General features: G+C 54.1%; 59 protein-coding genes, 1 tRNA gene, 1 pseudogene and 1 riboswitch (2 of these 62 running past the window's edge). Of the genes and pseudogenes, 13 read left to right on the top strand and 48 right to left on the bottom strand.

The window, feature by feature from the left end; genetic code table 11:
• The 19 genes and pseudogenes from MGLY_RS15230 to MGLY_RS15315 form a co-directional block, all read right to left on the bottom strand.
• Positions 1-169, bottom strand: the 5' portion of a protein-coding gene (locus tag MGLY_RS15230; RefSeq protein ID WP_156275236.1) for a DUF6951 family protein. It extends 143 nt beyond the left edge of the window; the window shows 169 of its 312 coding nt (coding positions 1-169); the start codon lies at positions 167-169; the stop codon falls past the left edge of the window.
• Positions 170-259: 90 nt separating this feature from the next.
• Positions 260-673 carry a methylglyoxal synthase gene (locus tag MGLY_RS15235; RefSeq protein ID WP_156275238.1) on the bottom strand — a complete coding sequence of 138 codons (414 nt, stop codon included), beginning with the start codon at positions 671-673 and terminating at the stop codon, positions 260-262.
• Between the two features lie 168 nt (positions 674-841).
• The gene (locus MGLY_RS15240; protein ID WP_156275240.1) at positions 842-1,501 is read right to left on the bottom strand and encodes a YkgJ family cysteine cluster protein; all 660 of its coding nucleotides are present in this window, start codon (positions 1,499-1,501) and stop codon (positions 842-844) included.
• Between the two features lie 25 nt (positions 1,502-1,526).
• On the bottom strand, positions 1,527-2,747 hold the full coding sequence (gene hydF, locus MGLY_RS15245; protein WP_156276528.1) for a [FeFe] hydrogenase H-cluster maturation GTPase HydF: 1,221 nt from the start codon (positions 2,745-2,747) through the stop codon (positions 1,527-1,529).
• A gap of 127 nt (positions 2,748-2,874) precedes the next feature.
• Positions 2,875-3,096 carry a Sec-independent protein translocase subunit TatA/TatB gene (locus MGLY_RS15250; protein WP_156275243.1) on the bottom strand — a complete coding sequence of 74 codons (222 nt, stop codon included), beginning with the start codon at positions 3,094-3,096 and terminating at the stop codon, positions 2,875-2,877.
• 48 nt (positions 3,097-3,144) lie between these two features.
• Positions 3,145-3,888: a twin-arginine translocase subunit TatC gene (gene tatC, locus MGLY_RS15255; RefSeq protein WP_156275245.1), complete on the bottom strand. Its 744-nt coding sequence runs from the start codon at positions 3,886-3,888 to the stop codon at positions 3,145-3,147.
• A gap of 113 nt (positions 3,889-4,001) precedes the next feature.
• The gene (ubiE, locus tag MGLY_RS15260) at positions 4,002-4,703 is read right to left on the bottom strand and encodes a bifunctional demethylmenaquinone methyltransferase/2-methoxy-6-polyprenyl-1,4-benzoquinol methylase UbiE (protein WP_156275247.1); all 702 of its coding nucleotides are present in this window, start codon (positions 4,701-4,703) and stop codon (positions 4,002-4,004) included.
• Positions 4,700-5,380 carry a polyprenyl synthetase family protein gene (locus MGLY_RS15265; protein WP_211661930.1) on the bottom strand — a complete coding sequence of 227 codons (681 nt, stop codon included), beginning with the start codon at positions 5,378-5,380 and terminating at the stop codon, positions 4,700-4,702. Before MGLY_RS15265 ends, ubiE begins: the two co-directional genes overlap by 4 nt.
• A 179-nt stretch (positions 5,381-5,559) precedes the next feature.
• On the bottom strand, positions 5,560-5,937 hold the full coding sequence (gene speD, locus MGLY_RS15270) for an adenosylmethionine decarboxylase (RefSeq protein ID WP_156275250.1): 378 nt from the start codon (positions 5,935-5,937) through the stop codon (positions 5,560-5,562).
• A 364-nt stretch (positions 5,938-6,301) separates the two neighbouring features.
• Positions 6,302-7,198 carry a phosphogluconate dehydrogenase (NAD(+)-dependent, decarboxylating) gene (gene gnd, locus MGLY_RS15275; RefSeq protein WP_156275253.1) on the bottom strand — a complete coding sequence of 299 codons (897 nt, stop codon included), beginning with the start codon at positions 7,196-7,198 and terminating at the stop codon, positions 6,302-6,304.
• A gap of 230 nt (positions 7,199-7,428) precedes the next feature.
• A pseudogene (locus tag MGLY_RS15280) lies at positions 7,429-7,650 on the bottom strand (transposase); the annotation flags it as partial.
• A 239-nt stretch (positions 7,651-7,889) separates the two neighbouring features.
• A complete protein-coding gene (locus MGLY_RS15285) occupies positions 7,890-9,704 on the bottom strand; it encodes an IS1634 family transposase (RefSeq protein ID WP_156272643.1) in 1,815 nt (604 codons plus the stop codon).
• A 272-nt stretch (positions 9,705-9,976) separates the two neighbouring features.
• Positions 9,977-10,486, bottom strand: coding sequence for a ribonuclease toxin HepT-like protein (locus MGLY_RS15290; RefSeq protein ID WP_156275255.1), 510 nt, complete (start codon positions 10,484-10,486; stop codon positions 9,977-9,979).
• Positions 10,483-10,845 carry a nucleotidyltransferase family protein gene (locus tag MGLY_RS15295; protein WP_211661932.1) on the bottom strand — a complete coding sequence of 121 codons (363 nt, stop codon included), beginning with the start codon at positions 10,843-10,845 and terminating at the stop codon, positions 10,483-10,485. The genes MGLY_RS15290 and MGLY_RS15295 overlap by 4 nt, the downstream gene beginning before the upstream one ends.
• Positions 10,846-11,000: 155 nt before the next feature.
• Positions 11,001-11,078, bottom strand: a tRNA-Pro gene (locus tag MGLY_RS15300).
• Between the two features lie 93 nt (positions 11,079-11,171).
• Entirely contained in the window at positions 11,172-11,639 is a 468-nt protein-coding gene (locus tag MGLY_RS15305; RefSeq protein ID WP_156275261.1) for a ferritin-like domain-containing protein, read from the bottom strand.
• A 50-nt stretch (positions 11,640-11,689) separates the two neighbouring features.
• A complete protein-coding gene (locus tag MGLY_RS17875) occupies positions 11,690-11,830 on the bottom strand; it encodes a rubredoxin-like domain-containing protein (RefSeq protein WP_170291120.1) in 141 nt (46 codons plus the stop codon).
• A gap of 78 nt (positions 11,831-11,908) precedes the next feature.
• Complete coding sequence (rd, locus tag MGLY_RS15310) at positions 11,909-12,070, bottom strand: rubredoxin (protein ID WP_156275263.1); 162 nt, start codon at positions 12,068-12,070, stop codon at positions 11,909-11,911.
• Between the two features lie 25 nt (positions 12,071-12,095).
• The gene (locus MGLY_RS15315; RefSeq protein WP_156275265.1) at positions 12,096-12,485 is read right to left on the bottom strand and encodes a desulfoferrodoxin; all 390 of its coding nucleotides are present in this window, start codon (positions 12,483-12,485) and stop codon (positions 12,096-12,098) included.
• Between the two features lie 198 nt (positions 12,486-12,683).
• Here MGLY_RS15315 and rbr point away from each other — a divergent pair, with 198 nt between their 5' ends.
• The 3 genes from rbr to MGLY_RS18670 all read left to right on the top strand — a co-directional run bounded on the left by rbr (position 12,684) and on the right by MGLY_RS18670 (position 15,258).
• A complete protein-coding gene (gene rbr / locus MGLY_RS15320; RefSeq protein WP_156275267.1) occupies positions 12,684-13,259 on the top strand; it encodes a rubrerythrin in 576 nt (191 codons plus the stop codon).
• A gap of 90 nt (positions 13,260-13,349) precedes the next feature.
• Positions 13,350-14,549: a nitric oxide reductase FrpA gene (fprA, locus tag MGLY_RS15325; RefSeq protein WP_156275269.1), complete on the top strand. Its 1,200-nt coding sequence runs from the start codon at positions 13,350-13,352 to the stop codon at positions 14,547-14,549.
• A 16-nt stretch (positions 14,550-14,565) separates the two neighbouring features.
• Positions 14,566-15,258: a flavin reductase gene (locus tag MGLY_RS18670; protein ID WP_156275271.1), complete on the top strand. Its 693-nt coding sequence runs from the start codon at positions 14,566-14,568 to the stop codon at positions 15,256-15,258.
• 131 nt (positions 15,259-15,389) lie between these two features.
• On the opposite strand, the gene MGLY_RS15335 is transcribed toward MGLY_RS18670, so the two are convergent.
• From MGLY_RS15335 to MGLY_RS15365, 7 genes are all read right to left on the bottom strand, one after another.
• Positions 15,390-16,127 carry a GltB/FmdC/FwdC-like GXGXG domain-containing protein gene (locus tag MGLY_RS15335; protein WP_156275273.1) on the bottom strand — a complete coding sequence of 246 codons (738 nt, stop codon included), beginning with the start codon at positions 16,125-16,127 and terminating at the stop codon, positions 15,390-15,392.
• Between the two features lie 15 nt (positions 16,128-16,142).
• Positions 16,143-17,375 (bottom strand): NAD(P)/FAD-dependent oxidoreductase, encoded by a 1,233-nt coding sequence (locus MGLY_RS15340; protein WP_156275275.1) that lies wholly within the window; start codon positions 17,373-17,375, stop codon positions 16,143-16,145.
• On the bottom strand, positions 17,372-17,827 hold the full coding sequence (locus MGLY_RS15345) for a 4Fe-4S dicluster domain-containing protein (RefSeq protein ID WP_156275277.1): 456 nt from the start codon (positions 17,825-17,827) through the stop codon (positions 17,372-17,374). Before MGLY_RS15345 ends, MGLY_RS15340 begins: the two co-directional genes overlap by 4 nt.
• 17 nt (positions 17,828-17,844) lie before the next feature.
• Complete coding sequence (locus tag MGLY_RS15350) at positions 17,845-19,353, bottom strand: glutamate synthase-related protein (protein ID WP_156275279.1); 1,509 nt, start codon at positions 19,351-19,353, stop codon at positions 17,845-17,847.
• Positions 19,335-20,441: a class II glutamine amidotransferase gene (locus MGLY_RS15355; protein WP_156275281.1), complete on the bottom strand. Its 1,107-nt coding sequence runs from the start codon at positions 20,439-20,441 to the stop codon at positions 19,335-19,337. The genes MGLY_RS15350 and MGLY_RS15355 overlap by 19 nt, the downstream gene beginning before the upstream one ends.
• 65 nt (positions 20,442-20,506) lie before the next feature.
• Positions 20,507-21,841 carry a type I glutamate--ammonia ligase gene (glnA, locus tag MGLY_RS15360; RefSeq protein ID WP_156275283.1) on the bottom strand — a complete coding sequence of 445 codons (1,335 nt, stop codon included), beginning with the start codon at positions 21,839-21,841 and terminating at the stop codon, positions 20,507-20,509.
• Between the two features lie 117 nt (positions 21,842-21,958).
• A complete protein-coding gene (locus MGLY_RS15365; RefSeq protein WP_156275285.1) occupies positions 21,959-22,567 on the bottom strand; it encodes an ANTAR domain-containing response regulator in 609 nt (202 codons plus the stop codon).
• 258 nt (positions 22,568-22,825) lie between these two features.
• On the opposite strand from MGLY_RS15365, the gene MGLY_RS15370 reads away from it, so the two are divergent.
• The 6 genes from MGLY_RS15370 (at position 22,826) to MGLY_RS15395 (ending at position 28,370) form a co-directional block, all read left to right on the top strand.
• On the top strand, positions 22,826-23,968 hold the full coding sequence (locus MGLY_RS15370; RefSeq protein WP_156275287.1) for a PRK06851 family protein: 1,143 nt from the start codon (positions 22,826-22,828) through the stop codon (positions 23,966-23,968).
• A 154-nt stretch (positions 23,969-24,122) separates the two neighbouring features.
• On the top strand, positions 24,123-25,193 hold the full coding sequence (locus MGLY_RS15375; RefSeq protein WP_489676592.1) for a glycosyltransferase family 4 protein: 1,071 nt from the start codon (positions 24,123-24,125) through the stop codon (positions 25,191-25,193).
• 21 nt (positions 25,194-25,214) lie between these two features.
• Positions 25,215-25,916, top strand: coding sequence for a glycosyltransferase (locus MGLY_RS15380; protein ID WP_156275293.1), 702 nt, complete (start codon positions 25,215-25,217; stop codon positions 25,914-25,916).
• A gap of 120 nt (positions 25,917-26,036) precedes the next feature.
• Positions 26,037-26,498, top strand: coding sequence for a hypothetical protein (locus MGLY_RS15385; protein WP_156275296.1), 462 nt, complete (start codon positions 26,037-26,039; stop codon positions 26,496-26,498).
• 65 nt (positions 26,499-26,563) lie between these two features.
• Positions 26,564-27,682 (top strand): glycosyltransferase family 4 protein, encoded by a 1,119-nt coding sequence (locus tag MGLY_RS15390; RefSeq protein ID WP_156275298.1) that lies wholly within the window; start codon positions 26,564-26,566, stop codon positions 27,680-27,682.
• Positions 27,683-27,740: 58 nt separating this feature from the next.
• Positions 27,741-28,370 carry a hypothetical protein gene (locus MGLY_RS15395; protein ID WP_170291121.1) on the top strand — a complete coding sequence of 210 codons (630 nt, stop codon included), beginning with the start codon at positions 27,741-27,743 and terminating at the stop codon, positions 28,368-28,370.
• 50 nt (positions 28,371-28,420) lie between these two features.
• On the opposite strand, the gene glnA (MGLY_RS15400) is transcribed toward MGLY_RS15395, so the two are convergent.
• Positions 28,421-29,755: a type I glutamate--ammonia ligase gene (gene glnA / locus MGLY_RS15400; protein WP_156275302.1), complete on the bottom strand. Its 1,335-nt coding sequence runs from the start codon at positions 29,753-29,755 to the stop codon at positions 28,421-28,423.
• Between the two features lie 265 nt (positions 29,756-30,020).
• Between glnA (MGLY_RS15400) and MGLY_RS15405 the strand changes: the two genes are divergently transcribed.
• Positions 30,021-30,659, top strand: coding sequence for a DUF1614 domain-containing protein (locus MGLY_RS15405; RefSeq protein WP_156275304.1), 639 nt, complete (start codon positions 30,021-30,023; stop codon positions 30,657-30,659).
• Positions 30,660-30,734: 75 nt separating this feature from the next.
• Here MGLY_RS15405 and glnA (MGLY_RS15410) read toward each other — a convergent pair whose 3' ends face one another.
• Entirely contained in the window at positions 30,735-32,156 is a 1,422-nt protein-coding gene (gene glnA, locus MGLY_RS15410) for a type I glutamate--ammonia ligase (RefSeq protein WP_156275306.1), read from the bottom strand.
• Positions 32,157-32,683: 527 nt separating this feature from the next.
• Here glnA (MGLY_RS15410) and MGLY_RS15415 point away from each other — a divergent pair.
• Both MGLY_RS15415 and MGLY_RS15420 read left to right on the top strand, forming a co-directional pair.
• Complete coding sequence (locus tag MGLY_RS15415) at positions 32,684-34,324, top strand: ammonium transporter (protein WP_156275311.1); 1,641 nt, start codon at positions 32,684-32,686, stop codon at positions 34,322-34,324.
• A gap of 11 nt (positions 34,325-34,335) precedes the next feature.
• The gene (locus tag MGLY_RS15420; protein ID WP_156275315.1) at positions 34,336-34,674 is read left to right on the top strand and encodes a P-II family nitrogen regulator; all 339 of its coding nucleotides are present in this window, start codon (positions 34,336-34,338) and stop codon (positions 34,672-34,674) included.
• A 51-nt stretch (positions 34,675-34,725) separates the two neighbouring features.
• Here the strand turns inward: MGLY_RS15420 and MGLY_RS15425 are convergent, their stop codons facing one another.
• The 8 genes from MGLY_RS15425 to MGLY_RS15460 form a co-directional block, all read right to left on the bottom strand.
• The gene (locus tag MGLY_RS15425) at positions 34,726-35,064 is read right to left on the bottom strand and encodes a LysM peptidoglycan-binding domain-containing protein (RefSeq protein WP_156275317.1); all 339 of its coding nucleotides are present in this window, start codon (positions 35,062-35,064) and stop codon (positions 34,726-34,728) included.
• Positions 35,065-35,132: 68 nt separating this feature from the next.
• Positions 35,133-36,350 (bottom strand): aspartate kinase, encoded by a 1,218-nt coding sequence (locus tag MGLY_RS15430; protein WP_156275319.1) that lies wholly within the window; start codon positions 36,348-36,350, stop codon positions 35,133-35,135.
• Between the two features lie 71 nt (positions 36,351-36,421).
• Positions 36,422-37,312: a homoserine kinase gene (gene thrB, locus MGLY_RS15435; protein ID WP_156275321.1), complete on the bottom strand. Its 891-nt coding sequence runs from the start codon at positions 37,310-37,312 to the stop codon at positions 36,422-36,424.
• Positions 37,313-37,388: 76 nt separating this feature from the next.
• Entirely contained in the window at positions 37,389-38,435 is a 1,047-nt protein-coding gene (gene thrC, locus MGLY_RS15440; protein WP_156275323.1) for a threonine synthase, read from the bottom strand.
• Positions 38,432-39,730 (bottom strand): homoserine dehydrogenase, encoded by a 1,299-nt coding sequence (locus MGLY_RS15445; protein ID WP_156275325.1) that lies wholly within the window; start codon positions 39,728-39,730, stop codon positions 38,432-38,434. The genes thrC and MGLY_RS15445 overlap by 4 nt, the downstream gene beginning before the upstream one ends.
• Positions 39,731-39,791: 61 nt before the next feature.
• The gene (gene metX, locus MGLY_RS15450) at positions 39,792-40,916 is read right to left on the bottom strand and encodes a homoserine O-acetyltransferase MetX (protein ID WP_156275327.1); all 1,125 of its coding nucleotides are present in this window, start codon (positions 40,914-40,916) and stop codon (positions 39,792-39,794) included.
• 1 nt (position 40,917) lies between these two features.
• Positions 40,918-42,204, bottom strand: coding sequence for a homocysteine synthase (locus tag MGLY_RS15455; protein ID WP_156275329.1), 1,287 nt, complete (start codon positions 42,202-42,204; stop codon positions 40,918-40,920).
• Positions 42,205-42,291: 87 nt separating this feature from the next.
• Positions 42,292-42,407: riboswitch (SAM riboswitch) on the bottom strand.
• A gap of 232 nt (positions 42,408-42,639) precedes the next feature.
• On the bottom strand, positions 42,640-43,383 hold the full coding sequence (locus MGLY_RS15460) for a FadR/GntR family transcriptional regulator (RefSeq protein ID WP_156275331.1): 744 nt from the start codon (positions 43,381-43,383) through the stop codon (positions 42,640-42,642).
• A 196-nt stretch (positions 43,384-43,579) separates the two neighbouring features.
• Here MGLY_RS15460 and MGLY_RS15465 point away from each other — a divergent pair, with 196 nt between their 5' ends.
• Positions 43,580-45,190 carry an N-acyl-D-amino-acid deacylase family protein gene (locus MGLY_RS15465; RefSeq protein WP_156275333.1) on the top strand — a complete coding sequence of 537 codons (1,611 nt, stop codon included), beginning with the start codon at positions 43,580-43,582 and terminating at the stop codon, positions 45,188-45,190.
• A 187-nt stretch (positions 45,191-45,377) separates the two neighbouring features.
• On the opposite strand, the gene MGLY_RS15470 is transcribed toward MGLY_RS15465, so the two are convergent.
• From MGLY_RS15470 to der, 12 genes are all read right to left on the bottom strand, one after another.
• A complete protein-coding gene (locus MGLY_RS15470) occupies positions 45,378-46,922 on the bottom strand; it encodes a xylulokinase (protein WP_156275335.1) in 1,545 nt (514 codons plus the stop codon).
• Positions 46,923-46,995: 73 nt separating this feature from the next.
• Positions 46,996-47,805 (bottom strand): class I fructose-bisphosphate aldolase, encoded by an 810-nt coding sequence (locus MGLY_RS15475; protein WP_156275337.1) that lies wholly within the window; start codon positions 47,803-47,805, stop codon positions 46,996-46,998.
• A 6-nt stretch (positions 47,806-47,811) separates the two neighbouring features.
• Positions 47,812-48,864: a zinc-dependent dehydrogenase gene (locus MGLY_RS15480; RefSeq protein WP_156275339.1), complete on the bottom strand. Its 1,053-nt coding sequence runs from the start codon at positions 48,862-48,864 to the stop codon at positions 47,812-47,814.
• A gap of 44 nt (positions 48,865-48,908) precedes the next feature.
• Positions 48,909-49,958: a uroporphyrinogen decarboxylase family protein gene (locus tag MGLY_RS15485; RefSeq protein ID WP_156275341.1), complete on the bottom strand. Its 1,050-nt coding sequence runs from the start codon at positions 49,956-49,958 to the stop codon at positions 48,909-48,911.
• A 15-nt stretch (positions 49,959-49,973) separates the two neighbouring features.
• Positions 49,974-51,248, bottom strand: coding sequence for a TRAP transporter large permease (locus tag MGLY_RS15490; RefSeq protein WP_156275343.1), 1,275 nt, complete (start codon positions 51,246-51,248; stop codon positions 49,974-49,976).
• Positions 51,245-51,757: a TRAP transporter small permease gene (locus MGLY_RS15495; RefSeq protein ID WP_156275345.1), complete on the bottom strand. Its 513-nt coding sequence runs from the start codon at positions 51,755-51,757 to the stop codon at positions 51,245-51,247. Before MGLY_RS15495 ends, MGLY_RS15490 begins: the two co-directional genes overlap by 4 nt.
• 84 nt (positions 51,758-51,841) lie before the next feature.
• A complete protein-coding gene (locus tag MGLY_RS15500; protein ID WP_156275347.1) occupies positions 51,842-52,894 on the bottom strand; it encodes a TRAP transporter substrate-binding protein in 1,053 nt (350 codons plus the stop codon).
• Positions 52,895-52,983: 89 nt separating this feature from the next.
• On the bottom strand, positions 52,984-53,772 hold the full coding sequence (locus tag MGLY_RS15505) for a DeoR/GlpR family DNA-binding transcription regulator (protein WP_156275349.1): 789 nt from the start codon (positions 53,770-53,772) through the stop codon (positions 52,984-52,986).
• Between the two features lie 224 nt (positions 53,773-53,996).
• On the bottom strand, positions 53,997-55,475 hold the full coding sequence (gene spoIVA, locus MGLY_RS15510; RefSeq protein WP_156275351.1) for a stage IV sporulation protein A: 1,479 nt from the start codon (positions 55,473-55,475) through the stop codon (positions 53,997-53,999).
• A gap of 294 nt (positions 55,476-55,769) precedes the next feature.
• Positions 55,770-56,777, bottom strand: coding sequence for an NAD(P)H-dependent glycerol-3-phosphate dehydrogenase (locus MGLY_RS15515; RefSeq protein WP_156275353.1), 1,008 nt, complete (start codon positions 56,775-56,777; stop codon positions 55,770-55,772).
• Positions 56,778-57,362, bottom strand: coding sequence for a glycerol-3-phosphate 1-O-acyltransferase PlsY (plsY, locus tag MGLY_RS15520; RefSeq protein WP_156275355.1), 585 nt, complete (start codon positions 57,360-57,362; stop codon positions 56,778-56,780).
• A gap of 23 nt (positions 57,363-57,385) precedes the next feature.
• A protein-coding gene (gene der / locus MGLY_RS15525) for a ribosome biogenesis GTPase Der (protein WP_156275357.1) crosses the window boundary here: on the bottom strand, positions 57,386-57,671 show its 3' portion. The gene runs 1,031 nt beyond the window's last position; only the last 286 of its 1,317 coding nucleotides appear in the window; the start codon falls outside the window, past its right edge — the gene reads right to left on this strand; the stop codon is at positions 57,386-57,388.

The following is a 57,671-nucleotide window of genomic DNA, read 5'->3' on the forward strand; positions in this document are numbered from 1 at the left end:
TAAAGCTAATCTCGTCCAGGGGATTTATGGTATCCAGGGCGGCAGCAATCTTCTGGATGTTGGGACAGGTAGTATTGATGGTCAGGTTACAGGAAAACATATCCGGTGCTTCAGCCAGAATTTCGGTAGTAAAACCACAGATGCCGGATGCTACAGTTACTTTAGCCATGGGGGAACTCCTTTCTACTGGAAAAATAAATTTTGCTACCCGGCCGCTCGGACCAGATCGCTCGCTTTAAACAGATGCCAATCCACTATCTTATCCTTCTTCTACCGGTGACTCTTTAATGGTGCGTAAGTGTTCTGTCCTGCCTGTCAAATACTCGAGAAAGATAGCTGCCGTAGCCAGGTTCGTGGCCGCCGGTACATTGTGGACGTCACAAATGCGCAGGAGGGCGCTGATATCCGGCTCATGGGGCTGGGGCGTCAGGGGATCCCGCAGGAAAATTACCAGGTCCAGGCGTTTTTTGGCCACCAGGGAACCCATTTGCTGGTCTCCCCCCAGGGGACCGGACATGAGCCGGTGTACCTTCAGCCCGGTACGTTCCATAATCCTGGTACCTGTGGTCCCGGTGGCTACCAGGCGGTGGCGGGCAAAGATATGTTTATGCTGGTCAACAAAATTGACCAGGTCATCTTTCATGCGGTCGTGGGCTATGAGAGCGATGCGCATTAATATCCCCCGTTTTAACGCTCTTTTCTGGGTACGTGTATACCCAGCCATGCCAGCAAGACACACCCCTCCATGAAAATAGAGCTATTTTCGGGCTAAATATAGTTAAATCTATTCGCTAAAAATCTCTTTTCTCCTTTTGCTATATATAAATTTTGCCTGGTATTTCTACTGGCGAAGCTGCCGCCATAGTTCCGGCGGGCAAAGGAGCTTCAAGGGTACTTCAGCATAACTCAGGCAACCGGCGAAAGGGGTCGGCGGCCAATCATGACGATGCACTCCTGGCGGTACAGCCAGCTGCAAAGAAAGCCAGTAACGCACCAGTTCATCTTCCCCGCGGTTGACAATGGTTTCCCGTAAAATCCTGGCCCGCCGGGTGAGGGGGCAGCAAAAATAGGTGCGGCAGATGAGAGGACGGTATTTGTAGAGGCGGCAACGACGCCGGTACGGTTCTAAAAAAATACAGTAACCTTCGGCGTCAGTCCGCAAAGTAATATCTACCGCCCGCCCCTTCACGTGGACCTGGCAGTACTCCTCCAGCATTTCCGGCAGGGAAAACCTTTTACCAGTAAGTTCCTCCAGACCCTGTTGCAATACCTGCAGGTCAATGCTGGTCAGGGGCAGGCGCCCGCCGCAGCAGTGATCGCACCCCGGGCAAGGGCCGTTGGTATAGGGCCGGTATAGGAGGGCCGGGTCCAGTCCTTCTACGGCGGTAATATAATCAGCAACGCTGGCCTCAGGAGATACAATCCGGAGGTCATAACCCCGCCTGCCGTTGACCTGCCAGTAACGCACCTGGACGGGGTTCTGTCCTTGCCTTGCGAGCAATTGACAACCTCCTGCCAATTATATTTTACTCTTCTTCCCGCCATTCCATCAGGGCCAGGGGGAAGGGCTCCAGGGCCCGTTCCAGGACGCCGTGGATAAAGGCCAGGAGGACGCCGTAATTAACTATTGGTACGCCGGCTTCTTTGGCCAGCTGGATGCGGTAGAGCATTTCCCGGCGGTTGATCATGCAGGCGCCGCAGTGAATTATCACCTTGTAACTAGCCACATCTTCCGGGTAGCCAGTGCCGGAATACCAGGAAAACTGTAACTCACCACCCACGTACTGGCGCAGCCAGCGGGGTATCTGCACTTTACCGATGTCATCAGCCTGGCGGTGGTGGGTACAGGCCTCAGCAATGAGAACCCTGTCCCCCGGCTGCAAATTTTTAACGGCCTTGGCGCCCCGTACCAGCTCCACCAAGTCGCCTTTATAGCGGGCAAATAAAATGGAAAAGGAAGTCATCCAGACGCCGGGCGGCGTGTCGGCCGCCACCTTCAAGAAAGCCTGGGAATCGGTAATAACAATCTTGGGGGGCGGGATCTTCGCCAGGGCCAGCTTCAGTTCCCGCTCTTTTACCACCAGGCCCATGGCATCGTGATCCAGCAAGTCCCGCAGTGTCTGTACCTGGGGCAGGATCAGGCGCCCTTTCGGTGCCGCCAGGTCGATGGGTACCACCAGGACGGCCATTTCTCCGGGCCCCACCAGGTCGGCAACAATATAAGGCTCCTCAAAGTCGGTAGGAGCAGCTTTAATCAGCTCCCCCTTCAATTCTTCGATCCCCTGGCGAGTCAGGGCGCTAACCGGCAGGACCCGCTGTCCCAGGGTTTTTTCCAGGTCCGGCAATAGTTCCCGGCCGCCCCGGTCGATTTTATTTAAAACTATCACCAGGGGCAGGTTTTGTTCCTTTAGTCGCTGCCAGAGTTCCAGTTCGTAAGGTCCAACCCCGGCTGCCGGGTCCAGGACCAGGATGGCCAGGTCAGTGCGCCGCAGGACTTCCATGGTCTTTTTGACCCTTAAAGCGCCCAGTTCGCCCACGTCGTCAATTCCGGCCGTGTCGATGAGCACGACGGGACCCAGGGGTAAAATTTCCATGGATTTAAGGACCGGGTCGGTAGTCGTGCCAGGAACGCTGGAGACTACGGCCAGTTCCTGGTTGGTCAAGGCGTTGATTAAACTGGACTTGCCGGCATTGCGGCGGCCAAAGATAGCAATATGCAGGCGGTTACCCCGCGGTGTTGTTTCCAAAGCCACCTCACCTCGCAGTAAAGCAAAAACAAGCTGCGCTCTAAAGAAATTATGTATTCTTTCAGGCGCCGGCCGGGGAATTTTGCCAGAAAAAAACGGGAGTTTATCTCCCGTAGCTTACCACCCTTTAACTGGCCTGTTTGGCGGCCTTCTCTTTATTGGCACTGCTGTCGCCGTCATCTATTCTGGCCGCTTCCTTGATTTCTTCAGTTACGGAATTAGTAGCATTCTTAAACTCCCTGATGCCCTTACCCAGGGCGCGGCCCACCTCGGGTAGCTTGCCGGGGCCAAAAATAATCAACGCCAGGACTAAAATCAAAATTAATTCAGGGGCTCCCAAACCGAACATGCTTCTCACCTCCTGCTTATTTTAATTTTACACCTTTCCCGCAAAAGTTTAAATACCTTCTTCCCTGGCTTTTTCTTCTCTACGACGGCGTACCAGGAAGGATATCCAGATGCTTGCTTCATAAAGTACCACCATAGGCAGGGCCATCAAGGTCTGGGAAACTATATCCGGAGTTGGTGTTACAATGGCAGCCACGATAAAGATGAGCAAGATGGCATATTTACGGTTTTTAGCCAAAAATTTAGGAGTAACCAAACCCAAATAGGTCAGAAGCATAATTACTAAAGGCAGCTGGAAGACGGCCCCGAAAGGTAATACAAACATGGTCAGGAAACTAAAGTATTTCGATATGGTAATCAGTGGCGTAAAGCCTTCGCTGGCAGTTACCAGTAAAAAGCGGAGGGCCGCCGGGAAAACCACCAGGTAACCGAAGACTATTCCCGCCGCAAAGAGCACTATCGAGGCCGGCATCAACATATAAACCAGGCGCCGTTCATGGCTGTGCAGGGCCGGCAGGATAAAGCTCCAGACCTCCCAGAGGATCACCGGTAGAGCCAGGAAGATAGCTGCCACGAAACAAATTTTTATCGTGGTAAAGAAGGCCTCCCACGGGGTGATAAAGACAGGGTTGATGCCTACGGCCTTAATGGGCCGCATGATTAAAACCAGCAACTGGTCCCGGAAGCCAAAATAAACAGCGATAGTTGCGATCACCAGAGCGATAATACATACCAGCAGTACCCGTCGCAAAGCTTCCAGGTGCTCCGTCAGGGTCATAGACTTATCTTCCATCGCTCCACCTCCGTACATGAGATGTAAAAGATAGGAAGTGGGCCAGGGTAGAACCTTCTAACCCGTTGCTTGATTGGTTTAATTATAATGCAACTATCATAGCCAGGCAACCTTCATTTCTTAATACCTACGTGGACGGCGACAATACCACCTGTCAGTTCGTAATAGCGCGCTCCCTCCAGGCCCAGGTCGCGGAAGTACTGCAATATTACTTCCTGGTGGGGATAGCCCTTAAGGGAGCGGGGCAGGTAGCTGTAGGGGCCATCCATTCCCACTCCCAGGCGTCCTATGAAAGGCACCAGGTGATCAAAGTACAGGTAATAAAGCTGCTGAAAAAGGGGCCGGGTGGGTTTGGCTAACTCCAGGGAAACCACCCGTCCTCCCGGCCGTACCACCCGCTTCATTTCCGCCAGGCCCCGCTTGATATCAGGGAGGTTGCGCAGGCCAAAGGCAATGGTAGCGCAGTCAAAGGTATTATCTGGGAAGGGGAGGTCCAGGGCATTGCCTTCTACCAGTTGCACCAGGTGGCCGGAGGGACTGGCTGCCAGGCGCCGCCGGGCCACCGCAAGCATGGCCGGGGCAAAATCCAGTCCAACTACCTGCCCGCCAGGGGCAACGGCCCGGGCCAGTTCTAAAGAGAGCATACCAGTACCACAACAGACATCCAAAGCCCTCTTCCCGGGTGCAAGGCCTGTCCGGGCTACAGTGAAGCGGCGCCACCCCCGGTCACAGTTAAAACTGAGAATCGTATTTAACAGGTCATAACGGGGAGCAATGTGGTTAAAAATGCCCCTTACATATTCCTCTTTAGTCACAGGGCCATCACCCGTTTGACAGGCAACTCATCGTTTAGTTGTATGACCAGTTGACCAAGGAGTTCCCTTACCGTTCCGGGAGCAAGTCTTTCTACGGCCTGGCTGGCTTTAAGGGTTACTGCCTGGCCATTCCACAACTTGCCTAAAAGTAAGCCTATCTCCTGCCAGGCCTGGGTTAGCCTGGCTTCGGTCTGGCCTAACTGGCTGCCCAGGCAAGTTGCCGCGGCAGCCAGGTATTCGCGGGTACGGAGCCTTTCAGGGGAAGAGACTTTTTCTTGTTGCCGGGCAGCCTCCAGGTGAATCCGGCAAATCAACTGGGAAAGGGGCGCCAGAAATTGCAGGTTACCATCGCGGCACAAGAGATCAAAAAAACGGGTGTAGAAATAATCTCCCACCAGGGTTTCCAGGGCTATCTCGTGCTTAACATTGTTATGAATCAATGAGGCCAGGAAAATAAATTGAAATACGGCAGCCAGAGAAAGGGCCCTGGGGCCGAAGTAACCCTGTGTATGGGCGCTCAAAAGAACTAGAGCAGGCAGAAAATCTTGATCAAAATGGTTCAAAACAGGCCACGTAAGCCCCGGTAACGGCCGGCCTTGCATGAGGCTTTCCTTTATCAAGCGCTGGCGCACCATTTCCAGCTCAGGTTGTAATAATTTAAACAGGGCGGTCAACATCCAGCCCTCCTATAAATGAAAATGCATATTCCTTTTGATATTCTATTCTTAAAAGCATATTCCTGCTGGTTATTTATCGCAAAAACGCCACAGGCCCTGCAAGTTTTCTCCCTGCAAGGCCTGTCAGCTCCTACCTTTGCTACTACCTTTACTTGTAGGTAATAAAATAAATATCCCTCCTACAGATTTACCGCTGCCGCCCGAGGAGATTCCATGACGCCCCGTTCAATTTCGGTGGCGTGGACTTCGCCTGCCCGGAATTGCTCGGTTAAGTACCTGCAGGCATCCCAGGGATTTACCCTTTCACCACAGGTAAAAACATCTACGGCAGCATACCCTAACTCCGGCCACGTGTGGATTGCCAGGTGCGATTCGGAGATGACCACCACGCCGCTGACACCCTGAGGGCTGAATTTATGGAAGCAGACTTCCCGGATTTCAGCACCGGCTTCTAGAGCGGCTTTGACCATGATTTCTTCGACCTTTTTGATGTCGTTTAATATCTCGAAGCTACATCCATAAACCTCAGCTAAAACATGACGGCCCAATGCGCGCAATTATCATTCCTCCTCCAGGATAAAAGTGGGGCATGACCTCAATCAAATCCAATTGTAACCTCACTCCCCCTTATTGTCAACTAAAAATCGCAGGAGATGTCGGATAAAGTTGAGGGCTTGTCTTGACTGGGGATAACAAAGCATTCTTGAAGGCAAATTCCAACTCAGAAGCGGCCTGGTACCAAACCATGCCGCTTCTCAGTCTTTTAGCCATCCAATTCCAGTAAATCGTCTTCCCCTCAATGTGAGGAAATCCCCGGGTTTAACTGTACTTAACTAACCGGAACGAACATCGCCGTACCATCTCCGTACCCACTCCGTTATATGAACGTATAAGCCATAAAGTTACATTTAACTGTTCCGCTTATTTACGGGCCACGTCGTGGCCGCCGAACTCATGGCGCAGGGCGGCGATCACCTTGGTGGCAAAGCTCTCCTCCTGCTCGGAGCGGTAGCGCATCAGCAGGGCTGTCGTGATTACCGGCGCCGGTACCTTCAGCCGTAGGGCTTCCTCCACTGTCCAGAGGCCCTCACCGGAGGAATAAGCGATATCTTTTATGTTTTCCAGGGTAGCGTCTTTGCTAAGGGCACTTTCCATGAGGTCCATAAGCCAGCCGCGGATAACGGAACCATGGCGCCAGACCCCGGCCACCGCCTTCAGATCCAGTTTGAAAGGCCCTTTAGCCAGGACTTCCATCCCCTCGCCGATGGCCTGCATCATGCCGTATTCGATGCCGTTGTGGACCATTTTAACATAGTGGCCGCTGCCGGGCGGTCCGGTGTGCAGGTAGCCCCCGGGAACGGTTATATCCTTAAACAAAGGCTCCAGGTAAGCAAAGAGCTCATCCCCGGCCCCAACCATACAGCAGGCGCCGTAGCGGGCCCCCTCCATACCGCCGCTGGTACCGGAATCGGCGAAGCGGATTCCCTTTTCTTTTAAAAATTGATAGCGGCGTAAAGTATCCCGGTAATGAGAATTTCCCCCGTCGACGATAATATCGCCGGGAGCAAGCAGGGGTAATAGCTGTTCTATAACTTCATCAACGGTTTTACCTGCCGGGATCATGAGCCAGATAAGGCGGGGAAGTCCCAGTTGCCCCACCAGTTCTTCCAGGCTGTAGGCCCCTTTAACCCCCCGGGCAGCAGCCTTATCCACTGTCGACCTCGTGCGGGCGTACCCTATCACTTCGTGGCCATGATCCAGCATATTGAGGGCCAGGTTGAGGCCCATTTTACCCAGGCCGATTAAACCGATTTGCAAATTAATATTCCTCCTCTGCACAGGATACGATTATTATATTTTGTATTGTCGACCCTATAAATATAGTAACGATTCTGGTGCAAGAACCCAAAATTAAAGGGCGCGTCCCAAGTACGCAAGAGCTTTTTGAAAGTAAAAATGTTATTTTATGGACATAATGATCTCCTTAAAAGTATTAGTGGGACCATTATCGCTTCCTTTTTACCTGGTTTTTGCATCAAGCAGGGACACTTAATAAATTCCAGGGAAAGGAGGATGTTGACCGGCTTGTTGGGGCTACCGTTATCCGGGCAATAAAGAGGAGCGATTTTCTTTTCGTCTATCTTGCAAAACACGTGCTCATAGTAGATAGGAGCCCAGCTTTTCTTTAGTTGAGCCGTTGTCCTGGGGTGCATTAAGGTGGTGGTATTAAATAATTCCGTTTGCAAATGCGATTTATTCTCCTTGAACACGACCCGGCCTCCTGGAACAAAACGTGGTTATTATTGCTTCATGTACCTTGCTATATCTTTATGATTCGCTGCGGTGGAAAATATTCCTTCTGTATCGTAGCATTTTAGGGACGTTTTTTAGGTGGTTTTGCACTGAATTCAATATTTTATTTTTGACCCAACTTTGACACCGCCCCTTAAAAATCAAGGGGTCCATAGGGACAATTGTCACTACAACCCCTTTCTGGGGCTCTTAGTGGCTACCTGAAGGTTAAAATTTTAGGTGGAAGTGGAAGGCCCAAAATTTTTAACAATTCACTCTGGCTTTGTCCGGGCTGGGTGATACTATAAATCCGCTTATCAAGAAACTGCTGGTCAACAGCCTTTATCTCTTCTAATAATTCCAGGATACGGCGGCCGCTTTTATGGGCAACCTTCCAGCGGCGTAACTCTCTTTCTTGACTTTCAGGATCAGGGATTTGTTTCGCCTTAAAAATCTCATCTTCAATATATCGGCGATGTATCACCTCCAGCCATTTTTCAAAGAGATAAGCCAGCACACATATAAAGATGTGTCCCTTAACCCGACTTTCGTTGTAGTGGTAGATAGGCCTCAAGCGAATGAAGTCCTTGATATGGCGAAAGGCGGTTTCTACCTGGAGCAGGTTTTTATAGGCGGCAATTACCTCCTCAGCTGGCAGGTCAGCATTAGTCTGGATTAAAAATTTGCCGTCCCGCAAAGCCTCTTTAGCCAGAGCCGGCTCATTAATTTCAAAGTTGAAAGACTTGCCGTCATAAGTAATATCAAAAATTGGAGCAAGGCCCTTCTTGTTAAGGATAGCAGCTGCTTTAAGCATGACTCCTTTTGTGGTAGGCTTGCGCCCCCGCCGCGGGGTTTCCCGGGCCAGCCTGTCTTTCAGCTCTTGCAATTTTATCCTGGCTTCTTCTATCGCTTTGACCCGAAATTCATAATCCTCTTGGGCTTTGAGAGGATTGTGGCAAAGGATATAGCGAACCGGAGGCTCGAAGTTTTCCTTTTCTTCCTCTTCTCCCTCTACCAAGTTTTCTTTAGGGGGAGCCTGTACCTGCTCTGGTGGTACTTCCACATAAAAGAGGGGGTTATCGCCGTCTATTAGCTGGTATTCTTCGAGGTTTTGGTACCTGGCCAGTAGTTCATCGCTCACTTCCCGGCCGCGTTTATGAAAGCCCAGGATATAACGGAAGTTAGCCTCCTTGAGTTCTTCTAAATTATGACTGGTCAGCATACCCCGGTCGCCCACGAAAATACAGCTCTTGATGGCAAACTTTTGCTTAAGTTGTTCGATGGCGCCAGCCACGGTTACTTTATCAGGTATATTACCTTCAAATACCTGGTGGGCAATAGGCATGCCTTCCGGAGTCACCAGGAGGCCAATATTAATTTGCCGGCAGTCCGGCCGGTGGTCGCGGGAATAACCGAACCTGGCCAGGGGGCAATGGGTACCTTCAAAGTAGCTGCTGGTCAAGTCGTAAAACACCAGGTTAAGCTGATAACTCAAGAGATCCGTAAGCCGGTTGTACAAGTGGCGTTCCAGATAATCCTTCATTTCTTCCAGGACGTCAAGAGTACGGTAAAAATGATGCAACTCAGGCTGTTTCTCTTCCAGTTCCGGCAGGTAAATTTGCCTTAACCATTGGGATACTCCAAGCTTGCTTTTAGGAGCGATGAGGCGGTTTAAAATCATAATCTTGGTGCATAAGGCCACATCCATCTCTACTTGACGATTTTGGAGATAGTTTTTAAAGAAGGCGTCCAGGTCCAGTCGCTCCCAGAAAAAATTCACCACATAGGGGATACCATAATGCTTGGTGCCGAAGGTCTGGAGGTCCTTAACAGTGCCCAGCTCATCTTCCTTAAGGAATTCCCGCAGTTTATTAATAAGCCGCTGTATCTCTTCCTGGGAATACTGGTCGATGTTGCCTAAATGCCCAACCTGGCGCTGTTTTACCTTGCCTTTTTCCCGGTAGGATTCTACCAGGACCAGATAATGGTAGGTATGGCCGCCGCGCCTGGTAGTGATAATACGGGGGAACAAAGGGGCATCACCTCGGTTATCGTCATTACTATTATACCAAGAGATGCCCGGCGTGAAAATACTCTAAGGCAGATTTGTTTTCACTACGTTTTGCCGACTTCGGTAGAGAAAGATCGTTGATATTACTAGTCTTGGTGGTCTTTAAGCCCTTGAAATAGAAGTTTTAGTGTCAAAGTTGGGTTTTGAAAAGCAAAAATTTAAGCCCCGGATGGACCGGGGGCATAGAAGTAAGTAAGTATAGCCTTATCTGATGTGGTACCAACGCGGGAAGACTATTTAACAGCTATAACTTCACGCATACGCTCCAAGAATACCTGAAGATCCTGGCGCAAGGATATCAACGTTTCCGGTAGCTTCTGTACCAGCCTTTCCAACCGTTCGGCTGCCAGGTTGAAACCGTAAACGTTACGAAAAACATGGCGGAAGCCGCGGTATTCGTCCAGCAAGGCTGCTGTTTCTTTCTGGATTACATAGGGGCGTAGTTCCGGTAAATCGAGGGTCATTTGTACCAACAACTGGCGGTGCCATTCCGGATCGGCGGGCAGGCTATGGTCTATTTCTCGGGCAATGGTTTTAAAAATGTTTTCTGCTGCTACATAGAAATCATGGAGTATTGAGCCTGTTGCCCGTAAGAAAAAGGAATCTCCAGCTGGAAAAGCTATCTTAGCGTTTTGGTTTTTGGTTATCAATCCCTTTGCCGCCAGTTCAGCCTTCAGGCGGGCCATGTTCTCCAGTTCCTGGCGTATACGGCCTTCTAAAACAAGGAATTGTTCACCGGTCATAATTCCAGTCCCCTTTTTTGGACTTCTATCAATAAACCCGGTACGGCATCCTCGGCCAGGACAATACTGGGTGGAAAAGGTGCCGTGATGGCTTCTACTTCCGACCACATACGCCAGTAAAGTTCTTTAGGTGTAAACCCTTCTACCAACAAATCAATGTCTGAATAGGGGGTAAAATACTCACTCCAGGCCAGGGAACCATAAAGGTAGACCTTTTTAACCTGGTATTTCTCTTTTAACCAGCTGGCAGCCAGGCGAGCCTTGATTAGCGCTTCCTGGCGGCGGTTTATTGCAGCCTGCTTTTCTATTTCAGCCCGCCGCTGCCAGGCCTTCCGCATGGTACTAACGTCATCCAGCACCAGGTTCCCCGCCTTTCTTACTTAAAGCTTACCAAATTTACCTCATTAATTCTCCCGCTACCTGTATTACATTGTATCGTTACTTTTTTTACCAGTCAACGGCCATGTATTTAAGATAGAAAAATATAAGACGCCTTTATGGCGTCCTGTAAAAATGGTCGGAGCGACTGGACTTGAACCAGCGGCCTCTACCACCCCAAGGTAGCGCTCTAGCCAAACTGAGCTACGCCCCGTTATTCCTCTGTGCAAAGAAAAGTATATCACCTGACAAACGGCATTGTCAAGGGGCCACGGGGGCGATCCTGGCGTACCTGGGGCGAGCAAAATTATTTCTTCTGCAGGACACTGTGCAGTTCGCACAGGTGGCGTCTTTCCTGGCGTAACAATTCCTCTATCATAGCCGTTTCGGTTACGGATACAAGGTTCTTTAAACCGTTAAAAAACAATAGGGAATCCTTTTCAAACTGGATGGCCAGGTTAATAGCTTCTTGATCGGTAGTAATCTGCTGGGCTAGGGTCTCGGGGTCCAGTTCCCGAGGAAAGACGCTGTTATCCACCAGGGCTTGCATATATTCAGCATACTCTCCGGGATATGATTCCGGCGGGTCATAAGGGGTGGCCCTGGCCGCCAGCCGGGTAAAATCGAGGATATGTTGCTCTTCTTCTTGGGACAGGCGGGCAAAAAGTTGCCGGAGTTCCGGCTGCCGGGCGTTTGTACCCATGGCCTGGTAAAATGCCCGGCCATTTTCTTCGATGGCCCGGGCAAACTCGAAGACTTCGCTGGCGTGGAACATAAGCGATCCCCTTTACTGGTAGCATGCTTGTTATGAAGTTATGGTATTGCTTAGACGGAACCGCCGCCGCAGTCGGGAATATAGCAGTTGGCGTCCACAAAACTACAAACCGACTGGCAGGAAGGACATTTTTCCGGCGGCGCTTTGCCTTCAAAGGCATAACCGCAAACGGAACAGCGCCATTTGTTCATGCCAATATACTTCCTCCCGGATCCGGGTGAGATTATTGTAGTCATTATTGTAACCAGGCTAGTTATTTTAGCATGTTTTCAAGCTTCAGGTTCAAACATCTCTTTGCCCGCGCTGCATACCGGGCAAACCCAGTCTTCCGGCAATGCGCTAAAGGGTGTTCCCGCAGGGATGTCGTTATCTGGATCGCCTTCGGCCGGATCGTAGACATAACCGCATACTGTGCAAACATATTTTTCCATGATTTTATACCTCCTGGATGATTAATCAGTTGCCTTCTTGATTTGATTTCCAGTGGCCGTGGAGATTACAGTAGGCGCGGGCAGTAGCGCTGCTGGCTGCAGTGGCGAATACCGCTTCGGGGGCGTCGCCGGGTTCCAGGTGCTGTCGCAAGACCTGGCCGCCGGCCTGCAGTTCGATCCACTCAATATAATGCTTTTCTTCCATTGGATGGGGAACACTGCCAACGGTCACTTTAAAACCACCATTAACTTTAGTAACTACCGGGACATGCTTTTCTTTGCTGGCGTCTACGGTGTTCTCTGCCAATAACTCCATGGGTTTGCCGCAGCAGACCAGTGCCCCAACAGCGGGATGAAGGACCTCGACGATATTACCGCAAACATTGCACCTGTAAACCTGGCCGATTGCCGTCATAATTAAATTCCCCCTTTTAGTAAGGATTACTATTTGCAATTAATATTCGCTGTTATAGCCTTTTTTCCTGCTGGCTAAAAAATTTTTTAAAAAAGGTTCTACCCTTTAATGCTCCTGAAATTAAACTGAATACCTGCCTTGACTTCCTAACTTTGGTAAGGTAAAATGGCGTCGAAATCTTATAGAGGAGTGAGCAATATGCCCGGTCTTAAAGGTACCCGGACGGAAAAAAACCTGCTGACGGCCTTTGCCGGCGAGTCCCAGGCCCGCAACCGCTATACTTACTATGCCAGCCAGGCAAAAAAAGAAGGTTATGAGCAGATTGCAGCTATCTTTTTAGAAACTGCCGATAACGAAAAAGAACATGCCAAGCGTATCTTTAAATTCCTGGAGGGCGGCGAAGTAGAGATTAGCGCCGCTTTCCCGGCAGGTACCATCGCCACTACTTCCTTGAACCTGGCCGCCAGTGCCGACGGGGAAAATTATGAGCATACCACCATGTATCCCGAGTTTGCCCGGGTAGCCGAAGAAGAAGGTTTCAAAGAGATAGCTGCCGTCTTCCGGGCCATTGCCCGGGCCGAGAAGGGACATGAAGACCGTTATCGCGCCCTGCTGGCTAATATAGAAAATAACCGTGTCTTTAAGCGGGATGAAAAGGTGACATGGCGCTGCCGCAACTGCGGTTATATCCATGAAGGCACTGCCGCCCCAGAAATATGCCCGGCGTGTGCTCATCCCCAGGCGTTCTTTGAACTACAGGCGGAAAATTACTAAGGGGTAGCGATAGCCTATCATCCGGGTGCACCTGGCTCCTATGCCAGGCGATGCTTGCAAAAAACAAACCGAAAGGATGATTAAGAATCCATGGGCCAGCCCGTTACCATTGCGGAAGGTATTTACTGGGTGGGGGCCATCGACTGGAACATCCGCTACTTTCATGGCCCCGCCTTTTCCACCCACCGGGGTACTACATATAATGCCTATTATATTGTCGATGAAAAAACCGCTCTGGTGGATACCGTTTACGAGCCCTTTCAAGAGGAATTGATCGCCAAACTGAAGCAGATCCAGGACCCGGTGAAAATCGATTACCTGGTGGTCAACCACACTGAAAGCGACCACGCCGGCGCCTTCCCGGCCATCATGGACCTCTGCCCCGGCGCCCACGTCCTCTGTACCCAGCGGGGTTATGAAAGTCTCAGGGATCATTACCCTCATCTTGATTTCCAGTACACCATTGTCAAAACCAGGACCAGCATCAGCCTTGGTAAACGTTCCCTGACATTTATCGAAGCGCCCATGCTCCACTGGCCCGACAGCATGTTTACCTATGTTCCCGAAGAGGCCCTGCTCATGCCCAACGATGCCTTCGGACAGCATATTGCCTCCAGCGCCCGCTTCGATGAGCAAGTAGATGTGGGACTCATCATGGACGAGGCGGCCAAGTATTACGCCAACATCCTCATGCCCTTCAGCAGCCTGATTACCAAAAAGCTGGAAGAAATCCAAAAGATGAACCTGGCCGTTAAGACTATCGCCCCCAGCCACGGCATTATCTGGCGGCGGGATCCCCACCGGATCATTGAGGCCTATGCCCGCTGGGCTGAAGGCAAAGGTACGGCGAAAGCCGTTATTGCCTACGATACCATGTGGCTGAGTACGGAAAAGATGGCTTATGCCTTCCTGGACGGCCTGGTGGCCGGGGGCTGTGAGGTCAAGCTCTTCAAGCTCTCCGTATCCGACCGCAATGATATTATCAAAGAGATCCTCGATGCCCGCGCCGTCCTGGTGGGCTCGCCGACCATCAATAACGACATCCTGCCGGTGGTTTCTCCCCTCCTGGATGACCTGGTGGGCTTAAGGCCAAAAAATAAAATCGGCCTGGCCTTCGGCGCTTACGGCTGGGGTGGCGGCGCCCAGAAGATCCTGGAGGAGCGCCTGAAGGCCGCCAAAATCGAGCTTTTTGCCGAGCCCGGCCCCACAGTGAAGTGGGTGCCCAAGACAGAAGACCTGCAGCGTTGCTACGAACTGGGGCGGGAAATGGCGGCCAGAATTAAGGATTAACAAAGGAGGGAGCATTTTGGACACCAAAGCCCTGCACACCATCTCTTACGGGCTATATGTTGTTACGGCAAAAAAGGGCGACCGCTGCAACGGCCAGGTTGCCAATACCGTCTTCCAGATTTCCTCGGAACCGCCGACGGTTGCCGTCAGCATCAACAAGCAAAACCTGACCCATGAATTTATCCAGGCCGGCCAGAGCTTTGCCGTCTCGGTCCTGGCCAGGGAGGCCCCCCTCTCCCTCATCGGCCAGTTCGGATTTAAATCCGGCCGTGAGGTAGACAAGTTTGCCGGGTTGAACTACAAGCTAACGCAAGCAGGTCTTCCTTACCTGGCCGAGCACACCCTAGCGTACCTGGAAGCTAAAGTAAATCAAACGGTTGACGCCGGTACCCACAGCATATTTATCGGCACTTTAACGGACGCCGCCGTCCTGCTCCAGGGTGAGCCCATGACCTATGCCTACTACCACCAGGTCAAGCGCGGCACGACCCCGAAAACGGCGCCGACCTTTGTTGCCTCCCGGGAGGAAGCCGGGCCAGCAGCCGCTGCTCCCAGGTACCAGTGCACTATCTGCAACTATATTTATGACCAGCAGCAGGGCGACCCGGAGCACGGCATTGCTCCGGGTACCCCCTTTGAGGACCTGCCGGGCGAATGGGCCTGCCCTATCTGCGGCGCCGGTAAAGAAGCCTTCGAGAGAATTTGCTAGCTGCACCCTCTGGATTAACAAAAGCCATCTGTCTCACGCAGATGGCTTTTTGTTCATTTCCCAATTAGTTATCCTCATAGGCCGCCAAAAATCCTCTCTGGGAATACCAGCTTGGGTGCAAATAGTTCAACTCAATAAGCATACAACGTACCATATGGCCGTTTATTGTAGGGTATCAACTTGGTAAAGGGCCGGGCCAGGATCTTTTCGGCCTCCAAGTCAAAATAACGGGCAAAATCGCCCACAATTTCCCGCAGGCGCTTCTGGTCAGCGGCTGTAGGTGGTACTGCTTTAACTTCTTTACCCAGGTAGAAGGTATCTACCTGGCCGCGGATAAAGATCTCGCCGCCGTGCATCCCGGTGCCTACAAAATTACCCACCATGGCTTCCCCGGGTTGCAAATCCAGGCCCAGCAGGACCAGGGTACCACCGGCCATGTACTCGCCGAAAAAGTCCCCGGCCTTGCCGCCAATGACAATCAAGGGATTTTTCTCCCGGAAGGCCTTCATGTGGATACCCACCCGGTAGCCGACATTGCCGCGGATGAAGATCCGGCCGCCGCGCATGGAGTAACCGGCTATATCGGTGGCGTTGCCGTGGATAATTACCGTGCCGTCGTTCATGGTGTTGCCCACGCCGTCCTGGGCATTACCGAAAACCTCTATTTCCAGCCCGTCCATCAGGGCCGCCAGGTTGTTACCCGGCACACCGTAAATCTCCAGCCGGGCCCGGCCCTGGACCCCGGCACCGATGTAACGCTGGCCGTTGACGTTTTTTAAAACCAGTTCCCGGCAGCCGTTATCCAGGAGGGTCCTGATAGACTCATTCAGGACTTGATAAGACAGGCCCCGGGCATTCAAGGTTTCCATAAAATCCCCTTCACCTCACTCTGCCAGCTTTTGCTGCCAGATGGTTTCCGGTAAACTCAAGAGACCAAAATCTGGCCGCAGCAATGCATCTTTAAAGGACGTGACCTCAATGCCTTCTTCGAGCAACTGGCGGTAGATGCCGGCCCGGTCAATTTTATTGATCAGCAGCGCGCCTGCCAGGCGGTTATCCTTTAAAACCAGCTTGCGGTAGACCAGGGTGGCAGGGTCTACTTCCGTCAGGAGTTCATATCCCTCACCGGTGGCGGTACTGTTACCCATGCTGATAATATGCAGCCCCAGGAAACCAAGGGTGTTATAGGGCGGTAAAGGTAGATAGGTCTCCTGTGCCCCGGCCATATTGCGCCCGGCTATTTTCCCCTGGATGGCGGCATGGGGTAGTAAAGGCGGGTTACCGGCCACTACATCCCCGGCGGCATAAACACCGGGTAAGCCGGTGCTGAGGTCTGGTCCCACCACGACGCCGCGGTTAATGGTTACCCCGGGTAAACCCTCGAGCAGCTCGACATTGGGCCGTACGCCGATGGCAATCACCAGGATGTCGGCCTTGAGTTCCCGGCCGGATTTAAGCTCCATGAGGAGGCGGCCATCATCCTCCTGGCGGATGCTGGTCAGGGTATCGTTTAAATAAAGATTGACACCCTTATCCTGCAGGAAGCCGGCTATTAAGGCTCCCGCTTCCGGGTCCAGGGCCGGAGCCCAGATACGGTCGGCCAGCTCCACCAGCGTTACTTTGACGCCCCGCTGCACCAGGCTCTCCATGGCCTTGAGACCCGTCGGGCCGGCCCCCAGGATGACGGCTTCCCGCCCGGGGATGGCAGCAGCCTCCAGGCGTCGAACGTCGTCATAGTTTATAAAGGTAAAATAGTTGGCCGGTGTTAACCCCGCAATGGGCGGCACAAAGGGCCGGCCCCCGGTGGCGAGGAGCAAACGGTCGTAGGGAAGCTTCTCACCGTTATCCAGGTGAACCTGGCAGGCTTCCGGGTCCAGTTTTACAGCCCGGCGTCCCAGGAGGACGCAGACGTTATTTTGAGCATAAAACTCTTGCGGCCGGTAGGGCATATCCTGGTCCTGGACCCGCTTTTCCAGCCAGTAGGAAATGAGGGGCCGGCCATAGGCATAATAGTTTTCCGCCGAGACGATGGTAATGGAGCCTTCCCGGTCATACTCCCGGATTCCTACCACCGCGTTGACGGCAGCTACGGAATGGCCGATCAGGACGTAGTTCATGCCCCTGCCCTCCTTTCCTCAAAAACAAGGGCCCGGTTGGGACAGCCGGCCACGCAGGCCGGCTCATCAGCCTCCCGGCAGAGGTCGCATTTTAAAGGCACCGGGCGGCCGTTTTTCTCCCCGGGCCGGATGGCGCCATAAGGACAGCTGGCCACACAGGTCCAGCAACCCACACATTTGTCTTCCTGGCAGTAGACAATCCCCGTCTCCGGATCTTTGACCATGGCCCCGGAGATGCAGCCGGCCACACAGCGGGGGTCATCGCAGTGACGGCACTGGACGGCTACCGAGAGGGGCAAACGCTCTTCGACAATAACCCGCGCCGCACCCCTTAAATTCTCGCGCTTATAGGCCCGGAAAAGATCACGGCTGCGGGAATGGGCCACAATGCAGTTCACTTCGCAGAGGTGACAGTTCATGCAGTAGGCCGGCCGGGCATACACTTTTTTCAATGGTGTTCCCTCCCCTGCTACATTGCTTCGCCGGCATGCTTGACACCCAGGAGCTTCAGTTCCACTTCGTTTAAGCCTACGCCCTGCAGGTGCAGGCGGTTGCCGCGCAGGCTCTCAATGGAGTTGATGCCCATGCCGCCCAGCATTTCTTTTATCTCGTGGGACCAGCCCCGCAGCAGGTTGTAGAGGCGTTCGGCGCCGATTTCCGGGTTCAAGCGCCGGCTGCGGTAGGGGTCCTGGGTGGCAATACCCCAGCTGCACTTGCCGGTATAGCATTTCTGGCAGAGGTGGCAGCCCAGGGCAATCAAGGCGGCGGTGGCGATGTAGACCGCATCGGCACCCAGGGCAATGGCCTTCACCACATCGGCGCTGCTGCGGAAGCCCCCGGCAGCCACCAGGGATACTTGGTTGCGGATGCCTTCCTCGCGCAAGCGTTGGTCCACGGCGGCAATGGCCAGCTCGATGGGAATACCCACATGGTCCCGGATCATGGTAGGGGCCGCCCCGGTTCCCCCGCGAAAGCCGTCAATGGCGATGATATCGGCCCCGGCCCGGGCAATACCGCTGGCAATGGCCGCCACGTTATGGACGGCCGAAATTTTGACGGATACCGGTTTCTGGTAACGGGTTGCTTCTTTTAAGGTAAAGATTAACTGCTTCAAGTCTTCAATGGAGTAGATATCATGATGGGGAGCCGATGACAGGGCATCGGTACCCTCCGGTATCATTCTCGTCGCGGCCACAGGCGCGGTAATCTTTTCCCCCGGCAGGTGGCCGCCGATGCCCGGTTTGGCTCCCTGGCCGATTTTAATTTCGATCACCCGCCCGGCATTCAGGTAACCGGCATGGACGCCGAAGCGGCCCGAGGCCACCTGCACCACGGCGTGATCGGCATACTGGTAGAGGTCTGCAGGCAGGCCGCCTTCACCGGTATTAAACAGGGTGCCGAATGCTTTGGCCGCCCGGGCCAGGGATTCAAAGGCTTCATGGCTGATGGACCCGTAAGACATGGCGGAAAACATGATAGGGGTTTCTATGGGTACCAGGGGTGTTTTGGTTTTATCCTTGCGTTCCTCCCTGCTTACCGGCTCGGTCCGGCTGCCCAGGTAAGTCCGCAGTTCCATTGGTTCCCTTAAAGGATCAATGGAAGGATTGGTCACCTGGCTGGCGTTAAGGAGCAGCCGGTCGAAATAGGTAGGAAAGGGCTGGTCGTTACCCATGCCGGTGAGGAGCACCCCGCCGGTTTCCGCCTGCTTGACAATGTTGCGCAGGTGGCCTTCCGTCCAGTGGGCATTGGGCCGCATAGGCGGCGGGTTTTTATAAATAGTCAGCGCCCCGGCCGGGCAGATGCTGACGCAGCGCTGGCAGTTGACGCAGTTGGCATCAATGGTATAGAGGCGATCGTCTTCAGCGTCATACTTTTGGGCGTCAAAGCCGCACTGGCGCACGCAGGCCAGGCATTTAATGCATTTGTTGTCATCGCGGGCGACACTGAATTCAGGCGGCATCAGGCTGAGAGTCGGCATTGGGCTTCCTCCTCCAGGCGGCCGATGACCGGCTCGCCACCCTGCGGGTACCATACCCTTTCCACGTCAGGGCAAATTTCCCGGATGGCTGCTTCCTCGCTGGCCACATACAGGGTGGCGGCGTGAGAGCCGGCTACCAGGGGCCGCAGCTTAATGCGGTCATTCAGGGCCATAATGCCGCCGCTAAAGCCGACAATGATGGAAAAGGGCCCGTTCATCAGGAGGCTACCGTAAACTACCCGCAGGCGGGTATAAAGGTCGCGTTCCGCCGCGGGCAGGCGGTCAATCTCCTGCCAGAAGGGGGCTGCCAGGACCCTGGCCGCCAGTTCCAGGGGCAGGTTATGGCGCCGGACCAGTAAATCTATGGCGTAGGCGACTACTTCAGTATCGGTCTGCAGGGTCATTTTATAACCGTACATTTCTAAAAAGCGCCGGTTGGCCCCGTAGGAAGATATCTCGCCGTTATGAACTACCGACCAATCCAGCAGGGTAAAGGGATGAGCGCCGCCCCACCAGCCGGGGGTATTGGTGGGAAAGCGGCCGTGGGCAATCCAGCTGTAGGCCTGGTACTCGTCCAGGCGGAAAAACTCGCCGATATCTTCGGGATAACCCACTCCTTTAAAGGCTCCCATGTTTTTACCGCTGGAAACGACATAGGCGCCGTTGACGCTATCATTGATGCGCATGACCAGCCGCGTCATGAAGTCGGCCTCTGTCTCTTGGGATTCTTCAATTTTCGACAGCCTGGGGGTTACAAAATAGCGCCATAGTAAGGGCGCTTTGCCAATGGACCGGACATGACGGGTGGGGATACGGTCTTCGGCTTCAATATAAAAATTATCCTTTATCAACTCTTCCACCTGGTTGCGGCTCAGCTTATCCTCAAAGAGCAGGTGGAGGGCATAATAATCTTGATATTCCGGGTAAATGCCATAGGCGGCGAAGCCGCCACCCAGGCCATTGGAGCGCTCCTGCATCAGGGCAATAGACTGGATGATGGCGCTGCCGTTAACCCGGCGGCCGTCTTTATTGATAAAGCCGCTGATGGCGCATCCCGAAGGTATCCGGTATTCTCCCTCCCTGAGCATCGTTGCTCCCTCCTTAAATGGAAGTTTAAAGTTGAAGTTTGAAGTTAGAGGTGAGAGGTGGGATACTAAAATTTCGTCAGGTACTGGTCGATCTCCCACTGGTGTACCCTGGTACGGTACTGTTCACATTCGAGTTTCTGGGCCAGGGTCAGGCGCTCATAGATATGGGGTCCCAGGGCTTCCTTGATAACCTCATCTGCGGCCAGGGCTTCCAGGGCTTCATCAAGGCTTCCCGGCAGGACGCCGATGCCTTCCGCCTGGAGTTCGGCCGGGGTCATGGCAAAGATATTTTTATCCGTCGGCGGCGGCGGGGTCAGGCCTTTTTTAATCCCGTCCAGACCGGCCTTCAGCAGTACAGCCAGGGCCAGATAGGGGTTGCAGGAAGGATCCGGGTGCCGTACTTCAATGCGGGTGGAAGGACCGCGTTTGGCCGGCACGCGGATCAAGGGGCTGCGGTTGCGCGGCGACCAGGCGATATAGACCGGCGCTTCATAACCAGGCACCAGCCGTTTATAAGAATTGACCGTCGGGTTGGTTACGGCTGCCAGGGCACGGGCATGAGTCATGACGCCGGCGATAAACTGGTAGGCGGTCTGGCTTAGACCCAGCTTGTCCTCGGGATCGTAAAAGGCGTTCCGGCCGTCTTTTGACAGGGAGATATTAACGTGCATACCCGAACCGTTAATGCCGTAAATAGGCTTGGGCATAAAGGTGGCATGGAGGCCGTGGCGCTGGGCAATGGTCCGTACCACAAATTTAAACGTGGCAATGCGGTCAGCCGTGGTCAGGGCCTCGGCGTATTTAAAGTCAATCTCATGCTGGCCGGGGGCGACCTCGTGATGGGAGGCTTCGATTTCAAAGCCCAATTGCTCCAGGGTCAGGACCATATCCCGGCGGGCGTCTTCACCCAGGTCCACCGGGGTGAGGTCAAAGTAACCGGCCCGGTCATGGGTTTCCAGGGTCGGCCGGCCGGAGGCGTCGGTGTGGAAAAGGAAGAACTCTGCTTCCGGCCCGGCGTTCATGGTGTAACCCATGGCGGCTGCTTCGGCCGTAACCTTCTTCAGGGCACAGCGGGGACAACCGGCAAAGGGCGTGCCGTCGGGGTTATAAACGTCGCAAATGAGGCGGGCTACCGTCCCCTCATGGGGCCGCCAGGGGAAAACAACGAAGGTGTCGGGATCGGGGCGCAGGTACATATCCGACTCTTCAATGCGCACAAAGCCTTCAATGGAAGAGCCGTCAAACATGAGTTCATTGTTGAGGGCCTTGGGCAACTGGTCCACGGGAATGGCTACATTTTTCAATACCCCAAAAATATCGGTAAACTGGAGGCGAACAAATTTTACCCCCCATTCCTCGGCCCGGTTTAGGACAGCCGCCCGTTTTTCCTTGTCATCCATCAGCATAAACCTCCTGCTAAATTATAGAAACTGTCTACGCCAGTTTCTTTATAAAAAGCGTCCTGCAAGAAAAGGGCATAAAAACCCTCTCCTTCAGGACGCCGTTGCCCTAAAGGGTTAGTCCGTCTTTTTGGCCTTATTGCTGCCGCCCTGGAGTTCATGGGCGACAATAATGGCTTCGGCAATGCTTTTCATGGGTACGCAGCGGTCCATACTCTGGCGCTGCATGCGCCGGTAGGCCTCGGCTTCCGTTAATCCCATGGTATCCATGAGAATGCCCTTGGCCCGCTCAATTATTTTCCGGGCGGCCAGGGTCTCCTTCAGCTTGCTGATTTCCTGCTGCAGGCGGCTTATTTTCTGGTAATTGGCCAGGGCTGCTTCTACCGCCGGCAACAAGGTGCTCTCCTGGACCGGTTTAATTAAATAAGCAAAGATCGGAAAATCGCGCGTACGGGCAAGCAGATTGCGGTGCCAGGAAGAGGCCAGGAGGATAATCGGTGCTACTCCATCTTCCTCGATGATCCTGGCTACTTCCAGGGCATTGGTACCCTGGAGTTCGCTATCTAGAATTATCAGGCTGGGCTGCAGGGTGCGGATCATCCGCAGGGCCTGGCTGCCGTCCGGGGCTTCGCCGGCAATCAAGTAACCTTCCCGTACCAGCATGTACTTCAAGTTTTGCCGGGCAGACGGGTCGGCACTGGCGATAAAAATTTTGGGCTGTTGCATAAAATTGAATCCCTGCCCCCCTCGCGCTACGCCGTTGTAGCACTTTCAAGGACCCCTTTGCCCTGCGAAATGCTTTTTCATTTGAGTATGGTACAATTATAAAGGAAAAACGCTGAGTTGACAATAGGTTAAACAGATGTATCCAGTATTTCAAAAAATATTTTCGCATAGTGAAAATCATGTTCTTCTTGGACCAGGCAAGTTTTGTGCCTGGGAGCATAAGATTTAAGTAAGTTAGTATTACAGGGAGGTTAAAACATGGGCCAGGGCAAGTTAAGAAGGGTCTTCCCCGGCGGGAATACCTGTGAAGGGTTTTATTCTTTTTATGATTACATTATCGAACCCGATGCCACCCGCATCTTCGTCGTTAAAGGCGGCCCGGGAGTGGGCAAGTCCACCTTCATGCGCAAAATCGGCGAAACCATGCTGGCTAAAGGTTATGATGTGGAATTCCACTGCTGCTCCTCCGATAACAATTCCCTGGATGCCGTGGTCATCCCGGCCATCAAAGTAGCTCTAATCGATGGTACGGCTCCCCATATAGTTGATCCCAAGAATCCCGGTGCCGTAGATGAGATTATCCACCTGGGAGACTACTGGGATGAAAGCAAGATGCGGGCCCATAAAGAGGAAATCCTTAAAGCTAACGCCCGGGTGGCGCGCTTGTTCCAGATAGCCTACAGTGCCCTCCGGGAAGCCAAGGTTATCCGCGATGAGTGGGAAAGCTATATTTCCGAGTGTATGATTGAAAGCCAGGTTAACAGGGCTGTGGCTAACTTGCTCCATACTATTTTCAGCGGTGTAGCACCACGTTATGACCGGCCGGCCAAAGTCCGCCATCTCTTTGCCACGGCTATCACCCCCGATGGTATCATTACCGGCCACGTGGAATCCCTACTCCAGGATGTGCAGCAACTTTATACCATCTCCGGAGAACCTGGTTCCGGCGTACCACAGGTGCTGGCCCGGATCGCCGACCTGGCCCACGAAAAAGGACTGCATACTGAAATTTACCATTGCCCCTTTAATCCCCGGAATATCGATCTGGTAATCATGCCGGAAATAAAAGTGGCGGCCATGAACGTCCAGCCGCCGCATACCTACGATCCCTCGTCTTTACCGGACCTTATGGCCATGAAACTTAACCTGTCGGCCTATATCGACCGGGATAAGCTGGGAACTTACGCCCACGAGATCAGCAGCGCCGCCTACCGCTATCAGGCCTGCCTGGACCGGGCCGTGGCCTACATCCGCCAGGCCAAATTAACCCATGATTACATGGAAACCTTCTATATACCGGCCATGAATTTTGAGGCCATCAACGCCAAACGCCAGGAGGTCCTGCAGCGGATTTTGAACTATGCTGCTGAATTTCCTGAAACCCTGATTAAAGCAAGTTAAAGCTTTTAAAACCCTTCCTAATCTGCAGTATTAGGAAGGGTTTTTGGTAACTATCCGTGGAACAAAAGCATAAGTTAACATGAGTACAAGAGATGGAAAAGAAACGGGGTGATACTCCCTGGACCGGCAAATAGCCATTTTTACACCCAACCTGCTGGCCTGGAATGGGCAAGAACCAGTAATCGGGGGCCTGGAAAGATACCTCCACGCCCTGGCAGAACTCCTGACAGAGATGGGTTATGAAGTTTCCTTCCATCAGAACGCCCACCGGGATTTTCAAACTACTTTCCGCGGCTGGCCGGTATATGGCTACCAGGCCGATCAGCACCATTTGCACTTAACTGTTAAACGAATGGAGGAGACTGTCCGCGGTAGAGTGCTTTATTCCTCTATTCTCCAGCAAGTCTATTACCGCCCCCGTTCTATTTGTATCTCCCACGGCGTCTGGTGGGAACTACCAGGTTACAGCCCGGCCCACGCCCGGGCTGCTTATGAAAACTATGTCGCTGCCGCCCTTATTCAGGCCACTTTAATAATATCTTGCGACTACAACTTTCTTAACGTTGCCCGGGCCATCTACCCTAATCTGGCCGACCAGAAGGTCCGGGTAATCCCAAACTTTGTCGATTTAAAGCAATTTTATCCTCGCGAAAAAGAACAACAGCCTAGGGTACGCGTCCTGTACCCGCGCCGGCTGGCCCCGGAACGGGGCTTTGACCTGTTGAAAGAGGTTATCCCTCCTTTACTGGCTGAGTACCCCGACCTGGAGTTTCTCTTTGCCATTGATACAAATACCCCCCGGTACCTGGAGATTTTTCATGCCTGGCGGCAAAAGGAGGCCCATAACGGGCGTATCCTTTACTGTCATCCAGACTTTAACGCCATGCCGGAGGTTTATGCCGCTGCCGATATAGTTGTTATTCCCAGTATTTATTCGGAGGGTACCAGCTTTTCATGCCTGGAGGCCATGGCCATGGGTAAGGCCGTTATTGCCACCAATGTTGGCGGGCTCACCAATCTGATTATCGATGGCTATAATGGCCTGTTAATCCATCCCTCCAGGGAATACCTGACCCAAGCCCTGCGCTTTTTAATTGATCACCCCCGGGAACGCCTGCGCCTCGGTGCCAATGCCGCTGCTACCGCCCGGGCCTTTGACCGTCGCCTCTGGGAAGCCCGCTGGCGCCAGTATATCAGCAGGGTTTATCCTTTGGATAAGCTGTAGTTCGGAGGGGAAGTAAGTTCTATGCCCAAGGTTACGGCCATGATGATCGTTCGTAATGAAGCCAATCGTTATTTGGAGCGCTGCCTTAAAGCTTTGACTGACTATGTTGATGAGCTGGTCATCCTGGACGATGCCTCTACGGATGCTACTCCTGAGATCTGTTTGAGTTTCCCCATGGTTAAACTTTATTGCCGCGATACCCCCTTATTTCTTAAGGATGAAGCCCAGTTGCGCTGCGAACTCTGGCACCATACCGTAGCTACCAACCCCGAATGGATACTGGCCCTTGATGCCGATGAATTCCTGGAGACCAGGGTAGACCGGGAACTCCCTTATTTGCTAAAACAGGATCTCTTTCCAGCTATTAGCTTTCGCCTTTTTGATTGCTGGGGCAGTGAAGACTACTACCGCGTCGACGGCCTCTGGAATCCCTGGCTGCGTGGTTTTTCTATCTACCTCGTCAAGTACCAGCCCTGGCTGGATGCCGCCTGGCCATTACAAAAATTTCACTGCGGCCGCCTGCCTCTAGCCTACCGCCGCCTGCCCCACCTGGAAAGCGATCTAAGGATCAAACACCTCGGCTGGGCCAACCCGGCTGATATCCGGGCTAAATACGAGCGCGCCGTTAGCCAGGATCCGACCTTTAAATATATGCCCCGGGAACATTATGAAAGCATCCTCTGGCCAGCGGATAAAATTCAGCTCGAAAAATGGCAGGACTAGATAACTTCTCCGTGCTAAGATGCATATAGTAATACTAATCCAGAAAAAGGAAAGACCCCCTTTGTCAATACCCAAAAGGCATAGGGGGAAAGAGAAAAGCTTGTAAAAGGAGTGATCTGCATGGCTCTAACCGCCAGCGCCACTGTTACTGGCAGTACGGCAGGAACTGCCGATGTGGCTCTAACCTTAAGCCCGACCACGGCCCTTTTTTCCCCGGCCAACCTGGTTCCCGGCCAGTCTGTCGGGTCGCCCCAGCTGCAAGTGTCAAATACCGGTACTGTAGACGAGTATTACTTTATCTTTGCTGACTGGAAGGAAGTAAGCCCTACTACTCCCCGCGAGGCCCAGTTACTTGCCGACCGCTTAAACATTTATATCGAAGCCAGCCCAGCAACAGTGCTCTATAATGGCACTCTTTCCGGTCTATACAACCAGCCTTCTAGTGGCCGCCTGCTGGTTTCGCCCTATGATGACCTGCTGACCTTCGTCGTCAGCCTGCCTAGTAATACGGGTACCATAGCCCAGAACCTGGACTTGAGCGTCGATCTGGTCTTTACGGCCCAGGCTTCCCCCCTCGCTTAAAGCATAGCCCGGCCCCGGCCGGGCTTAACTTTGGAGAGCTAATTGCAAGAAGGTGATAAAGAGATATGACGACTAAAAAGGTAGCTTTTTTAACGACTAACTTTTTTCACCCTACTAACGAAAGAATTATTATGGGCGGTGCGGAGCGTTACCAGGTTGACCTCTGCCGCCTGCTCCGCGAGCTAGGTTTTTATGTTGAGATCTGGCAGATAGGCAGCGGTTGGACCCAGGAATTCGATGGCGTGCGTATCCGCAGCATCCCGGTTTCTAGAAGCGAATACCATACCTTTCCCGAGCTCAGTACAGCCTTTTATGAGAATTCCATGGCCTTTGATTACGCCATTTATTTCATCCTTACCCTGGCTTACCCCATAGCCCGGGAAAAAAGCATTGCCATTAGCCACGGGATCTTTTGGGATTGGCCGGGTTTCGACCTCATGGCCGGACGCCTGGAGGACCGCCAGGAATGGTTAAGGCGGCTTGGTATTGCCCTGATAGGCCCACAAAAATTAATCTCTGTAGATACCAACACCATTAACTTCTTCAATGCTACCCTCCCCGGCTTTTATCACAAATGGGAGTACATCCCCAATTATGTTGATACTGACCTTTTTCACCCACCTGAGGAGGTAAAAAATAGCACGGATACCATCCGTGTCCTGTTCCCCCGCCGGCTGGTTCCCGTTCGCGGGATTAATGAAACCATGCGGGCAGCAGAAAGATTGACGGCTCGCTATCCCTGGATTGAATTTCATTTTTGTGGACGCGGCCATGATGACAACGCCGAAAGGCTCATGTCCCAGTGGATTGCTACCCAGGAACGTTGCTTTTACTACTGGAAGCCCCTGGAGATGATGCCCGAGGTTTACCGCCAGGCGGATATTGTCATCATCCCTTCACGCTCTACCGAAGGCACGAGTCTGGCCGCCCTGGAGGCCATGGCCAGCGGCCGGCCGGTAATTGCCGGCCTGGCCGGTGGCTTGAGCGACATTATTTTGCACGGCTACAATGGTTATCTAATTAAACCGACTGTGGAAAATCTGGTGGCGGCCATCGAAGATTTGGCCCGGGATAAAGCTAAAAGGCAGATCATGGGCCAGAGGGCTCGGGAAGTGGCTCTGACTTTCAACCGTAAGATATGGGCTGAGCGTTGGGCCAGGGTCCTGGAAACAGTCTTTCGCTAATTGTCTGGTTTTGGACTCACCGGGTGGGTGAAGGTATGTGCCCTTTACAGCTCCTACTGTGGCCAATAAAGGTAACCGCTTCCATGTCGGTCCCAGTCCGATTATCCTGGTAACGGTGCAGGAATGGGTGGTCTTTAATATCGTGCAATCAGCTTTGCTGTTAATTCCAGCCTGGGGAATACAGCCAGTAAGTCCGCCTGCAAATGCGCTTGCTGCCCATGCCGGCCGGCCTTTATTACTTGAGGAACTACAGCCGGGGTATATTGAATTAGTCACTGCGGAAAGGGTGCTGGATTCGGTTTACCTGGCCACGGAAAACTTATTCCAGTGGTCTTATAGTTCCTCCTCACCTACCCTAGGCGTGCCGGTTAAAGTTATTGCCTGCGGGGTTAAAAATATTACCGCCAGGCAGCAACTGGTGCCCATTCCCCCCGGCAGCCATGCCCTGGCTAGGGCTTTCTACAATTATGAAATTCTTGTGACCTATGCCGATGCTGCCGGCCACACCGCTACCATTACCTTGATGTCCGGGCCCCGCTGGCAGCGGGCCTTTGTTTCCGCCGGACCGGGCCGCCTGGAGGTACAGGTCAAGGTTGCCTGTTCACGGATTGAGATTACTACTCCCCCTGCCCCGGAACCCGGGCCGGCCTTGCCGTATAAGCCGGTCCGGGTATGGGTTTGGGGGTGACAAACAGGGCGTGTCCCTGGTCGCGAAATTGGCGGCACCTCATGCTGATTTCAAAACATGGTCAAGTATTGCTCTACTTCCCACTGGTGGACCTGGACGCGGTACTCGTCCCATTCCTTTTCTTTGGCTTCGACAAAGCGTTCATAGATATGATCGCCCAGGGCTTCCCGGATTACATTATCACGGGAAAGCTCCTCCAGGGCTTCCTTGAGGTCCCCCGGCAGGCTGCCGATACCCAGGTCGCGGCGTTCGGCTGCCGTCATTTCGTAGATATTGCGCTCTACAGGCGCAGGGGGCTGGATCTGCTTCTTTATCCCGTCCAGGCCGGCTTTGAGCATGACGGCCAGGGCCAGGTAAGGATTGCAGGCCGGGTCGGGGTTGCGCAATTCTATTCTAGTTGAGGCCCCGCGCTTGGCCGGCACGCGAATCAAGGGGCTGCGATTGCGGGGGGACCAGGCAATATAGACCGGGGCCTCAAAACCTGGTACCAGGCGTTTGTAGGAATTGACCGTCGGGTTGGTAACAGCTGCCATGGCCCGGGCATGGTGCATCAGGCCGCCAATATAGTAATAGGCTGTCTGGCTTAGCTGTAAGGGATCTCCCGGATCATAAAAGGCGTTCTGCCCGTCTTTGAACAGGGACTGGTGGGTATGCATGCCCGAACCGTTAATGCCGGCTACAGGTTTGGGCATAAAGGTGGCATGCAGGCCATGGCGCTGGGCGATGGTGCGGACAACGAATTTAAAGGTAGCAATTTTATCGGCCGTGGCCAGGGCGTTATCGTATTTGAAGTCAATCTCATGCTGGCCCGGGGCAACCTCATGATGGGAAGCCTCGATTTCAAAGCCCATGGCTTCCAGGGCCAGGACCATATCCCGGCGGGCGTCTTCGCCCAGGTCAACCGGTGACAGGTCAAAGTAACCGGCCTGGTCATGGGTTTCCAAGGTGGGCTTACGGCCATCGGTATGGAACAGGAAAAATTCCGCCTCGGGGCCGGCATACATGGTATAGCCCATAGCTTCCGCCTCAGCCAGGACTTTTTTCAGCGCTCCCCGGGGACAGCCAGCAAAGGGGGTGCCGTCAGGGTTGTAAACATCGCAGATTAACCTGGCTACCGCCCCGTCGGCCGGCCGCCAGGGAAAGATGGCAAAGGTAGATGGGTCGGGCCGCAGGTACATATCGGATTCTTCGATGCGGACGAAACCATGGATGGAAGAGCCGTCAAACATTAATTCGCCGTCAAGGGCTTTCTCTAATTCCTTGGTTGTAATGGCAACATTCTTTAAAACACCGAAGATGTCGGTAAACTGCAGGCGGATAAAACGGACGTTAAGTTCCTTTACCCGCTGGAGAATATCCTCCCTGGTTAGTTTTTCATTTACCATCGAAAATCCTCCAGTTAAAATTTTTCCCCCAAAAGCATAAAGCCCTCTCAAGCTACTACTTTCTATAGCTTCAGAGGGCTTCTTTACCCCTTTGGGAACGCCATTGCTCCCGTTTTATACATTTTACCGTTCCCCGGCTTTTGAAGTTATTATATCATACTAGGTAGAGCCGTCAAGTTTTTTATGATAGAATAATTACGGAGACCCGGTGATAAAAGGGATTAGCCAGGTTAACCGGGTACAACTACCACTGAGGTGAGATAAAATGTTGTGGTCGCTACTCTTCCTTTTTTTATTTATCCCCATGCTGCTGGCTTCCCTTTTCCTCAATTTAGCCGTTTTCTCCTTTGCCCGGCTGGGACTGACACCGGCAGGGGCTTTTACTTTGCTTGCAGCTTCAATCATTGGCGGGCTCATAAATATCCCTATTTCTCGTCGGCGCCTTTATATTGAACAACCCCAGTTCGGTCGCTTCCCCTTCTTTTTCTATTACCCGCCCCAGGTGAGCTACCAGCTCCTGTGCGTTAACGTCGGCGGGGCGGTGATCCCCGTTCTCTTTTCCCTCTACCTCCTGGCCACCCGGGCGCCGTTACTGCCGTCCCTGCAGGCTACCCTTATTGTTACCATTGTAGCCAAGGCTCTGGCCCGGGTAGTACCGGGAGTGGGTATTTCCATACCTACCTTTATCCCGCCCATTGCCGCCGCCCTGGCCGCCATCATCGTTTCTCCCCATAATACTGCCCCGGTGGCCTACATTGCTGGCGCCCTGGGCACCCTCCTGGGAGCCGATATTTTAAACCTCGGTGCCATCCGCAGCTTGCGCTCCCAGGTGGTCAGCATCGGCGGCGCCGGCGTCTTTGACGGCATTTTCCTGGTGGCCCTGGCCGCTTCTTTATTAAGTTAAAGTACTGAGTTAAAGCTGCCTGTCGGGGACAAAAAACCCTGCCCTTACTGGCACAGGGCAGGGTGAAGACCTTGCCTAAATATCGTAGTACAGGACAAACTCGTAGGGATGGGGCCGGAGTTTAATCTGGCTGATTTCCTTTTTCGTTTTGTATTCAATCCAGCTATTGATGAGGTCCTCGTCAAAGACGCCACCCTGGAGTAAAAACTCGTGGTCATTTTGCAAGGCGGCAAGGGCTTCATCCAGGGATCCGGGCAGGGAGCTTATCCTGGCTGCTTCTTCCGGCGGTAAATCGTAGATGTCTTTATCCAGGGGGTCACCCGGATGAATCTTGTTTTTAATCCCGTCGATACCGGCCATTAACAGGGCGGCAAAGGCCAGGTAGGGGTTGCAGGAAGGATCGGGCGGCCGGTATTCGATTCTCTTGGAGTTCGGGCTGTTGGAATACATGGGAATACGGATGGCCGCGCTGCGGTTGCGCTGGGAGTAAACCAGGTTCACCGGGGCTTCAAAGCCGGGCACCAGCCGCTTGAAAGAATTGGTGGTGGGGCTGCAGAAGGCTGCCAGGGCCGGGGCGTGCTTTAACAACCCGCCGATATAGTAAAGGGCGAGTTCGCTTAGACCGGCGTAGCCGCCGGCATCAAAGAACAGCGGCCGGCCGTCCTTCCACAGGCTTTGGTGGACGTGCATCCCCGAGCCGTTATCCTGGAACACCGGCTTGGGCATAAAGGTAGCCGTTTTGTTATGCTTGATGGCTACGTTTTTGACCACATATTTAAACATCATCAGCTGGTCGGCCATCCGGGTGAGGGGAGCGTACTGCATATCAATTTCACCCTGGCCGGCCGTGGCTACCTCATGATGGTGGGCTTCCACGGCGATGCCCATTTCTTTGAGCAGTAACACCATTTCTGTACGCAGGTTTTGCAGGGTATCAGTAGGGGGAACCGGGAAATACCCTTCCTTGTATCGCGGCCGGTAGCCCAGGTTGGGATGGCCGTTCATTTCTGTCCCTGAGTTCCAGAAACCCTCGATGGAGTCGAGGAAGTAATAACCGGCGTACTGGCTGTGATCAAAACGAACGTGATCGAGGATGAAAAACTCGGCCTCCGGGCCCCAGCAACTGGTATCGGCAATACCCGTTTCTTTGAGATAGGCCTCCGCCTTCTGGGCTATAAAGCGGGGATCGCGATTGTAGTTCTTGCCGGTAACCGGGTCATAGACGTTACAGATCAGGCTCAATGTCGTGATTGCGCAAAAGGGATCGATAAAGGCTGTTCCCGGGTCAGGAATGAGGATCATGTCGCTCTCATTGATGGTTTTAAAGCCGCGGATACTGGAACCGTCAAAACCCACGCCGCTGGTAAAAACCTCTTCCCCAAACTGTTCTATGGGGACCGTGAAATGCTGCCATGTGCCGGGCAGGTCGATAAATTTCAGGTCAACCATCTGGACATTGTTTTCCCTGGCCATGGTGAGGACTTCTTTTGCCGTCATACTCTTGGAGAAACCCCTTTCCTTTTAAAGTTATAGCCTGGACTACCATTTTCATCCTCCCAGGAACAAGCTATTCCTTCCACCTCCCCCTGCTTCAGGAAAAAGAAAAACGCCCCATGGGGGTTTTACCCCTGGAGCGTCTTTGCTCACCTGGCATGCATCGCCGTTCGCTTTTAATTTTAGGATAAAGGACACCCTTGCCCTTTGCTATTTAATATATACCACAACTGGATTTTTGGCAAGCATCAATTTAACAGAAAAAGATTTCCCAATTTACCCCTTGACAGCCGGTGGGGTAGCGATATAATTAAGTTATAAATCAAGCGGTGTAGTTTGATTAAGGGGTAAAGGAGCCCCGGTATCACGAGGTACCGGGGCTTTTACTTTACCCCGGGAGTAATGGGGCTCCGTACTGGTATTTTGAGCAGTATGGAGCCCCTGCTGTTAGGAGGTGATGTATCCACTTTTTCTTTGTGGGCAACGCCGTCCAAGAAATATCATTTTACCCAATAAAAGGAGGCTCCCACATGAAACACCTCAGGAATCACTATTTGAACATCAGGAAGCCTGTTCTTATCGCCTGTTTAATCCTGGCCGCCTTAATTATCCTCAGCCTGGCCCTGCCCGCCTGGGCCGGTGACCCCACCGGCGCTGCTACCGGGGGTATTGCCGACATCCCGGCGGCCCAGGCCGGCACGCCAACTTTAGAAGAAATAGCAACTGCGACAGGAAAGTTGAAGATTGGCCTTAATTTTGTCTGGACCCTCCTCGCCGGTTTCCTGGTCTTCTTCATGCAGGCCGGTTTTGCCCTGGTGGAAACAGGCTTCACCCGGGCCAAAAACGCCGCCCATACCATGGCCATGAATCTCATGGTCTTCCTGGTCGGCGCCGTGGGCTTCTTTGTCCTGGGCTTTGGCCTCATGTTCGGCGGCCTGGGGTCCGTGGCTAACCTGGGCGGTACTCCGCCCCTGACCAATGAGTTAACAGCCGGCGGCTGGGGGTTGCTGGGGTGGAAGGGTTTTTTCTTAAACGGTGACGCCTATGATGTGGGCGTTTTCGCCCTTTTCCTCTTCCAGATGGTCTTTATGGATACGGCCGTGACCATCCCCACCGGAGCCATGGCCGAACGGGTTAAATTCAGTGCTGTTGTCCTGGGTTCCTTCTTTATTGCCATGTTCCTCTATCCCATCTTCGGCAACTGGGTGTGGGGCGGAGGCTGGCTGGCCCAGCTGGGGAGCAAGCTGGGCCTGGGTCACGGTGCCGTGGATTTCGCCGGTTCCGGGGTAGTCCATTCCATCGGTGGCGCTGCCGGCCTGGCGGGGGCCCTCATCCTGGGACCACGCCTGGGTAAATACCGGGACGGCAAGCCGGTGGCTATGCCCGGCCATGATATTCCCATGGCCATCCTGGGTACCATCATCCTCTTCTTCGGCTGGTTCGGCTTTAACCCCGGCAGTACCCTGTCCGGCGGCGACCTGCGCATCGCGGTAGTGGCCGTCAATACCATGATGGCCGGAGCCGTCGGTGGCCTGGCCGCCATGCTCTATACCTGGTGGCGCCAGGGTAAGCCCGATCCTTCCATGATGTGTAATGGTGTCCTGGCTGGCCTGGTGGCCATTACCGCTCCCGCGGCCTTTGTCAATGGCCCGGTAGCCTGCCTGATTGGTGCCGTAGCCGGCGTCCTGGTTGTCTGGAGCGTTTACTTCTTCGATCACGTCCTCAAGATCGACGACCCGGTAGGAGCCATTTCCGTCCACCTGGTTAATGGTCTCTGGGGACTCCTGGCGGTAGGTCTCTTTGCCGACGGCACCTATGGCGCCGGCTGGAACGGCGTTGGTGCTGACACCTACCTGGGAGTCGCTGGCCAGGGCGTTACCGGCCTCTTCTACGGCGATCCCGGCCAGCTGGTAGCCCAGCTAATCAATATGGCGGCAGTCTTCATCTGGGGCTTTGGCGTTTCCTATGTATTTTACAAGGTTCTCGACAAGATTATGGGTATTCGCGTCAAGCCCGAAGCTGAAGAACAGGGCCTGGACATCCCCGAAATGGGCGCCCAGGCTTACCCTGACTTTCTCCTGGCCTTTAACGACACCTACAGCCCGGGACCGGCACCTGCCAGGCAAACTGCTTACGCTCCCCGCCGGCAGGAAGTACCGGTTCGCAATTAGAGGGGGTCTTTATGAAGAAAATTGAAGCCATTATCCGCTCCTCCCGCCTGGAAGCAGTGAAGGAAGCCCTGGGGAAATACAATATCCATGGCATGACGGTAACCCATGTCCTGGGTTGTGGTCTCCAGCGGGGCCAGACGGAGTATTACCGCGGTAATCTCTATACCATTAACCTGTTACCCAAGGTCAAGCTGGAAATTATCAGCCTGGATAACCGGGTGGAGGAAATCGTCGCGATTATTTGCCGGGAGGCCCGTACCGGTGAAATCAGCGACGGCAAGATTTTTATCTACCCGGTAGAGACTGCCATCCGCATCCGTACCGGTGAGCAAGGGGATGAGGCAATATAAGTTGTAAAAAGGGCGACGAGGGTTAACCACGCCGCCCTTTTTATTTTCTTATCAACCCGGCAGGCAGATCTTCTGGCCCACCTGGAGATTGTAGGGATCTATATGGGGATTTAGTTCCAGCAACTTTTCTACCGTCGTCCCGGTGGCCCGGGCAATGCTGTACAGGGTGTCGCCGGGGGCCACCTCCCAGTAAACGCCTGAAGGACAGGGCGGTTCGGGGGGCAGGCAGAGCACCTGGCCAACCTGCAGGTTGTAGGGATCAACACCCGGATTCAAGCGCAGCAGTTCGTCTACCGTGGTTCCAATCCGTAAGGCTATTAGATAAAGGGTATCCCCCGGCTCCACCCGCCAGTAACGGCCGGAAGGGCAGGGTACTTGAAACAAGCCCACGCCTAATCACCCCTTGCAGGTTTTCTTCCTGCATCTTATGCGCGGGCTCTGAAAAAAGGTACCGGGGTTTATTCTTTATCCAGGCCGAAACGGCTGTGGAGGGCCTGCATGGCGCAGGCCAGGTATTCCTCGTCGATAATACAGGAAACCTTGATCTCGGAGGTACTGATCATATGAATATTAATCCCTTCCTCCGCCAGGCAGGCAAACATGTCGGCCGCCACGCCGGGATTGGTGATCATGCCGGCGCCGACAATTGACACCTTGGCCACCTTATCGTTATAGGTTACCCTGCTGGCCCCGATTTCGGCCCTTACCCTGTCGGTAACCTCCACGGCCTTGCGGAGGTCATCGCGTCCTACCGTAAAGGCTATATCGTTTATCCCATCCCGCATGGCGCTCTGGACGATCATATCGACATTAATGCTTTCCCTGGCCAGGGCCACAAAGAGGGCCTTGGCTATCCCCGGCCGGTCGGGAACATCATGGAGGGCTATCCTGGCTACGTTACGGTCACCGGCTACGCCGCTGACCACCATTTTCTTTTCCACTTCCGTCACCTCTTTCACCAGGGTTCCTTCATTGTCGTTAAAGCTGGAGCGCACCTCTAACACTACATGATTTAACTTGCCGAACTCCACCGAGCGGGGCTGCAACACCTGGGCGCCCAGGCTCGCCAGCTCCAGCATTTCGTCGTAGGAAATAACAGGTAGTTTCCTGGCTGCCGGAACTATACGGGGATCGGCGGTATAAACGCCGTCCACGTCGGTAAAAATCTGGCAAACATCCGCTTTCAGGGCGGCAGCTACGGCTACGGCCGTCGTGTCCGACCCTCCCCGGCCCAGGGTGGTGATCTCGTTGTCGCAGGTCATGCCCTGGAAACCGGCCACAATGACGATTTTGCCCTGGGCCAATTCCCGGCGCAGGCGGTCACAGCTCACTTCCAGGATACGGGCTTTGGTGTGGACATTGTCAGTGAGAATGCCCACCTGGGGACCCGTCAGGGAAATGACCGGTTCCCCCAGTTCATGGATGGCCATGGCCAGCAAGGCAATGGATGTCTGCTCCCCGGTGGCCAGGAGCATGTCCATCTCCCGGGCCGGGGGGTTGGGACTGATCTCGTGGGCCATGGCGATCAGGTCGTCGGTCATATCTCCCGGGGCCGAGACAATGACCACTACCTCATTGCCCGCCCGGCGGGTGTTAACCACCCGGCGGGCGACATTTTTGACCCGTTCGGGCCCATTAACGGAAGTCCCGCCGTATTTTTGAACTATAAGTGCCATAAAGAACCTCCTCTACTGGCAGTCAGCGGCAGGAAGTCTGAAGCCGGAATTCCCGTTGCACCTGGCGATAACTAAATTACCCGGGCACCGTGGCGGCACGGTGCCAGTTCCTTGACGGTACAGGCCACCCCGTGGCGGGCAAAGGCTGCTGCCATGGCCGGTCCTACCTCAGGCTTACGGCCACGGCAAAAGGCAATTACCGATGGCCCGGAACCGCTTAAAGCAACCGCAAGTGCCCCGGCCTCCCGGGCGGCGCCAAAAACCTCATTCATTCCCGGCACCAGGGGTAGGCGGTAGGGCTGGTGCAGTTTATCTTCCATCATTTTTCCCATTAACTCCAGGTCACCGGCCTGGACGGCGGCCAGGAGGAGACCCACCCGGCTGAGGTTAAAGACGGCATCGCTCAAAGCCACCCTGGCCGGCAGGACACCCCGGGATACCCTGGTGGACAGGGTAAACTGGGGAATGGCTACCACGGTTATTAACCCTGCCGGTGGTTCCAGGCGGCGACAGTAGACCTTATCCCCGTCCCTGGCGGCTACCACCAGGCCGCCTAAAATGGCCGGGGCAACATTATCGGGGTGCCCTTCCAGATCCGCAGCCAGGTTTACCAGTTCGTCCTGGCTTAATGGTTCACCCAGAAGGGCATTGGCCCCGACCAACCCTCCAGCCAGGGCCGCCGCGCTGGAGCCCAGGCCCCGGGCAACAGGAATGCTATTATACATGGCTATTTTCAAATTAACCGCCGGACGCCCGGCCCGGGCAAAGACGGCCAGGGCGGCCCGGTAAGCGATATTTTCCGGTCCCCGGGGTATGGTTGCTTCGCCTTCACCGGTCACGGTAATCTCCAGGGCAGGAGCTGCTTCGATTAGCAGTTCATCGTAAAGGTCCAGGGCCATCCCCAGGGTGTCAAACCCCGGCCCCAGGTTGGCGGTAGTAGCCGGCACCCTTACCAGTGGCATAACTTATCCAACCTTCATTTCGCCATCTCCAGGGCAGACCCTTTAAGCTGCCCTGCTCTTTGATATGGCTGTTTGCTTACAATACCATTTCTAATACCCTGGCTTCCTCAGGCGGCAGGGATATGGGCTCGGCCACCTGCTTGATGGCTATATTAGGATCCTTCAGCCCGTGACCGGTCAGGACGCAGACGACCCGGTCGCCGGGGTGGAAATAACCCTTTTTAACATACTTGATTACCCCGGCCAGGGAAGCGGCCGAAGCCGGCTCGGCAAAGATGCCTTCGGCCGTAGCCAGCAGGCGCTGGGCCGCCAGGATTTCTTCATCGCTGACACAGTCAATAAAGCCCCCGGATTCTTTCGCCGCCCGGACGGCCGGCTGCCAGCTGGCCGGGTTACCAATGCGGATAGCCGTGGCCACCGTTTCCGGGTTGGGCACCACTTCGCCGCGCACTATCGGGGCCGCGCCTTCGGCCTGGAAGCCAATCATCTTTGGCAAATAATGGCTGCGACTGGCCTGGTAATACTCGTTAAAACCTTTCCAGTAAGCGGTAATATTGCCGGCGTTGCCTACGGGTATGGCCAGGTAATCCGGCGCCTCGCCAAGCCAATCACAAACCTCAAAGGCGGCCGTTTTCTGGCCTTCAATGCGGAAAGGGTTAAGAGAATTGACCAAGGTAATAGGATGTTTGGCCGTAATCCGGCGTACCAGGTCCAGGGCGTCGTCGAAATTACCCTGGATGGCAATTACCCTGGCGCCATAAAAAAGGGCCTGGGCCAGTTTCCCCAGGGCGATGTTGCCTTCCGGGATAAGAACGCTGCACTTTAAGCCACAACGGGCGGCATAGGCAGCAGCCGAAGCCGACGTATTGCCCGTTGAGGCACACATAATGGCCTTCGACCCGGCCTCCATGGCTTTGGCCACCGCCATGACCATGCCCCGGTCCTTAAAGGAACCGGTGGGGTTAAGCCCTTCATACTTGAAATAGAGTTTTATACCCAGCTCCCGGGAAAGATTCCCGGCGGCTATCAGGGGGGTGTTGCCCTCCTGTAAAGTAATCAAGGGAGTTGCCTCCGTCACCGGCAGGAACTCCCGGTAAGCGCGAATAACTCCCGGCCAGCTCAACCACCTTCTCCTCCTTCTACTCGCACCACACAGGCTATTTCTTTAACAACCGGCAAACCGGTTAAGATGCGCAGGGCATCCTGCAGGTTTTGCTCCCGGACACGGTGGGTAATGAGGACCAGTTCGGCCAGTTCCCCCAGCATGCGCTCCTGGATGACCGAAGCCAAGCTGACTTCCCGCTCGCCAAAGACGCCGGCAATACTGGCCAGCACCCCCGGCCGGTCGACAACTATCAACCGTAAGTAATACTTAGTAATAATGGCTCCCATGGGTTTCAGGGGTTTATCATAAAAACAGGTACAGGATATGCGGCCGCGGGTCTGGTGCTGGATGTTGCGGGCTGCTTCCATAATATCGCCCACCACGGCGCTGGCCGTAGGCATGGAACCGGCACCCCGGCCGTAAAACATGGTTTCCCCTACGGCATCGCCTTCCACGAAAATGGCATTAAAAACATCGCTGACTGCCGCCAGGGGATGGTTTAAGGGTACCAGGGCCGGGTGGACCCGTACTTCTATTCCTTCTTCGTCCTCCCGGGCAATTCCTAAGAGCTTGACGGCATAACCCAGGTCGGCAGCGTAACTAATGTCCTGGGCCGTGAGATTGCTGATTCCCTCCCGGTAAACGTCCGGGTAAGTAATGCGGGTACCAAAGGCGATGGAAGCCAGGATGGCCATTTTACGGGCGGCATCCTCACCTTCAATGTCGGCAGCAGGATCAGCTTCGGCATAACCCAGGGACTGGGCTTCCTGGAGGACTTCTGCAAAATCCCGCCCTTCCCGGCTCATCTTGGTGAGGATATAATTGGTGGTCCCGTTGACGATGCCCATGACCTGGCGGATACGGTTACCGGCCAGGCATTCCTTCAAGGGGCGGATAATGGGAATACCCCCACCCACACTGGCCTCAAAGAAAAGGTCAACCCCGCTGGCCTCAGCGGCATCAAAAAGCTCCTTGCCGTAAAGGGCGAGGAGATCCTTGTTGGCCGTTACCACGCTTTTACCCCGGCTGATAGCCTTGAGGATGTATTCCCGGGCCGCGCCGGTACCCCCCATCACTTCGACTATAATGGGAATATCCGGGTCAGCCAGGATCGTATCCGGCTCGGTAGTAAGCAAGTCGGGACTAACTTCTACCTGGCGGGATCGATGCCTATCCCGTACCAGGATGCGACTGACTTTTAGAGGCCGGCCCAGCTTCTGGGCGATGGCGGCACCGTTCTGCTGCAGCAGCCGGACCACGCCGCTGCCCACGGTCCCCAGGCCCAGGAGGCCGATATTTATTGGTCCTGACACACCCTCACACTCCTCGTACCTTTCAATTTTACCTTATCCCTCCCTGTTGGGCAATACTTTTTTATCCAGACAGGTCGGGGCGTAACTCAGCCAGGTAAGGTTTAATAATAGCTTCCAGCTGTTTAAATTCAATAAGAAAAGCGTCATGACCATAGGGAGAATTGAGTTCCCGGTACCGGGCGCGGCCACCGCCGGCCTTAATTAACCGGACAATCTCTTTCACCTGGTAGGGTGGGAAGAGAAAGTCACTGGCTATACCTATCCCCAGGCAGGAGCAGGGAAAATCCTGCCATACTTCGGCATAATTTCCCCGCCGGTGACTGACATCATGGAGATCAATAGCTTTGGTCAGGTAGAGATAGGCATTGGCGTCAAAACGCTGGACCAGCTTTCTTCCCTGGTAAGCCAGGTAGCTTTCCACTTCAAACTGGCCCTCGAGCCGGTAGTATTTTCCCGGGTCCACCACGGTCCGGCCGAATTTCATGGTCCAGGAAGGGTCACTCTTATAAGTAATGGTCCCGATCCGCCGGGCCAGGGCCAGTCCCCGCCGGGGACCCGGGGTACCGTAATAATCGCCGCCCTGCCAGTCCGGGTCGGCGTAGATGGCTTCGCGCTGGACATTGTTGAAGGCTATTTGCATGGGGGTGGTCCGGCCGCCGGTGGCAATGGGAATAATGGCGCCGACCATTTCCGGGTAAAGGAAGCCCCATTCCAGCACCTGCATGCCGCCCATGGAACCGCCGATGGCCGCTACCAGGTGCCTGACGCCCAGGTAATCCAGCAGTATTTTCTGGGCCCGCACCATGTCGCGAATGGTAATTATTGGGAAATCCAGGCCATAGGACCTGCCGCTGGCCGGGTTTATGCTGGCCGGTCCTGTAGTCCCATAACAGCTGCCCAGGACATTGGCGCAGACCACGAAATAACGCCGGGTGTCCAGGGCCCTGCCCGGCCCCACCAGGGGGTCCCACCAGCCGGGCAGCCGGTCGTCCGGGGAATGGCGGCCGGCAATATGGGCGCTGCCGGTAAGGGCATGGAGGACCAGGATGGCGTTATCCCCGGCAGCATTCAACTCGCCATAGGTTTCATAGGCTATGGTAAGGGGGCCTAAACGGGCCCCGCTTTCTAGCTGCAGGCTTCCCGGCCAGTGGTAAAACCGGGTGGCAACAATACCGACATCGCCCATACTATAACCTGCTCCTGCTCAGGGCCTGGTCCAGGTCGGCAATGAGGTCGTCGACATCCTCCAGGCCGATGGAGAGACGGACCAGGTCCTCGGTTACGCCGGAAGCCAGCTGTTCCTCCGCCGTCAACTGCTGGTGGGTAGTGCTGGCCGGGTGGATGACCAGCGAACGGGCGTCACCGACATTGGCCAGGAGGGAAAACAGCTCCAGGCTATTGATAAATTTTTTCCCAGCTTCCCTGCCGCCTTTAATGCCAAAGGTCAAGATCGCCCCTGCTCCCCGGGGCAGGTACTTTTGTGCCCGTTCATAAGAAGGATGGGTGGGCAGGCCGGGGTAACTCACCCAGGCTACGGCCGGATGTCCTGCCAGCCAGCGGGCAACCTGCAGGGCATTCTGGACGTGGCGCTCCATACGTAAGGGCAGGGTTTCCAGACCCTGGAGGAAAAGGAAGGCATTGAACGGGCTCAAAGCCGGTCCCAGGTCGCGCAGGAGTTGTACCCGGGCCTTGAAAATATAGGCTGCCGGGCCAAAGGCTTTCAGATAACTGAGGCCGTGATAGCTGGGATCCGGCTCCACCAGGCCGGGAAATTTGCCGTTATCCCAGTTGAATTTACCGGAGTCGACAATGACCCCGCCGATGGAGGTACCGTGGCCGCCGATAAACTTGGTGGCCGAATGGACCACAATATCGGCTCCGAAGGCAAAGGGCTGGCATAAATACGGCGTGGCAAAGGTATTATCAACGATTAAAGGTATACCAGCAGCGTGGGCGATGGTCGCGATGGCTTCCAGGTCCGGCACATCCAGTTTGGGGTTACCGATGATCTCTACATACAGGGCCCGGGTGTTATCATTAATGGCGGACCGGAAATTTGCCGGGTCGGCACTATCGACAAAACGGACCTTGAGGCCGAATTTGGGCAGGGTAGAGTTAAACAGGGTGAAGGTCCCCCCGTAAAGGCTGGTGGAAGCCACAATTTCCTGCCCGGCGGTGGCAATATTGGCCACAGCCAGGGTGATCGCCGCCTGGCCGGATGCCGTGGCCAGGGCGCCAACACCACCTTCCAGGGCAGCCATCCTTTTTTCGAAAACTTCGGTGGTGGGGTTCATCATGCGTGTGTAAATGTTACCGGGTTCACTTAAGGCAAAGAGGGCCGCCGCATGGTCGGCATCCCGGAAAACGTAGGAAGTGGTCTGGTAAATGGGTACGGCACGCGCTCCTGTAGCCGGGTCGGGTTCCTGGCCGGCGTGCACCGCCAGGGTGGCAAAATGATACTGCTGCTTGGACATAGGTAATTCCCCTCTCTTTTATAATTAGCCGGCTGCGGGGGAATAAAAAAGCCTCTCCGATAAGAAGAGGCAGGAGCTTGCTTACCCCCCTTATCTCTCAGGGCAAATGCCCTGCAGGAATTGGCACCTGTCGCCCCCGGAAAACCGGGATAGCGGGTTGCCGGGCTTCATCGGGCCAGTCCCTCCACCACTCTTGATAAGAGTTTTTACTTCCTGTATTCAATTAAGCCAGCTTGATATAAACTATAAACCCTGTTGCAACTGGTGTCAAGGGCATTTTCATTTTCCCGGGTTATATTTTCCTGGGACGGAAGAACCCAAAGACCATTTAGATTAAATTATATTTAAGCGGGGCCTCCGGCCCCTCTCCACTTTCTCGCCGCTTCCACTCCGTTTTTTGAACTATTGTAAAGTAAAGTAATACTAAATCTCTCCTTATCCCTGGCGCCAGGCGGCAACAACCTGCTCCTCGACGTCTTCCAGGTGCCGTAACATGGCTGCCGCAGCCTCATCGCCATTACGGTTGATTAAAGCTTTTACTATCTCATAGTGTTCATCAACCGAGCGTTCGCCGCGGCCGGGAATGGCCAGGCTGCGCGAGCGGCTGTCGGCCAGGAGATCGAGCATGCTGTGCATCAAGCGCACCAGGACGGTATTGCCGGTGGCCTGGGCCAGGCGGTAATGGAAATTGCTGTCATGCCCGGCCAGGAGGGAGAGGCGGCCGCTGCGCAGGCGTCCCAGCTGTTCCCTGGTGGTGGTAACCATGCCGGCCAGTTCCTGGATATCAGCCTGGCTGGCCCTTTCTGCCACCCAGCGGGCCGCCTGGGGCTCCAGGACTTTACGCACTTCAAATAAATGCAAAACGGTATCCCTGTTCACCGGCAGGTGGCTGGCAAACTGCTTTAAGTATTCATCGGGATCCTGCTCGCTGATAAAGGCCCCCTGGCCGTGACGGATGCTTACCAGGCCCTCGGCAGCCAGCATTTTTAAGGCTTCCCGGACGGAAGTCCGGCTCACCCCCAGCATTTCCGCCAGTTCCCGCTCGGCGGGCAGGCGGTCGCCAGGCTTCATCCGCCCCTCGAAGATGCTCTTTTTGATTTCATCTACCACCCGGTGATAAACGCTTTTGGGATTGCGGTTAATGGGCTGGAAAAGTTTTTCCGTTGAATTATCGCTCAATGGTTATCGCTCCTGTACCTGGGACAAGTGGTCTTACCTCTATAAATTGTACCATAGCCCGGGGTAGCAGTAAATATCCAGTTGCCCGGCTTCTAAACCAGGTTTAACTAACTTGTACGTCCAAGTATTTACTGCTAGAATGGATAGAGATAACTGGTGGATGGGATGAAAGCCTGCTTAAGGAGATGGCTTGCGTGTGTTTTCTTTGCTGATTAAGGGCGGCACGGTGGTTGATGGTACCGGTCGCCCTCCTTTTCGGGCCGATGTAGGTTTGCAAGGAGCAAAGATTGCCGCCCTGGGCCGGTTGGATGGCACACCCGCCGGGAAGGTCATTGACGCTGCCGGCCTGGTAGTTGCCCCCGGCTTTATTGATTTTCACAGCCACGCTGACGCCGAACTCCTACGGGACCCGGAGGCCCGGGCCAAGCTGGTCCAGGGAGTCACCACCGAGGTCATCGGCAATTGCGGCATGTCCCTCGTTCCCGGCCACCAGGAGAGTCTGCCCCTGCTGGCCGCCTATGCCGGCCCGGTACTGGGAGAGATTCCACCCGGTTTCCATGCTGCCGGGGTAAAAGATTACTTATCCCATCTAACCCGCCAGGGCATGGCTGTTAATGTAGCTACCTTCGCCGGTCACGGTTCTATCCGCCTGGCGGTCATGGGTATGGCCGACCGCCAGGCCGGTAAGGCGGAGATGGACTTCATGGCGGCCCTTCTCGAACAGGCCATGAAGGAAGGGGCCATGGGTCTGTCCAGCGGTCTACTCTACCCGCCGGGATGCTATGCCCCGACAGAGGAGCTAATCGCCCTCTGCCGGGTAGCCCGCCGGTACGGGGGCATTTATGTCAGCCACATCCGTAACGAATCGGACGGTGTCCTGGAGGCTATTGAGGAAGCCCTGGAAATCGGCCGGGAGGCCGGCATTCCCGTCCATATCTCTCACCTTAAAGCCTGCGGTCCCTGTAACTGGCCGAAAATACCCCGGGCCCTGGCCCTGCTGGCGGCAGCCCGGGAGCAAGGGCAGGACGTCACCTGGGACGCCTACCCCTACATCGCCGGTTCGACTACAGCCGCCTCCCTCCTACCCCCCTGGGCCGTTGCCGGGGGTGCGGCCGCCCTCAGGGAACGCCTGGAATCTCCGGATACCCGCCGGGAAATAAAAAAGGCCTGGCAGGAAGGCCTGCCGGGCTGGGATAATATGGTCAAATCCTTAGGCTATGATCGGTTGGTAATCAACGCAGTATCCCACAGGGAGAATGCGGATTGCGTAGGTCTAACCCTGGCCGAGATTGGCGCCAGGCGCCGTTGCGATCCGGCTGACGCCCTCCTGGACCTGCTGTGGACCGAAGGCGGCAGCCTGGCCATCGAAACCTATCACGCCTGCGAGGAAACCCTGGACATGATTCTGCGCCACCCGGTGACGACCATCGGCAGCGATGGCATCTATTCCGGCGACCAGACTCATCCCCGCCTGTACGGCACCTTTGTGCGGGTTCTGGGCCGCTATGTGCGGGAACGCCGGCTCCTTACCCTGGAAGAGGCCGTGGCCAAAATGACATCCCGTCCGGCGGCCAGGCTCGGCCTGCGGGGGCGGGGGCGGGTAACTACGGGCTTTTATGCCGACCTGGTCCTCTTCGACCCGGAGACTGTCGCCGACCGGGCCACATTCCAGGAACCGGCCCAGACGCCGGCCGGTATCGCGGCGGTTATCGTTAACGGCCGGGTGGCCTACCAGGACGGCCGGTTTACCGGTGAACTGGCGGGATTTACTCTAACTAGCAGTAACACTGCTGGTGCTTATGTTTAATACCTATAACCCACACCGTATCGTTGTCTATATCAAGCATCTACTTTTGCGGGAGAGGACCGCTTTTTCTATATCCTCTCGATAATTGACTACCATGTTGGGTTGGCCTGTGAAGCCAGAGATGCCGTCTTTACCCTCAAGGAAGCCCTATGGTGACGGCGATTAAAATGGTTATCAAGGTACCAATTTAAAGCGCCAGAAAATCTGGAAATACTTGTTTGAGTTGTTGATATAATCGATTATAAATCATAAAAGCCTTATCATAAATTTCTTTATATCTTTTATCTGGCCTACATACTTTGCCTTCTAGGGCAGTAGCCTTTTTTACCCCCTCTTGATAATCCTTATAAATCCCAGCAGCTATTCCTCCCAGCATAGCAGCTCCCAGTACAGCAGTTTCATGATAGCTAACGGCCAGGATTTCTTTACCAGTAATATCGGCTCGTAGTTGCGCCCAAATGTCATTTTTAACACCTTTTCCAACTACTTTAATTCTGTCGATGGGTTTGCCCAGTATTTTTTCGGCAATGGCTAAATTCTGGCGTAAGCCATAGCACCCGGCTTCCAGCACCGCCCGGATCAGGTCGGACCTGGTAGTGGCCAGATTTAAGCCAACGAAAGCGCCGCGGGCCAGTGGGTCCCAGATGGGGCTACGCTCCCCTGATAAGTAGGGCAAAAAGATAACTCCCCCGGCACCTGGCCTGGATTGGGCCGCCTCGCTACACAGGATATCATAGGCATCCTGGCCGCTGGCCTCCGCTACATATTTCTCTACCTGACCAAGCTGGTCCCTTACCCAGCGGAAAGCCGCCCCCGGCGTCGACATGGCCCCCATGTTCAGCCAGCGGCCAGGGACAACGTGGCAGCGGTTGAGAAAGCGGTCATCAAACTTGGGGTCGTCAGTACACAAGGATAAAACATCGGAAGTCCCCGCCGTTTCAAAAATCTGTCCCGTTTCCGTTACCCCCAGGGCCAGGCCGGAGCAGGCCGTATCTGCCCCGCCCATAGCTACAGGGATGCCCTCCGGCAGGTCAAGGGCTGTTGCAGCCTCGGAGCGCAAAGAGCCCAGCTTCTCGGTTGAAGGTATAATTGGTGGCAGCTTGTGCATAGAAAGCTCATAAGCCCGGCATAATTCATGGGACCAGTCGAGTTTCGTCCCGGTGGTAAACAGGCCGGTAAGGGAAGCATTGGAGGGGTCGATACCCGTTTTCCCCGTTAACAGCAGTCCCAGGTAGGTGTTACCGTGGCCGAAAAAGGCTGTACTTTTATAAACCTCCGGTTCATGTTTCTTTAACCATAACATGGAAGTAGCAGAAATAGTCCCGGCAGCTATGCGGTTGCCGGTAAGGCGCACCGCTTCCGGCATGGCAACCTGCTGCTCCATCCACCCGGCTTGCTCCCGGGAACGGGTATCCATATACAAAATTGCTGGCCGCAGGACCTGCCCTTTAGCGTCAAAGGCAATCAGCGCCGGGCACATGGTGCTTAAACCCACGGCGGCAATCTGTTCCTTCCTGATCCCATTTTTAGTATAGAGGGCATGGATAACCGTGGCTATTTTTTCCAGCCACTGCCGTGGCCAGACCTCGGCCCAGCCGGGTTGAGGGTAATCAATAGAAATCGCCTCACACTGGAATCCGCGTAAAAGCCCTTCTGGCGTAAAGGTAGCAACTTTGACGCTGCTACCTCCCACATCTATGCCCAGTAAAAGGCTGTCTTCCTGCCTTACCATGGTAATCACCGCTTTAGTTTAATCAAGGCCGGCCAGAAAAATGCTTTTCCTGGCCGGGTTAAGATACTTTTCCCTAGCAGGTGGCTGCTTCCAGAATCTGCATGGCTTCTGCTGGCGTCCCATTGCCGTGAATTATCGCCTTCAGGGCCTGGACCATGGCGGTGGGGTCGGCATATTGCCAGACATTGCGGCCGTAGGTTACCCCGGCTGCCCCGGCCTGGATGGCGTCCCGTGTGGTAGCAAAGAGGTCTTCCGGGTTATCCATCTTGGGCCCGCCGGCTACTACTACTTTCGCCGGGCAGGCTTCCACTACTTTAGCGAATGTCTCCATGGAACCTGTATACCAGGTCTTGACGACATCGACACCCAATTCTGCCCCTAGCCGGGCGCAGTAAGCAATGGTTTCCGGCAAATAACGTTGGTCGTCGGCAATTAACGGACCGGCCGGGTAGATATGGGCGATAACAGGCAGGCCGGCGCTGGCCGCTTCTTTCGTTAAGAGACCCAGGTGACGCAACATTTCCGGCTGGCGCTCTTCACCCAGGATAACTCCCATGGAGATGGCATCAGCCCCTAGCCGAATGGCCTCTTCCACATCGGCGTACCAGGCATCATAGGTCTTATGGTAAGGAGAAAAGCCGGTTGATTTCATAATCAGACTTACCTTACCGGCGTGAGGAGGAAAAAATTTTTCCGCAATGCCCTTGTTCAGGGTCACGGCATCGACGCCGCCGGCTACAACTGCGGCAATCTTTTCTCCTACCTTTTCGATGCCGGGCAATACGCCCCGGTTAACACCGTGATCGAAGGCTACTGTAAACAGACGGCCCGACTGCTGGTTAAACAACCTGGCCAGGCGGACCTCTTTACCTAAAAACGGCATACAAAACTACCTCCCTGATTGTGATGGATAAATTACTACCTTCTCTCCTTCGCCGGCGAAGGCTACGGCAAAGGCTTGGTCGGCCTCCCTTAAAGGAAAACGGTGGGAAATTAAAGATGAGGCGGCAATTTTGCCGGTTACAATTAAATTTAGGGCCTCGTAGAAATCCTGCCGCGTAGAGGCGCTGGTACCGCTAAGCCTTAGCTCGTTGTAATGAATCAGGTTAGCATCTATACTGCTGGTTGCCCCTTCCGGCATACCGGCAAAGAAATTGAGGTGGCCGCCTTTACGCAGGAGGCGCAAAGTATCATTTACCAGGGCCGGGACCCCGATAGCCAGGATGACTATGTCGGCACCCAGGCCGTTAGTGCAATTTTTAACGATCTCCAGCAGATTTTCCCGCCCGGGATCGATGACCACGTCAGCCCCTGCTGCCAGGGCCCGTTCCCGCCGGTTGGGTAATAATTCGCTGACTATGATTTGCGCCGCCCCGGCCGCCCTGGCCAGCATGATGTGCATCAGTCCGATCGGCCCGGCACCGATAATGACCACATTAGAGTTTAGCCTTACTCTGGCTTTGCGCTGCCCGTTCAAGCAGCAGGAGAGGGGTTCCGCCAGGGCCGCCGCTTCCAGGGGCACACCAGGGTCTATTTTTACTATGTTGCCGGCATCCAGGACTACCGCGGGGATACAAACCAGTTCCGCAAAACCACCGTTAAATTCATAGCCAATGGCCACCCGGTTTAAGCAGACATTCTCCTGCCCGTTAACGCAATAAGCGCAGTTGCGGCAGGGGATGATAGGGGCAACAGCCACATGATCCCCGGGGGCAAAATTTGTAACCCCCTCGCCGACATCTACTACGGTGCCGGCAAATTCGTGGCCTATAATGGAAGGGTAATGCACCCCCCTTGTTTTGGTACCCTTGACAATACGTAAATCAGTACCGCAAATGGCGCAGGCTTCGACTTTAACCAGTAGCTCGCCGGCACCAATTATAGGGTCATTCACATGTTCCACACGCAGGTCGTTGGGACCGTGTAAAACAGCTGCCAACAATTGGGGTCACTCCTCTGCTGCGATTTAAGCTACCATGCATTGCTTTAGCGTAATACCATTTCTTGGGCCACCTCCACCAGTATTGCCATCCGTTCGGCCGTGGTTTCCGGGGCCATTCCCCCGGCCGTTGACAGCCAGAGGCCGCCGCCGGGACCGGCTGTACGGATTATTTCTCTGCACTTCTGGCGCAGCTCTTCTTCTGGCGCCTGGATCAGTTCTTTAATGGGATGGATATTGCCCATAACGCATTTCCCCATGACCTTCTTGGTGGCTACCAGGTCATGGGCAGCGCCTACATGAACGACGTTGGCCGGGATCTCCCGCACCAGGTCCATTAAATGGGGATAATTATTTTCATTGTGGTAGACCTTGATCTCAGCGTCGCCGACAAAGGCAAATACCTCGTAGAGATAAGGGTGAACAAATTCGGCGTACATCTGGTGGGAAAGCATCCCCGGAAAATGATCCCACAGGCAGAGGCGTTTAGCCGGGCCGACAATCTCCATCTGGGCCGCCAGGTAGGATTTAATAAAATTCGTTACCTTGCGTAAAAGCTGGTGCACCAGTTCGGGATAATCGAACATGGCAAAGGAGATCTTATCATAGCCGACCATCAGGGCGGCTATTTCTCCCGGTCCGCCACAGAAGAGGTGCCCATCCAGGAAACCATGTTTTTGCCTGGGTTCTGCCGGAACGTTTTTTAAGAAATAGCGCAGGTAAGCCAGTACCTGGGAGGTATAATCCGCTTGGCGGGGGTCCGGTACCTGCAGTTTCTCGACTTTCCTGATGTCCTCCAGGGCCGGCTGGCGGACCTGGGGAGGAGCAGTGGCCGGAAATTCGATCTGCGCTCCCAGGGCGCCCAGCTCCGGGATCGTCCCCAGGTCCGGCCACAAGCCGGGCACCGTAAAGACATCCGGGAAACGCTCATAGAAATACATCTGGGCATTCAGCATTTTATCGGGGTCGGCGTAATACTCGTTATCGGGTATGCCGGCAAAGGGGGCATAGGTCTGGCCGACAACCCAGAGGACGACGGGTACGTGGGCAGCTTCTTCGAAGTTAATTGCTTTTAGCGCAGCCTGGTAACTGTTCAAAGCGAAACACCTCGTTTAACGCATCAATGATGGTACCCACAGGACTAGCTGCGGTATAAAGGCCGCCAGGAGCAGGGTGGCGAAGCATACAGCTAAAAACGGTAACAGGAAACGGCAGGTTTCGGCGAAGGAGCATTTAGCAATGGCCGTGGTAATGTACAGGATAACGGCTACCGGCGGTGTTAAGCCCGCGAAGACTAAAGCGATGGAAACCACGACGCCGAAATGGACCGGGTCAAAGCCGAGTTGCGCCGCCACCGGAAAGAGTACCGGTACCAGCAAGATAGCCGAGGCGACGGTTTCAACCAGCATACCCACCGCGATAACAAAGGCTAACAGCAGGAGATACACTACATAGCGGTTGCTGCTGATAGCGGTAAAAAAGCCGACAACGTGTTCGGAAAAACGCTCTGAGGCCAGGAGCCAGGAGGCTACCGATGCCGCGCCGACGATAATCAGGATGACCGCGGAAGAAAGACCGGCGCGCAGCAGGATGTGGGGCACATCTTTAAATTTAATATCCCGGTAGATAAAAAGCCCAACAATGAAGGCGTAAACAACGGCCACCGCTCCAGCCTCAGTAGGAGTAAAGATGCCAAAGACGATGCCCCCCAGGATAATTAAAGGTAAAATCAGTGCCCAACCTGCTTCTATGCTTGCCTTGAAAACACGCTTTAGTGAAAAGGCATGTTCGGCACCCAGGCCGTTTTTCAGGGCATAGAGGTAGGCTACCAGGGCCAGTCCGGTCGCCATAATCAGGCCAGGGACAAGACCGCCCATAAAAAGGGAGGCGATGGAAAGGCCGGTAATGGAGCCGTAAATAATCATGACGATGCTCGGGGGGATTATGGGCCCCAGGGAACCTGCTGCTGCCTGCAGGGAAGCGGCAAAGCCAGGCCGATACCCCTTTTTAATCATGGGCGGGATCATTATCGAACCGATAGCCGCCGTATCCGCAGCCGCCGATCCCGATATGCCGGCAAAAATAGTGCTGGCTACCACGTCGACTATCCCCAGGCCGCCCCGCAAATGACCGACGACAGCTGTCGCGAAATTCACCAGCCTGCGGGACATGGTGCCGGTGCTCATTACTTCCCCGGCCAGGATAAAGAAGGGAATTGCCATCAAGGAGAAGGAATCAATATTCACCATCATGCGCTGGGGGATAACTGTCAGCGGCAGGTGGCCATTACTCAATAAGGCTGCCAGGCTACCCAGCCCAAGGGAAAAGGCCACCGGAACACCGATAAAGATTAGTGCTAAAGCTACGGTAATAATTATAGGCGTCAACTTTTATACACCTCCTCCCGGGTAACTGGTGCTAACAGGTTGCGTAAGCCTTGCAGGCAACCGTCCAGGGCAAACCAGGTTAAAAAGAGACTGCCTAAGGGAATGGCCAGGTACACATAACCCATAGGGATCCGCATGGCTGGAGATGGCTGGTTCATGGCGATGCTTGTCAGCTTAAAGCCATAATTCACCAGAGTTATGGCGAAAATGGCTACGCACAGTTCGATGATTGCTTCCGTGAAAATTTTTATTTTACCCGGGAGGCGATTAAAGATTATATCCACGCCCATATGCATTTTCCTGACCAGGGCTACCGGGGCTGCCATAAACACCACCCATATGAAGAGATACCGGGTGAGTTCCTCCGACCAGGTAAGCGAATTGTTTAAGACATAGCGGAATATTACTTGGAGGAAGGCGGAGGCAATGGCAGTACCCACGCAGATTATAATCAGGTACTCCAGAACCTTAATAACGAAATGCTTTAACTGGTTATATAGTTTGGCCATAATTTATTCTCCCGATTTTATTATTTTTTCGGGTTGTCAGGGGGTTACGGTAATAACCCCCTGACTTTTTATGAAAACTTAGTCCTACTTCACTTCTTGAATCTGTTTTAAGAGTTGCTCGATACCGTATTTTTTGCCCAATTGTTCATAAACCGGCTTTACAGCTGCAATTAAGGGGGTACGGTCGATGTTGACGACTTCCATCTTATTCTGTTTCATTACTTCAATAGCCTTATCGTCGCCCTTACGAATGAGATCGCGTTGGATCTTGGCACTTTCCGTGGCCGCTTCCTGGATAGCCCTCTGAATATCCGCCGGTAACTGGTCCCACTTATTCTTGGCGATTAAGACAATGCCGCCTTCCCAGATATGGTTGGTTAAACTTAGATATTTAGTAACCTCGTACAATTTTATTTGATTGGCAACTTGGGGATTATTTTCATAGCCGTCGACGACTTTTGTCTGCAGCGAGGTATAGAGTTCGCCCCAGGGGATAGGCGTCGGGTTGGCTCCCAGGGCCTTGAAAGTTTCGGTGTAGACCTCCCCGGCTGGAATGCGTATTTTTACGCCTCTAAAATCTTCCAGGGATTTAATAGGTTTTTCCCGCGTGGCTACGTCACGGAATCCCTGAGCATAGATAGCTAGGGCTTTCATGCCTTTACTCTGCAATTTTTCCAGGGCCGGGTTTAATATGCCGGACCCCATCACCTTCTCAACATGGTCATAATCCCGGAAAATAAAGGGCATGACTATGGCCGACAACTCGGGGTTATAGTTGGTCATGACCCCGATGGAGGTTATAGCCATGTCCACGGTGCCCAGGTTCAAGCCTTCGGTGACGTCCCGTTCGTCGCCGAGTTTCCCTTGATCAAACACCTGTATTTCTACTTTGCCATTTGTTTTTTGTCGAACTAAATCAACAAATTTGGCTACCCCCAGCCCATAGCCCTGGTCGGGCATCTGGTTATGTGCCAATCGCAAAACGATTTTATCGCTGCTGGTTTGTTTATTATTATCACTTGCTTTTTGATCGCTTACTTGCTTGCCACCACCACAAGCAGCCACTAGCAGGGTTACTATCACCATCAAAGCCAAAAATACGAACTTTTTGAAATAACCTTTACTAAACTTCCTCAATGCTGAATCCTCCTTTTAATTTAATTTGTTTCTACCTTCTACTTTGTAAAATAATATCTCTGCTTATTGATAAATTCGCATCACTCCCTTCAAGCCACCATAACCTCAACCCCTGCTGCATCAAATTCTTTCAGTATGCTTTTATCAGCCTCCTTATCGGTAACTATAGTAGATATTTTTTCAATAGGAATAATAGGAATGACCGCCATCGATCCAATCTTGCTACTGTCTACCAGAACAATTGTCCTGCTGCTAATCTCAGCCATAGCTTTTTTAATACCAGCAGTCATCAGGTTGTTGTTCATTAAGCCGTCAGCTACTGTTAATCCCCCTCCGGCTAGAAAAGCTTTGTCGGCCCTGAGCTGGTACAGGGCTTTTTCTGTTAGGGGGCCTACGACGGAGATTGTTCGCGGGTCATAAATCCCCCCCAAGAGAATTACGGTAATTTCAGGGCAATTACGCAATTCATCCATTACATTAATAGCATTAGTTATCACAGTAAGGGGAGTAATATTTTTAATATGGCGGGCCAGCTCTATTACGGTAGTGCCCGTATCAAGAATAATGGTATCGCACGGCTTCACCAAGGTAGCTGCCAGCTTGCCGATAGCCTGTTTTTGTTGCACCATCCTTTCGGCGCGGAACTCATAGGCGGTTTCAAAGGGGGTATGAAAAGTATTGAACGTTGTAGCCATCTGCGAACCGGGCAAAATAGCCCCTCCGCGAGTTTTTACCAGTAATCCCTTTGCCTCTAAATTGGCCAAGTCACGCCGCACGGTAGCTAAAGACACACCCAGGGCTGCTGCTATATCGGCAACTTCTATAGCACCTTGTGTCTTGAGGGTATCGAGAATGAACATCTCTCGTTTTGATTGCATAAGCTCCTCCCTTGACCTTGCCCCGACAGGATGTCACGTATTTAGATTTATTGCTTCTTATTGATTGCTTATTTTATATTCTACATTTTTTAGATGATTCCTTCTGCGCGTTTCTATTTTATATAAAAATTATTTTGCGTTATTTTGATCCTTTTTGCACTAACGTCTCAACTTGAACAAAAAAATAATCCGGGGCGTTGCCCCGGTTACCGTTAGCCACCTGGCTAAATTATAATGCAGATCAGCCCGCCGCCGCCGTCGTTGACAATGCGTTCTACCGTTTCCTGGAGTTTTACCTGGGCGCTTTCCGGCATGCGGTAGAGTTTACTCTGGATACCTTCCCGCACCAGTTCGCTTAAGGACTTGCCGAAAACATTGGTCTGCCAGATCTTCTGGGGATTATCTTCAAACTCCTCCATGATATATTTGACCAGGTCCTCGCATTGCTTTTCGGTACCGATGAGGGGCGTTACCTCGGTGGTGATGTCGGCGCGGATGAAGTGGTAAGATGGGGCTGTGGCCTTTAGCCGCACGCCGGAACGCCCGCCCTGCTTGATAAGTTCCGGCTCGGCCAGTTCCATTTCTTCTTCGGTGGGCGTCACGACGCCGTAGCCGGTGTTGCGGACTTCCTGGATACCATAGGCGATTTTATCCCATTCCTTCTTAATGCCGGCCAGTTCGCGCATCCAGCGCAGGATATCCTGGTCACCGCTGATGTCCAGGCCGCTGACTTCCCGCAGGATCTGGTAGAAGAGCCCTTCCCTCATTGCCAGGTCAATGTGGGCGGTACCGGTGCCCAGGTCCATGTCCTTCAGGGCTACCCGGCAAACATATTCATTTTCGTTAAGCCTGTCTATAGCGCCATTGATATCCCGCAGGCGCCGGACCTCCCCCACTGCTTCCCGGACGGCATTTTCCAGCTGCTGCCGCAGCCAGTGGTCGCCTGCCAGTTCATCCACCCAGCGAGGCAGGTTGACGTTGACCTCGGCCACCGGGAATTCATAGAGGGCCTCTTCCATGATATGCAGGATGTCCTCTTCGCTTAAATGCAGGCAGTCCACCGGGAGGACCGGGACATCATAGGCGGACTCCAGTTCCCCGGCCAGGGTAATTGTGTCCTCGGCCAGGGGATGGACGGAATTGAGCAGGACGACAAAGGGCTTACCTAAATCCTTGAGTTCCCAGATGACCCGTTCCTCGGCATCGACGTAATCTTGCCGGGGAATCTCCGTAATACTGCCATCGGTGGTGACAACTATACCAATAGTGGCGTGGTCGGTGATCACCTTGCGCGTTCCTGTTTCCGCTGCTTCCTGGAAGGGGACCGACTCTTCAAACCAGGGCGTCCGCACCATCCTGGGCCCCTCGCCGTCCTCATAGCCCAGGGCGCCGGGTACGGTATAGCCGACGCAGTCGACCAGCCGTACGCGCATCTTCAACCCTTCCCGGATGGTAATCTCCACCGCTTCATTGGGAATAAATTTGGGTTCGGTGGTCATGATCATGCGCCCGGCACCGCTCTGGGGCAATTCATCCCTGGCCCGGTCCCGCTCATTGGGATTTTTGATGTTCGGCAACACCAGCTTTTCCATGAATTGAGTGATAAAAGTTGACTTGCCGCTGCGTACCGGCCCCATGACACCGAGATAAATATCACCGCCGGTACGTTCGGCTATATCCCGGAAAATATCCCGCTTTTCCACCCCGTATTCTCCCTCCCCAGGCCATTTAGTTTACCGTTCAGCCCGACTGGCATGTTTTAACAATACATCTATATGATTTGGTAGCCAGAATATGACCCGCAATCATTTTTAGGGGTCAATCTTTTACAGATCTATGCACCCGGGGACAAGAAAAGAACCTGCGATGAATAGAAGTTGGAGGCGGGAAATCAGAGGTGGGAAACTGGCGGGAACTGGGTGCGCCAGCTCCGGGTTTGAAATATACCCTATTGCTATTTTAATCTCCGGTTGGCATCACATTGGCGGCGCCGGGGTCTACCAGATGCCTGTTTCGACTTCATGAGTGCGCGGTCGTTCCATAAGGGCGGCGACGCACTCCCGGACTGGTTTACCTTCATAGAGAACCTGGTAAATCTCTTCGGTGATAGGCATGCGGATCTGGTACTGACGGGCGAGGTCGCGGGCTGCCGCCGTAGTCCGCACACCTTCGACTACCATGCCCATGCCGGACAGGATTTCGGCCAGGGCCTTGCCCTCCCCCAGCTGCATCCCGGCACGGCGGTTGCGGCTGTACATGCTGGTACAGGTGACAATCAAATCGCCAATACCACTTAAACCGGCAAAAGTCATGGCTTTTCCCCCCAGGGCTACCCCCAGGCGGGCAATTTCCACCATGCCCCTGGTCATGAGGGCCGCCCGGGCATTATCCCCCAGGCCCAGGCCATCGGCAATTCCTGTGGCCAGGGCAATAATATTTTTTAAAGCGCCGCCAAATTCAACCCCTGTCACGTCGGGATTGGTATAAACCCGGAAGGTAGGGTCCATAAAAATATCCTGGACATATTCAGCTACCTGCCGGTCGGCGGCAGCGACGACTACCGTCGTGGGCAGGCCGCGGCCGACTTCTTCGGCATGGCTGGGGCCGGAGAGCACCGCCACCTGCTCCAGGCCTTCTTCGGCCAGGACTTCTGATAAACGTTTTTTTGTGTCCAGCTCCAGCCCTTTCGCAGTATTGACGACTATTATTCCCGGGGACAAAAAAGGTTTTAGCTGCCGGGCTGTTAAACGGACGGCATGGGAGGGAACGCTGAGAACTACCAGGTCTACCTCCCTGGTGGCTAATTCCAGATCGGTCGTCGGCCTGATTCCGGCGGGTAATTTGACCCCCGGCAAATATGCTTTATTTTCTCTCACTTCTTCCAGTTCAACCACCAGTTCCTGGCGCCTGGCCCAGAGGTTAACCAGGAAGCCCTTCCGGGCCAGTAAAACGGCCAGGGCCGTTCCCCAGCTGCCGGCACCAATGACGGCAATACTTCCGGTCAATTAACTTCGCTCCCCCAGTTTATGTTCGGTCCCGGCCAGCAGGCGTTTAATATTGGGCCGGTGGCGGTAAATAACCAGTGTTGCCCCGGCAAAGGCAAAAAGGATATAGGGCCAGGGACGGTGAAAAAAGAGCATGAGAAAAGGGGCTACGGCAGCAGCCAAAATTGACCCCAGGGAGACATAGCGAGTAAAAACTACGATTACCACCCAGAGCAATGCGGCCCAGAAGATGACAGGCGGCGCCATGGCCAGCACCGCACCGGCAGTCGTAGCTACCCCCCTTCCTCCTTGAAATTCCAGGAAAACAGACCAGTTATGGCCAATAATGGCCACCAGGGCCGTTATGGCTGCCAGCCAGGGGCCACCCATGGCCTGGCCCAACCAGACAGCCAGCATGCCTTTCAGGGCATCAACTGCCAGTACCAGCAGGCCTGGAAAAGTACCCATGGTTCTTAAAGCGTTAGTGGCGCCGACATTGCCACTGCCCCGTCGCCGGATATCAAAACCGTACACATAACGTCCCACCACGTAAGCCGTGGGAATAGAACCGATAAGATAAGCCAGTACCAGGGCCAGCAGCCACATATTTTCCCCTCCGTTTTTTTAAATTATTGCCCTTTGCTGTGCCGGAATAATAAACGCAGCGGCGTGCCCTCAAAACCAAAGGCCTGCCGGAGCTGGTTCTCCAAATAGCGCTGGTAGGAAAAATGGACATCTTCCGGACGGTTGCAAAAGAAGATAAAGGTCGGCGGTTTGACTTTGACCTGGGTGGCGTAAAAGATTTTAACCGCCTGGCCCTTTACCGCCGGCGGTGGCGTGAGCATGACCGCTTCTCGCACTATGGAATTTAATGTTCCTGTAGCCACACGACGGCTGGCCTCTGCTCCCACAGCA

Origin of the sequence: Moorella glycerini (assembly GCF_009735625.1) — a bacterium.
Taxonomy (GTDB): domain Bacteria; phylum Bacillota; class DSM-521; order Neomoorellales; family Neomoorellaceae; genus Neomoorella; species Neomoorella glycerini.

Coding starts and splice junctions, on each gene's coding strand:
- MGLY_RS15235 (WP_156275238.1), bottom strand. CDS start 673: ATGCGCATCGCTCTCATAGCCCACGACCGCATGAAAGATGACCTGGTC.
- MGLY_RS15250 (WP_156275243.1), bottom strand. CDS start 3,096: ATGTTCGGTTTGGGAGCCCCTGAATTAATTTTGATTTTAGTCCTGGCG.
- tatC (WP_156275245.1), bottom strand. CDS start 3,888: ATGGAAGATAAGTCTATGACCCTGACGGAGCACCTGGAAGCTTTGCGA.
- MGLY_RS15265 (WP_211661930.1), bottom strand. CDS start 5,380: ATGTTGACCGCCCTGTTTAAATTATTACAACCTGAGCTGGAAATGGTG.
- MGLY_RS15290 (WP_156275255.1), bottom strand. CDS start 10,486: ATGACCGGTGAACAATTCCTTGTTTTAGAAGGCCGTATACGCCAGGAA.
- MGLY_RS15305 (WP_156275261.1), bottom strand. CDS start 11,639: ATGTTCCACGCCAGCGAAGTCTTCGAGTTTGCCCGGGCCATCGAAGAA.
- MGLY_RS17875 (WP_170291120.1), bottom strand. CDS start 11,830: ATGAACAAATGGCGCTGTTCCGTTTGCGGTTATGCCTTTGAAGGCAAA.
- rd (WP_156275263.1), bottom strand. CDS start 12,070: ATGGAAAAATATGTTTGCACAGTATGCGGTTATGTCTACGATCCGGCC.
- MGLY_RS15315 (WP_156275265.1), bottom strand. CDS start 12,485: ATGACGGCAATCGGCCAGGTTTACAGGTGCAATGTTTGCGGTAATATC.
- rbr (WP_156275267.1), top strand. CDS start 12,684: ATGCCCGGTCTTAAAGGTACCCGGACGGAAAAAAACCTGCTGACGGCC.
- fprA (WP_156275269.1), top strand. CDS start 13,350: ATGGGCCAGCCCGTTACCATTGCGGAAGGTATTTACTGGGTGGGGGCC.
- MGLY_RS15335 (WP_156275273.1), bottom strand. CDS start 16,127: ATGGAAACCTTGAATGCCCGGGGCCTGTCTTATCAAGTCCTGAATGAG.
- MGLY_RS15340 (WP_156275275.1), bottom strand. CDS start 17,375: ATGAACTACGTCCTGATCGGCCATTCCGTAGCTGCCGTCAACGCGGTG.
- MGLY_RS15350 (WP_156275279.1), bottom strand. CDS start 19,353: ATGCCGACTCTCAGCCTGATGCCGCCTGAATTCAGTGTCGCCCGCGAT.
- MGLY_RS15355 (WP_156275281.1), bottom strand. CDS start 20,441: ATGCTCAGGGAGGGAGAATACCGGATACCTTCGGGATGCGCCATCAGC.
- glnA (WP_156275283.1), bottom strand. CDS start 21,841: ATGGATGACAAGGAAAAACGGGCGGCTGTCCTAAACCGGGCCGAGGAA.
- MGLY_RS15365 (WP_156275285.1), bottom strand. CDS start 22,567: ATGCAACAGCCCAAAATTTTTATCGCCAGTGCCGACCCGTCTGCCCGG.
- MGLY_RS15370 (WP_156275287.1), top strand. CDS start 22,826: ATGGGCCAGGGCAAGTTAAGAAGGGTCTTCCCCGGCGGGAATACCTGT.
- MGLY_RS15380 (WP_156275293.1), top strand. CDS start 25,215: ATGCCCAAGGTTACGGCCATGATGATCGTTCGTAATGAAGCCAATCGT.
- MGLY_RS15385 (WP_156275296.1), top strand. CDS start 26,037: ATGGCTCTAACCGCCAGCGCCACTGTTACTGGCAGTACGGCAGGAACT.
- MGLY_RS15390 (WP_156275298.1), top strand. CDS start 26,564: ATGACGACTAAAAAGGTAGCTTTTTTAACGACTAACTTTTTTCACCCT.
- glnA (WP_156275302.1), bottom strand. CDS start 29,755: ATGGTAAATGAAAAACTAACCAGGGAGGATATTCTCCAGCGGGTAAAG.
- MGLY_RS15405 (WP_156275304.1), top strand. CDS start 30,021: ATGTTGTGGTCGCTACTCTTCCTTTTTTTATTTATCCCCATGCTGCTG.
- glnA (WP_156275306.1), bottom strand. CDS start 32,156: ATGACGGCAAAAGAAGTCCTCACCATGGCCAGGGAAAACAATGTCCAG.
- MGLY_RS15415 (WP_156275311.1), top strand. CDS start 32,684: ATGAAACACCTCAGGAATCACTATTTGAACATCAGGAAGCCTGTTCTT.
- MGLY_RS15420 (WP_156275315.1), top strand. CDS start 34,336: ATGAAGAAAATTGAAGCCATTATCCGCTCCTCCCGCCTGGAAGCAGTG.
- MGLY_RS15430 (WP_156275319.1), bottom strand. CDS start 36,350: ATGGCACTTATAGTTCAAAAATACGGCGGGACTTCCGTTAATGGGCCC.
- thrB (WP_156275321.1), bottom strand. CDS start 37,312: ATGCCACTGGTAAGGGTGCCGGCTACTACCGCCAACCTGGGGCCGGGG.
- metX (WP_156275327.1), bottom strand. CDS start 40,916: ATGGGCGATGTCGGTATTGTTGCCACCCGGTTTTACCACTGGCCGGGA.
- MGLY_RS15455 (WP_156275329.1), bottom strand. CDS start 42,204: ATGTCCAAGCAGCAGTATCATTTTGCCACCCTGGCGGTGCACGCCGGC.
- MGLY_RS15470 (WP_156275335.1), bottom strand. CDS start 46,922: ATGGTAAGGCAGGAAGACAGCCTTTTACTGGGCATAGATGTGGGAGGT.
- MGLY_RS15475 (WP_156275337.1), bottom strand. CDS start 47,805: ATGCCGTTTTTAGGTAAAGAGGTCCGCCTGGCCAGGTTGTTTAACCAG.
- MGLY_RS15495 (WP_156275345.1), bottom strand. CDS start 51,757: ATGGCCAAACTATATAACCAGTTAAAGCATTTCGTTATTAAGGTTCTG.
- MGLY_RS15505 (WP_156275349.1), bottom strand. CDS start 53,772: ATGCAATCAAAACGAGAGATGTTCATTCTCGATACCCTCAAGACACAA.
- plsY (WP_156275355.1), bottom strand. CDS start 57,362: ATGTGGCTGCTGGCCCTGGTACTGGCTTATCTTATCGGTTCTATTCCC.